50 protein-coding genes and 1 pseudogene (1 of these 51 cut by a window edge) are annotated in these 55,231 nt (G+C 73.4%); 20 read left to right on the top strand and 31 right to left on the bottom strand.

Annotated features, from left to right (window positions below; genetic code table 11):
• A protein-coding gene (locus ACFYYJ_RS15860) for an NUDIX domain-containing protein (RefSeq protein ID WP_389132615.1) crosses the window boundary here: on the bottom strand, positions 1-298 show its beginning. The gene continues 755 nt to the left of window position 1, outside the view; only the first 298 of its 1,053 coding nucleotides appear in the window; it begins with the start codon at positions 296-298; the stop codon falls past the left edge of the window.
• Between the two features lie 295 nt (positions 299-593).
• Here ACFYYJ_RS15860 and ACFYYJ_RS15855 point away from each other — a divergent pair, with 295 nt between their 5' ends.
• Positions 594-1,010 carry a hypothetical protein gene (locus ACFYYJ_RS15855; protein WP_389132613.1) on the top strand — a complete coding sequence of 139 codons (417 nt, stop codon included), beginning with the start codon at positions 594-596 and terminating at the stop codon, positions 1,008-1,010.
• Here ACFYYJ_RS15855 and ACFYYJ_RS15850 read toward each other — a convergent pair.
• A complete protein-coding gene (locus ACFYYJ_RS15850) occupies positions 1,007-1,954 on the bottom strand; it encodes a helix-turn-helix transcriptional regulator (protein ID WP_385125134.1) in 948 nt (315 codons plus the stop codon). The genes ACFYYJ_RS15855 and ACFYYJ_RS15850 overlap by 4 nt on opposite strands.
• A gap of 114 nt (positions 1,955-2,068) precedes the next feature.
• Here ACFYYJ_RS15850 and ACFYYJ_RS15845 point away from each other — a divergent pair, with 114 nt between their 5' ends.
• The 3 genes from ACFYYJ_RS15845 to ACFYYJ_RS15835 all read left to right on the top strand — a co-directional run bounded on the left by ACFYYJ_RS15845 (position 2,069) and on the right by ACFYYJ_RS15835 (position 7,312).
• On the top strand, positions 2,069-2,692 hold the full coding sequence (locus ACFYYJ_RS15845; RefSeq protein WP_389132610.1) for a TIGR03086 family metal-binding protein: 624 nt from the start codon (positions 2,069-2,071) through the stop codon (positions 2,690-2,692).
• A 73-nt stretch (positions 2,693-2,765) separates the two neighbouring features.
• Complete coding sequence (locus tag ACFYYJ_RS15840; RefSeq protein ID WP_389132783.1) at positions 2,766-4,505, top strand: RNA ligase family protein; 1,740 nt, start codon at positions 2,766-2,768, stop codon at positions 4,503-4,505.
• Entirely contained in the window at positions 4,505-7,312 is a 2,808-nt protein-coding gene (locus ACFYYJ_RS15835) for a poly(A) polymerase (RefSeq protein ID WP_389132608.1), read from the top strand. Before ACFYYJ_RS15840 ends, ACFYYJ_RS15835 begins: the two co-directional genes overlap by 1 nt.
• 558 nt (positions 7,313-7,870) lie before the next feature.
• Here ACFYYJ_RS15835 and ACFYYJ_RS15830 read toward each other — a convergent pair.
• Positions 7,871-8,788, bottom strand: a complete 918-nt coding sequence (locus ACFYYJ_RS15830; protein WP_389132780.1) for an NADP-dependent oxidoreductase — start codon at positions 8,786-8,788, stop codon at positions 7,871-7,873.
• A gap of 125 nt (positions 8,789-8,913) precedes the next feature.
• Complete coding sequence (locus ACFYYJ_RS15825) at positions 8,914-9,990, bottom strand: RNA ligase (ATP) (RefSeq protein WP_389132606.1); 1,077 nt, start codon at positions 9,988-9,990, stop codon at positions 8,914-8,916.
• 153 nt (positions 9,991-10,143) lie between these two features.
• Between ACFYYJ_RS15825 and ACFYYJ_RS15820 the strand changes: the two genes are divergently transcribed.
• The 3 genes from ACFYYJ_RS15820 to ACFYYJ_RS15810 all read left to right on the top strand — a co-directional run bounded on the left by ACFYYJ_RS15820 (position 10,144) and on the right by ACFYYJ_RS15810 (position 12,094).
• Entirely contained in the window at positions 10,144-10,887 is a 744-nt protein-coding gene (locus tag ACFYYJ_RS15820; RefSeq protein WP_389132604.1) for an SDR family NAD(P)-dependent oxidoreductase, read from the top strand.
• 202 nt (positions 10,888-11,089) lie between these two features.
• Positions 11,090-11,773 carry an alpha/beta fold hydrolase gene (locus ACFYYJ_RS15815; RefSeq protein ID WP_385364308.1) on the top strand — a complete coding sequence of 228 codons (684 nt, stop codon included), beginning with the start codon at positions 11,090-11,092 and terminating at the stop codon, positions 11,771-11,773.
• Positions 11,774-11,812: 39 nt separating this feature from the next.
• Positions 11,813-12,094, top strand: a complete 282-nt coding sequence (locus ACFYYJ_RS15810; RefSeq protein WP_385125124.1) for a hypothetical protein — start codon at positions 11,813-11,815, stop codon at positions 12,092-12,094.
• 40 nt (positions 12,095-12,134) lie between these two features.
• On the opposite strand, the gene ACFYYJ_RS15805 is transcribed toward ACFYYJ_RS15810, so the two are convergent.
• The 3 genes from ACFYYJ_RS15805 to ACFYYJ_RS15795 form a co-directional block, all read right to left on the bottom strand.
• Entirely contained in the window at positions 12,135-12,932 is a 798-nt protein-coding gene (locus tag ACFYYJ_RS15805) for a peptidoglycan-binding protein (protein WP_389132600.1), read from the bottom strand.
• A gap of 62 nt (positions 12,933-12,994) precedes the next feature.
• On the bottom strand, positions 12,995-13,132 hold the full coding sequence (locus ACFYYJ_RS15800) for a hypothetical protein (protein WP_384757568.1): 138 nt from the start codon (positions 13,130-13,132) through the stop codon (positions 12,995-12,997).
• 150 nt (positions 13,133-13,282) lie between these two features.
• On the bottom strand, positions 13,283-14,440 hold the full coding sequence (locus ACFYYJ_RS15795; RefSeq protein WP_389132598.1) for an MFS transporter: 1,158 nt from the start codon (positions 14,438-14,440) through the stop codon (positions 13,283-13,285).
• A gap of 784 nt (positions 14,441-15,224) precedes the next feature.
• On the opposite strand from ACFYYJ_RS15795, the gene ACFYYJ_RS15790 reads away from it, so the two are divergent.
• On the top strand, positions 15,225-16,046 hold the full coding sequence (locus tag ACFYYJ_RS15790; RefSeq protein ID WP_385125118.1) for a MerR family transcriptional regulator: 822 nt from the start codon (positions 15,225-15,227) through the stop codon (positions 16,044-16,046).
• Here ACFYYJ_RS15790 and ACFYYJ_RS15785 read toward each other — a convergent pair.
• Positions 16,018-16,326 carry a hypothetical protein gene (locus ACFYYJ_RS15785; protein ID WP_385125117.1) on the bottom strand — a complete coding sequence of 103 codons (309 nt, stop codon included), beginning with the start codon at positions 16,324-16,326 and terminating at the stop codon, positions 16,018-16,020. The genes ACFYYJ_RS15790 and ACFYYJ_RS15785 overlap by 29 nt on opposite strands.
• 92 nt (positions 16,327-16,418) lie before the next feature.
• On the opposite strand from ACFYYJ_RS15785, the gene ACFYYJ_RS15780 reads away from it, so the two are divergent.
• Together ACFYYJ_RS15780 and ACFYYJ_RS15775 are read left to right on the top strand one after the other, a co-directional pair.
• Positions 16,419-16,886 carry a hypothetical protein gene (locus ACFYYJ_RS15780; protein ID WP_385125115.1) on the top strand — a complete coding sequence of 156 codons (468 nt, stop codon included), beginning with the start codon at positions 16,419-16,421 and terminating at the stop codon, positions 16,884-16,886.
• A gap of 434 nt (positions 16,887-17,320) precedes the next feature.
• On the top strand, positions 17,321-17,854 hold the full coding sequence (locus ACFYYJ_RS15775) for a GNAT family N-acetyltransferase (protein WP_389132778.1): 534 nt from the start codon (positions 17,321-17,323) through the stop codon (positions 17,852-17,854).
• Here the strand turns inward: ACFYYJ_RS15775 and ACFYYJ_RS15770 are convergent.
• The 4 genes from ACFYYJ_RS15770 to ACFYYJ_RS15755 all read right to left on the bottom strand — a co-directional run bounded on the left by ACFYYJ_RS15770 (position 17,838) and on the right by ACFYYJ_RS15755 (position 22,241).
• Entirely contained in the window at positions 17,838-18,317 is a 480-nt protein-coding gene (locus tag ACFYYJ_RS15770; protein WP_389132595.1) for a GNAT family N-acetyltransferase, read from the bottom strand. The two genes, ACFYYJ_RS15775 and ACFYYJ_RS15770, sit on opposite strands and share 17 nt — an antisense overlap.
• Before the next feature lie 21 nt (positions 18,318-18,338).
• Entirely contained in the window at positions 18,339-21,071 is a 2,733-nt protein-coding gene (locus ACFYYJ_RS15765) for a DNRLRE domain-containing protein (protein WP_389132592.1), read from the bottom strand.
• Positions 21,072-21,198: 127 nt separating this feature from the next.
• Positions 21,199-21,534 carry a MazG-like family protein gene (locus ACFYYJ_RS15760; RefSeq protein ID WP_385125110.1) on the bottom strand — a complete coding sequence of 112 codons (336 nt, stop codon included), beginning with the start codon at positions 21,532-21,534 and terminating at the stop codon, positions 21,199-21,201.
• A gap of 29 nt (positions 21,535-21,563) precedes the next feature.
• Positions 21,564-22,241 carry a helix-turn-helix domain-containing protein gene (locus ACFYYJ_RS15755; RefSeq protein ID WP_389132590.1) on the bottom strand — a complete coding sequence of 226 codons (678 nt, stop codon included), beginning with the start codon at positions 22,239-22,241 and terminating at the stop codon, positions 21,564-21,566.
• Between the two features lie 77 nt (positions 22,242-22,318).
• On the opposite strand from ACFYYJ_RS15755, the gene ACFYYJ_RS15750 reads away from it, so the two are divergent.
• Positions 22,319-23,806 (top strand): MFS transporter, encoded by a 1,488-nt coding sequence (locus ACFYYJ_RS15750; protein WP_389132588.1) that lies wholly within the window; start codon positions 22,319-22,321, stop codon positions 23,804-23,806.
• 6 nt (positions 23,807-23,812) lie between these two features.
• Here ACFYYJ_RS15750 and ACFYYJ_RS15745 read toward each other — a convergent pair whose 3' ends face one another.
• A complete protein-coding gene (locus ACFYYJ_RS15745) occupies positions 23,813-25,801 on the bottom strand; it encodes a helix-turn-helix domain-containing protein (protein ID WP_389132586.1) in 1,989 nt (662 codons plus the stop codon).
• Between the two features lie 15 nt (positions 25,802-25,816).
• Positions 25,817-26,704, bottom strand: a complete 888-nt coding sequence (locus tag ACFYYJ_RS15740) for a class I SAM-dependent methyltransferase (protein ID WP_389132583.1) — start codon at positions 26,702-26,704, stop codon at positions 25,817-25,819.
• Between the two features lie 212 nt (positions 26,705-26,916).
• On the opposite strand from ACFYYJ_RS15740, the gene ACFYYJ_RS15735 reads away from it, so the two are divergent.
• The 3 genes from ACFYYJ_RS15735 to ACFYYJ_RS15725 all read left to right on the top strand — a co-directional run bounded on the left by ACFYYJ_RS15735 (position 26,917) and on the right by ACFYYJ_RS15725 (position 28,600).
• On the top strand, positions 26,917-27,219 hold the full coding sequence (locus ACFYYJ_RS15735) for a hypothetical protein (protein ID WP_384583606.1): 303 nt from the start codon (positions 26,917-26,919) through the stop codon (positions 27,217-27,219).
• A gap of 172 nt (positions 27,220-27,391) precedes the next feature.
• Complete coding sequence (locus ACFYYJ_RS15730; protein WP_385125102.1) at positions 27,392-27,853, top strand: cyclic nucleotide-binding domain-containing protein; 462 nt, start codon at positions 27,392-27,394, stop codon at positions 27,851-27,853.
• 294 nt (positions 27,854-28,147) lie between these two features.
• A complete protein-coding gene (locus tag ACFYYJ_RS15725) occupies positions 28,148-28,600 on the top strand; it encodes a subtilase-type protease inhibitor (protein ID WP_385125100.1) in 453 nt (150 codons plus the stop codon).
• Positions 28,601-28,689: 89 nt separating this feature from the next.
• Here ACFYYJ_RS15725 and ACFYYJ_RS15720 read toward each other — a convergent pair whose 3' ends face one another.
• From ACFYYJ_RS15720 to ACFYYJ_RS15710, 3 genes are read right to left on the bottom strand one after another with little or no spacing between them, the layout of a single operon-like run.
• On the bottom strand, positions 28,690-29,544 hold the full coding sequence (locus ACFYYJ_RS15720) for a GNAT family N-acetyltransferase (RefSeq protein ID WP_389132579.1): 855 nt from the start codon (positions 29,542-29,544) through the stop codon (positions 28,690-28,692).
• 21 nt (positions 29,545-29,565) lie between these two features.
• Positions 29,566-30,489, bottom strand: coding sequence for an ATP-grasp domain-containing protein (locus ACFYYJ_RS15715; RefSeq protein ID WP_389132578.1), 924 nt, complete (start codon positions 30,487-30,489; stop codon positions 29,566-29,568).
• A gap of 55 nt (positions 30,490-30,544) precedes the next feature.
• The gene (locus ACFYYJ_RS15710; protein WP_389132576.1) at positions 30,545-30,985 is read right to left on the bottom strand and encodes a hypothetical protein; all 441 of its coding nucleotides are present in this window, start codon (positions 30,983-30,985) and stop codon (positions 30,545-30,547) included.
• Positions 30,986-31,251: 266 nt separating this feature from the next.
• Between ACFYYJ_RS15710 and ACFYYJ_RS15705 the strand changes: the two genes are divergently transcribed.
• The gene (locus ACFYYJ_RS15705; protein ID WP_385125094.1) at positions 31,252-31,977 is read left to right on the top strand and encodes an NAD-dependent deacetylase; all 726 of its coding nucleotides are present in this window, start codon (positions 31,252-31,254) and stop codon (positions 31,975-31,977) included.
• Between the two features lie 12 nt (positions 31,978-31,989).
• Here the strand turns inward: ACFYYJ_RS15705 and ACFYYJ_RS15700 are convergent, their stop codons facing one another.
• The 7 genes and pseudogenes from ACFYYJ_RS15700 to ACFYYJ_RS15670 form a co-directional block, all read right to left on the bottom strand.
• On the bottom strand, positions 31,990-32,472 hold the full coding sequence (locus ACFYYJ_RS15700; protein ID WP_385125092.1) for a VOC family protein: 483 nt from the start codon (positions 32,470-32,472) through the stop codon (positions 31,990-31,992).
• A gap of 127 nt (positions 32,473-32,599) precedes the next feature.
• Positions 32,600-36,178 (bottom strand): CDP-glycerol glycerophosphotransferase family protein, encoded by a 3,579-nt coding sequence (locus ACFYYJ_RS15695; protein ID WP_389132572.1) that lies wholly within the window; start codon positions 36,176-36,178, stop codon positions 32,600-32,602.
• Positions 36,179-36,344: 166 nt separating this feature from the next.
• On the bottom strand, positions 36,345-36,722 hold the full coding sequence (locus tag ACFYYJ_RS15690) for a hypothetical protein (protein ID WP_384583631.1): 378 nt from the start codon (positions 36,720-36,722) through the stop codon (positions 36,345-36,347).
• 83 nt (positions 36,723-36,805) lie between these two features.
• Positions 36,806-37,228 (bottom strand): roadblock/LC7 domain-containing protein, encoded by a 423-nt coding sequence (locus ACFYYJ_RS15685; protein WP_385125089.1) that lies wholly within the window; start codon positions 37,226-37,228, stop codon positions 36,806-36,808.
• 86 nt (positions 37,229-37,314) lie between these two features.
• Positions 37,315-38,091, bottom strand: coding sequence for a transcriptional regulator (locus ACFYYJ_RS15680; RefSeq protein WP_385125087.1), 777 nt, complete (start codon positions 38,089-38,091; stop codon positions 37,315-37,317).
• Positions 38,088-38,492, bottom strand: coding sequence for a hypothetical protein (locus tag ACFYYJ_RS15675; RefSeq protein ID WP_384583640.1), 405 nt, complete (start codon positions 38,490-38,492; stop codon positions 38,088-38,090). The genes ACFYYJ_RS15680 and ACFYYJ_RS15675 overlap by 4 nt, the downstream gene beginning before the upstream one ends.
• Positions 38,493-38,678: 186 nt before the next feature.
• Positions 38,679-38,894, bottom strand: a pseudogene (locus ACFYYJ_RS15670) (helix-turn-helix domain-containing protein); the annotation flags it as partial.
• A 189-nt stretch (positions 38,895-39,083) separates the two neighbouring features.
• Here ACFYYJ_RS15670 and ACFYYJ_RS15665 point away from each other — a divergent pair.
• On the top strand, positions 39,084-40,388 hold the full coding sequence (locus ACFYYJ_RS15665) for a M48 family metalloprotease (protein ID WP_385360538.1): 1,305 nt from the start codon (positions 39,084-39,086) through the stop codon (positions 40,386-40,388).
• Here the strand turns inward: ACFYYJ_RS15665 and ACFYYJ_RS15660 are convergent, their stop codons facing one another.
• The 5 genes from ACFYYJ_RS15660 to ACFYYJ_RS15640 all read right to left on the bottom strand — a co-directional run bounded on the left by ACFYYJ_RS15660 (position 40,389) and on the right by ACFYYJ_RS15640 (position 47,419).
• Positions 40,389-40,946, bottom strand: coding sequence for a TetR/AcrR family transcriptional regulator (locus tag ACFYYJ_RS15660; RefSeq protein WP_385360540.1), 558 nt, complete (start codon positions 40,944-40,946; stop codon positions 40,389-40,391). It abuts the gene before it with no gap.
• Positions 40,947-41,056: 110 nt separating this feature from the next.
• Complete coding sequence (locus tag ACFYYJ_RS15655; protein ID WP_389132567.1) at positions 41,057-42,979, bottom strand: APC family permease; 1,923 nt, start codon at positions 42,977-42,979, stop codon at positions 41,057-41,059.
• Between the two features lie 51 nt (positions 42,980-43,030).
• On the bottom strand, positions 43,031-44,530 hold the full coding sequence (locus ACFYYJ_RS15650) for a helix-turn-helix domain-containing protein (RefSeq protein WP_385360542.1): 1,500 nt from the start codon (positions 44,528-44,530) through the stop codon (positions 43,031-43,033).
• Positions 44,531-44,737: 207 nt separating this feature from the next.
• On the bottom strand, positions 44,738-45,193 hold the full coding sequence (locus ACFYYJ_RS15645; RefSeq protein WP_385125078.1) for a (2Fe-2S)-binding protein: 456 nt from the start codon (positions 45,191-45,193) through the stop codon (positions 44,738-44,740).
• A 15-nt stretch (positions 45,194-45,208) separates the two neighbouring features.
• Positions 45,209-47,419, bottom strand: a complete 2,211-nt coding sequence (locus tag ACFYYJ_RS15640; protein WP_385360545.1) for a molybdopterin cofactor-binding domain-containing protein — start codon at positions 47,417-47,419, stop codon at positions 45,209-45,211.
• 285 nt (positions 47,420-47,704) lie between these two features.
• Between ACFYYJ_RS15640 and ACFYYJ_RS15635 the strand changes: the two genes are divergently transcribed.
• On the top strand, positions 47,705-47,956 hold the full coding sequence (locus tag ACFYYJ_RS15635) for an SCO4226 family nickel-binding protein (RefSeq protein ID WP_384752379.1): 252 nt from the start codon (positions 47,705-47,707) through the stop codon (positions 47,954-47,956).
• A gap of 190 nt (positions 47,957-48,146) precedes the next feature.
• Positions 48,147-49,568: a PP2C family protein-serine/threonine phosphatase gene (locus ACFYYJ_RS15630; RefSeq protein WP_385360547.1), complete on the top strand. Its 1,422-nt coding sequence runs from the start codon at positions 48,147-48,149 to the stop codon at positions 49,566-49,568.
• A 114-nt stretch (positions 49,569-49,682) separates the two neighbouring features.
• Here ACFYYJ_RS15630 and ACFYYJ_RS15625 read toward each other — a convergent pair whose 3' ends face one another.
• Positions 49,683-51,182 carry a hypothetical protein gene (locus tag ACFYYJ_RS15625; RefSeq protein WP_385360549.1) on the bottom strand — a complete coding sequence of 500 codons (1,500 nt, stop codon included), beginning with the start codon at positions 51,180-51,182 and terminating at the stop codon, positions 49,683-49,685.
• 231 nt (positions 51,183-51,413) lie between these two features.
• Here ACFYYJ_RS15625 and ACFYYJ_RS15620 point away from each other — a divergent pair, with 231 nt between their 5' ends.
• Together ACFYYJ_RS15620 and kstD are read left to right on the top strand one after the other, a co-directional pair.
• Positions 51,414-52,538, top strand: coding sequence for an aminoglycoside phosphotransferase family protein (locus ACFYYJ_RS15620; RefSeq protein ID WP_385125071.1), 1,125 nt, complete (start codon positions 51,414-51,416; stop codon positions 52,536-52,538).
• A gap of 228 nt (positions 52,539-52,766) precedes the next feature.
• Positions 52,767-54,551 carry a 3-oxosteroid 1-dehydrogenase gene (gene kstD, locus ACFYYJ_RS15615; RefSeq protein ID WP_389132559.1) on the top strand — a complete coding sequence of 595 codons (1,785 nt, stop codon included), beginning with the start codon at positions 52,767-52,769 and terminating at the stop codon, positions 54,549-54,551.
• 15 nt (positions 54,552-54,566) lie between these two features.
• Here kstD and ACFYYJ_RS15610 read toward each other — a convergent pair whose 3' ends face one another.
• A complete protein-coding gene (locus ACFYYJ_RS15610) occupies positions 54,567-55,067 on the bottom strand; it encodes a hypothetical protein (protein WP_384583673.1) in 501 nt (166 codons plus the stop codon).
• Between the last annotated feature and the right edge of the window lie 164 nt (positions 55,068-55,231).

The raw sequence follows: 55,231 nt of genomic DNA, 5'->3' as shown, positions 1-55,231 counted from the left end.
GGTAGCGGCCGTCGACGCCGAGCTCCTCGCGCATCTCCCGGGCCGCCGCGGCGGAGGGCGCCTCCCCGGCGTCCACGGCTCCGCCGGGGAGCAGCCGGTCGGCTCGGTAGTCGACGCTCTGGACGAGGACCCGGCCGTCGGCATCGGTGACGAGGACGACGGCCGCGGTCCACACGGTGGCGCGGGAGGCTCCGTACGCGGCGGGGCTCATCCAGGTCCCGGGCCCGGCCTGCGCCCGTCCCTGCGCCCCCACCTGTGCCTGCGCCTGCGCCTGCGCCTCGTCGGTCTGCTGCGACATCCGAACTCCGTTCACCGTGGGTGGCCCGCCGGACTGTGCAACCGCGGGCGCGGCCCGGTGGTTACGGCGGCCCCGGGGGACGACACCGACCCACCCGCTTTACTCTCCGCATACCTTCCATACCTCCTTATTACCTCGTTACGTGGATCTTGGTAGGTTGCCCGGGCGGACTGACGGCGTGAAAACCCCCGGTCCGACCACGTCCGCCGGGCCGTTCCCCCGGCGAGTGAGGGCGCGGGCACCCGTACGGGTGACGGGTTCGGTCCCGACGGGGCCCGTGCGGCAGGGTGGGCGGATGCTGCTGCGCCGGGCCCTGCCCCTGACCCTTGCCGCGCTCGTCATGGCCACCGGGTGCGTGACCGTGCACCCGCCCGCCCCGTCGGAGCCCCGGCTCCCGGCAACGGCGGCGGCCCGTACGGTGTTCCCGCAACCGACGGTGCCCGCAATGCCGTTGGGAACCCTGCCCGCAGCGTCGGAGCCCGCGTCCGCCGCGCCCCCGCCGGCGCACGATCCGGTACCGGACGCCGCCCGGCCCCAGCGGGCGAAGCCCGAGAAGCACACCCCCGCGAAGCCGGTGCAGGCGAAACCCCGCCCGAGGAAGCCGGCCGCCGCGAAGGGGCGGCCCGCGCCGCGTCGGACGTACGACATGGCCCCGCTGTGCGCCGCGGCCAGGGGCACCGTCTCCCCCGACATCCTCGCCCTGTGCCGTTAGGGCGCCCCGTACAACGCGACGAGTTCGGCGCCCGTGCGGGCCAGCCACTCGCGAACCTCCGGCGGCTCCAGCACCTCCACCCGGCTACCCAGCCCCGACACGTGCGCCGCCAGCGCCCTCGGGGCCGGGCCGTCGATCCAGACCTCGGTCCAGCCATCGGGGAGCGGACCTCCCACGCGCAGGCGGCCGCCGGAGATCCTGGCCAGCCGGGGCAGGGCGTCGGGGGCGACGCGGGCCCGGGCGGTGACCGCGTACAGGCGTTCCTCCATGGCTCCGGCCAGTTCCCGCCAGGCCGCGGCCAGGTCGAAGTCCGGTGGCCGGTGGGCCGGTTCGCCGGTCGGTTCGACGGAGGTGACCCGGCTCAGCCGGAAGGTGCGCAGCCCGTCCTCCGTCCCGGCGACCAGATACTCGACGCCCGCCTTGGCGACGAGTCCCAGCGGGTCGACCACGCGCACCCGGGCCGGCTTGCCCACGCCCTCGTACCCGAGCCGGATCCGTTCGCCCTCCACGGCGGCCCGCTGGAGCGCCGAGCGGTGCGGGGCGGCGGCGGTGACGGGGGTGCGCGCCCAGTCCGTGCCGTCGACGGCGGCGGCCCGGGAGGCGGCCTCGGCGTCGCCGCGGAGGGTGGCGGGCAGGGCCCTGACCAGTTTGCGCAGGGTGGTGCGCAGTTCGGGGGTGGTGGCGAGCGGGCCGGTGACGAGGAACAGGGCCCGGATCTCGTCGGCGGTGAGGCCCGTGAGGTTGGTGCGGGCGCCGCCGACGAGGGACCAGCCGCCGCCCCGGCCGCGCTGCGAGTAGACGGGGATCCCGGCGGCGGCCAGGGCCTCCAGGTCGCGCCGCGCCGTCCGTTCGGACACGTCGAGTTCCGCAGCGACTTCGGCGACGGTGACGCGCCCCCGCTCCTGGAGGAAGAGCAGGGTGGCCACCAGCCGGTCAGCCTTCACGGGAGTCGTTCCCCGGGGCGTTGCGCGGGGCGTTGCGCGGGACGTTTCGCATACGAGGGATTCTGCCCGGAAAACAGGCCAGAAGATGGCCACTTTGAGCTCCAGGATGAGGTCATGACCGAAACGAAGCAGTTCACCGCGGCCCAGTCCGCCGCAGCCCAGTCCCCCGCCGTCGACACCCGCCCGGATCTGGCGGCGGCCATCGCCCTCGCCGGGCGGACCCTCGCCGCCGTCCGGCCGGACCAGTACGACGCCCCCACCCCCTGCACCGAATTCGACGTCCGGAGGTTGTCGAGCCACCTCGTCGGCGTACTGCGGCGGATCTCGGTCATCGGACGGGGCGAGGACCCCTTCAGCGTCCCCTCCTTCGCCGACGAGCTCGCGGACGGCGAGTGGGCGGCGGCCTGGGGGCCGGCCGCCGAGGAGGCCGCGAAGGTGTGGGCGGATCCTGAGGTACTGGGCCGCGACCTGCGCCTGCCGATGGGCGTGAAGCCGGGCGCGGTCGCGGCGGCCGTCTACACCAACGAGCTGATCCTGCACACCTGGGACCTGGCCACCGCGACCGGACAGCGGCCGGAGTGGGACACCGGCCTGCTGGAGCGGCTGGTCGAGGTCGTGCGCCGGGCGCTGCCGGCCGAGGCCCGCGGCGGCCGGATCCCGTACGGCGAGGTCGTTCCGGTGCCGGCGGACGCCCCCGCCCTCGACCGGCTGGTGGCCTGGTCGGGCCGCCGTCCCTGACTTATTCGATGGCTGGGCGCCGCTCCGCATACCTACAGTGACGAGGCACGTCGTCGTCGAGCAGGAGCGGATCATGCGCACCCACTATCCCCGTACGCCGCACCTGCCCTGGTCCCCCGGGGCGGCGGCGGACGATGTCCGGGCCGCGGGCCTGGCGGGGCTGGTCGGGCGCGAGGTCGTGGTGACCGAGAAGCTCGACGGGGAGAACACCACCCTCTACGCGGACGGCCTGCACGCGCGCTCGCTCGACTCGGCGCACCATCCCTCGCGGGCCTGGGTCAAGGGGCTCCAGGGCCGGATCGGTGCCGGCATCCCGAACGGTTGGCGGGTGTGCGGGGAGAACCTGTACGCGCGCCACTCGATCCCGTACGAGGACCTCGACAGCTGGTTCTACGGGTTCTCGGTGTGGGACGGGGACCACTGCCTGGACTGGGACCGGACCGTACGGTTCCTGCGCGGGCTGGGCGTGCCCGCCCCGCGCGTCCTGTGGCGGGGCGTCTTCGACGAGCGCGCGCTGCGCAAACTGCGGCTCGACACCACGCGGCAGGAAGGGTACGTCGTCCGTACCACCGCCGGGTTCGCGCGCGAGGACTTCGGGCGCCGCGTGGCCAAGTGGGTGCGCGGCGGACACGTACAGACCGATACGCACTGGATGTTCGCGCAGGTGGTGCCCAACGGACTCGGCCCGAGCGCCCCGTTGTGGGCGGTGCGGTCCGGGGCCGAGGCGGACGTGGCGGGACTGTGCGCGGCCGTGGGCATACCGGCCGCCCCCGACGCGGACGAGGTCGCCGAAGCGGCGGCCCGGATCGACGCGGCGGGGCGGACCGGGGACGACCGGCTGACCGGTGTACTGGCTGCCGTGCTGCACCACGAACCGCGCGCCCGGATCATGGCGCGGCTCGCGTCGGGGCCCCTCGGGGCGCGGCTCGCACGGCAGGTGGGCGACCTGGTGGGGCTGTACCCGTACCTCCAGCGGCCGTTCCCGGACGCGGAGCGGCGGGCCGGGCTGGTCCGGATGGCCGCCGCGGCCGACCTCGGGGTGCTGCACGCGCTCGCCGGGGCACTGGCGGACGGCAAGGAGGGCCTGGAGTGCGCGGAGTGGTCCGCGCTGTTCGCCGAGGAGGCCGGGCTGCTCGGCGCCGATCCGCTGGGGGACCTGCGCAGCGGGCTGCGGGAGGCCCTCGCCGGGCTGGACGCGGAAGCCGCCGACCGGTGCTGGGCGGAGGCGCGGCGCGCCTTCGGGCAGGGCCGGATCAGCGGTGCGGCCGTCGAGGAGGCGGTCGCGGCGACGTGGCAGTGGCGCGAGGGGGCGTTCCCCCGCCTGGTACAGCTCTGCGGCCCCTCGGGCAGCGGGAAGAGCACCTTCGGCCGCGCCCTGCCGGGCGTGGACGCGTACATCGCCCTTGACGACCTGCGCTCCGCCCGGGGCTCCCGCGCCGACCAGCGGGCCAACGCGGAGGTGCTGGGCGAGGGTCTGGACCGGCTGGACGCCGCGCTGGCGCGCGGCGGCACGGTGGTGTGGGACGCCACCTCGCTCACCGACCAACAGCGGGGCCTTGCGGGCTCCGTCGCGCGCCGCCGGGACGCCCTGGTCACGCATGCCGTGCTGCTGGTCGACGAGGCGGAGTTGGCGCGCCGCAACGCCGTGCGCCCGCATCCGGTGCCGTCCGCGGTGCTGACCTCGCAACTGCACCGGTTCGACCCGCCGTATCCCGGCCAGGCACACCGCACGTGGTACATCGGCGCGGACGGCGGCGTCGCGGACAGGGCTGCCGGCCTGGCCGGATCGCACGGAGAGGGCGGAAACGTCTGATGCGCACCAGCGAGCAGCTCTACCACCAGGTCCGTTGGGACCCCCGGTTCGACCCGGCGCGGTTCGTCCTCGGCCTGCTCCAGCGAGGCGCCGCACCGAAGCGGGTCCCGCTGCCCTCCTTCGTGCCCGGCGGCGACATCCCCTGGCACCGGGTGCTGTTCGTCGAGGCGGACGGCGAGCTGGTGTGGGACCGGGCCTCCGGCGTCGACCGGATCGACCTGACCGAGGCCGGCCGGGTCCGCGCCCCGCGCCTGCTGCGCGCACCCTTCTTCACCGCGCGGACCCCGCACGCCTGGGATCCGGCGGATGGCGGCGCCTGGCGCCCGGCCGAGGCCCGCCCCACCACGGACTCCGCCCCCTCCGACGTACGACTGCTCACCTGGAACACCCTCTGGGACCGGTACGACGCCCCGCGCATCGCCACCGCCCGGCGCAGGCCCCTGCTGCTGGCCGAGCTCGCGGCCGCCGATGCCGATGTCATGGCGCTCCAGGAGGTCGAGCCCGAACTGCTCGGCATGCTGCTCGCCGCGGAGTGGGTGCGCGCCCGCTACACCGTCGATACGGATCCGCGCGGCCGGGACGTCGCCGAGTACGGACTGCTGGTGCTGAGCCGGCTGCCGGTACGGGAGGCGGGGCTGCACGCCCTCGGCCCCCACAAGGCGGTCACGGCCGTGACGGTGGACACCGCAGGCGGCCCGCTGGTCGTCGCCGCGACCCACCTGACCAGCGATCACACCGAACGGGGCGACGTGCGGCGGGAGGCCGAACTGGCCCGGCTCGCCGACGGCCTGGGCGGCATCGAGGCCGGTGTGGCGCTGCTCGGAGACTTCAACGACGGCCGCTCCGGCGCCGACGGGCCCGCGGCCGCGCTCGGCATGCGGGACGCGTGGAACGACGTACACGGGCCGGCCGACGCCACACCGACCTTCGACCCCACGGCCAATCCGCTGGCGGCCGTCGGCTCCCTGACCGGCCGGGCCTCCCGGCTGGACCGCATCCTGCTGCGCGCCTCCGGAACCCGTGTCACGCGGGCGGCGCTGCGCGGCCATTCACCCGACGCCGAGGGCCTGTTCCCCTCGGACCACTACGCGGTGGAGGCGACGCTCGGCTTCGGCGCCGCGCCCGCGGGCCTGGACGTGCCGGCGACGGCACGCACGGCGGTGGCCTGGCTGCCGGCGCACCTCCCCGAAGCGGTGGCCGACCTGCGCCGCGAGCACGACCCGCAGGCGGACCGCTGGCCCGCTCACGTGAACCTGCTGTTCGGCTTCGTCCCCGAATCCTCCTTCCCGCAGGCCCTGCCCCTCCTCTCCGAAGTCGCGTCGGGGATCGCCCCCTTCACCACCGAACTGAACGGCGTGTACGAGTTCGGGCACCGCGAGGAGGCAACCCTCTGGCTGGACCCGGCCGCGGCCGGTGACGCCCCCTGGAAGGAGCTGCGCCGAGCACTGGCGGAACGGTTCCCCGCCTGCCGGGGCCGCGCGGAGGGCTACACCCCGCACCTGACGCTCGGCCGCAGCCGCGATCCGCGCCGGGCGGCCGCGGAGTTCGCCGCCCGGCTCGGCCCCGCCCTGTCCGCGCGGGTCGGTGAGCTGGCCGTGCTCTCACGGCGCGGGGACGGCCCCATGCGGGTGCGGGCCACCGTCGCACTGGGCACCGGTGAGGTCCACTGGCTCCCGGAACCGGCGCCCGAACCCGCCCCGGCGACCCCGACCGGCCCGGTGACCGAGCGGCTGCGCGCCGCCCTGCCCGAGGCTGAGCTGTACGTGGCCGGTTCCCGGCGGATGGGCTGCGAGCTGCCCGCGGCCGACCTGGACCTGGTGGCGGCGCTGCCCGATACGGCCGGTCTGCGCGGCCGGGTGGCCGCGGCGCTGCCGGAGGCCCGGCGGCTGCGGGACGTGACGGGAGCGAGGGTGCCGGGGCTGCGGTTCAGCGTGGGCACCCTCGACGTGGATCTCGTGGCCGTCGCCACCGGGGCCGAGGAGCCGGCGCGGGCGCTGTCCCGGCGCTCCGGACTGGGCGAGGCGGCGGCCCTCGCGCTGAGCGCGGTCAGTGACGCCGACGCGGTACGCGGGCACGTGGGCGCGGAACACGAGGCGTTCGCCGCCCTCGCCCGGCGCGTGAAGGCCTGGGCACGGGCCCGGGGCCTGGACTCGGCCCCGTTCGGCGGACTTCCGGGGCTGGCCTGGTCGGTGCTGGCGGCCCGTACCGTCCACGAGGCCACGGACCGCTCCCCCGCCGGCCTGCTCCTGGACTTCTTCGGCACCTGGGCCGCCTGGGACTGGCGCACCCCGGTCGCCCTGTCCCCCGCCGCCGTCTCGCCCCCGGGCCCGGCCCCGGCCCCGCTCACGGTCCTCACCCCGTCGCATCCCGTGCGCAGCTGCACGGCCCAGGTGGGCCTGGGTATGAGGGAGTTGCTGGTCCGGGAGCTGTACGAGGCGTGGGAGCTGCTGTCCGCCGACCCCACGGCCTGCCTCACCGCCGCGCCCCCACTGCACCGGCGGCACGCCGCGTGGGCGGTGGTGACGGTACGTCCGGACGGGGCGGCGCCGCTCGACGAAACCCTGGGCCGGACGCGGGGCAGACTGCGGGCCCTGCTCGGCGCCCTGGAGGAGGCCGGGGTGCGCGAGGCGCACGCGTGGCCCCGCCCCTTCGAATCGACCCCCGCCGTTGCCCGCCACGCGATCGGGCTGGGGCCGACGCCGCCGGACGCGGCCGTGCTCGCCGCCGTGTCCTCGGCGTGGTTGCGGGGCCTGCCGGGGGTCGAAGTCACCCACACCCCGTGCGGGGAGGTCCCGGACCTCCCCTGACCCACCGGCCCCCGCCGGGAGGCTGCGCCGCGGGCCGGCCCACGCCCGTACTGCCGCGCCGGCGGGGTCGGGTGTGCGGTGGGGCGCCCCCGCAGGGCGTCGAACGAAACCCGCTCGTGTTACCGGTGCCGCATCGGGTTCGACGCCCGAGGAGGTGCCCCGGCGCGCGCCCGACCCCGACGGCACCCCGGCCCGCCCCGGCCAGGGCGGTACCGCTGCGCGGGGCCGTCCCCTACCCGCCCTTCCACCGTTCCCCGGGCTCTGCCCGGACCCCGGTCCTCAAACGCCGGACGGGCTGGATCGCCCAGCGGCGGAAGAACCTGGGGCTCCGCCCCAGACCCAGCGCCTCAAACGCCGGCGGGGCTGGGTCCGGCGCGGCGGGGCTGGGTCCGGCCCGGCGGGGCCGGATGCGTCCGCGGCTGGACTTGCCCTGCGGGCATTTCAGCCCGCAGGCGGCGGGCGGCAGCGGCTGAATCCAGCCTCGCCGACGTTTGAGGCGCGGGCGCGGAGCGCCGTAGGGGTGACGGGCGGAGCATCGGCACGGGTCGCCCCCGGGGGTCAGAGGCGGATGACGATCTTGCCCGCCGTGTGTCCGCCCCGGCTCAGTTCGAAGGCCGCCGCCAGCTCCCCCAGCGGAAACGTCCGCGCGATCGGCACCGTCAGCTGCCCGCTGTCCGCGAGCCGCCCCAGTTCCGTCAGGTCGCCGCGGTCCGGCCGGACCCACATCCATTCGCCCCCGGACCCCGTCACGGTGGGGTCCGCGATGGAGGCGTGGCGGCCGTCGGCGTGCAGGACCTCTCGGGTGACGTCGACGACCCCGCCGACGAAGTCGGCGACGACCGTCGGTCCGTCGGGAGCCAGGGCCCGGACCCGCCCGGCCAGCCCGTCGCCGTATTCCACGGGCTCCGCGCCCATGGCCCGGACCCGTTCGTGGTTGCGCGCGGAGGCCGTGCCGATGACCCGCGCGCCCAACGAGCGTGCGATCTGGACGGCGAAGGAGCCGACACCACCGGCCGCGCCGTGGATGAGCACGGTGTCGGCCGGACCCGTCCCGAGCCGCGTGAGCACCTGGTACGCGGTGAGCCCCGCGAGCGGCACGGCCGCCGCCTCGGCCCAGTCGAGCACGGCGGGCTTGCGCGCCAGGGTCCGTACCGGCACGGACACGAACTCGGCGAAGGTCCCGCCCTGCACGTAGTCCTTCCGGGCGTACGCGAACACCTCGTCGCCCTCGGCGCATTCGGGAACGTCGATGCCCACCCGCTCCACGGTCCCGGACACGTCCCAGCCTGGGACCACGGGGAAGACGACGTCCATGAGGCCGTCGAGCCCACCCGCCATGATCTTCCAGTCGACGGGGTTGACGCCGGCGCACTTCACCCGGACGAGGACCTCTCCCGGCGCGACCTTCGGCATCGGCAGCCGGGTCTCGGTGAGCACCTCCGTCCCGCCGTACGTCTCGTACGCCATCGCCCGCATGGTGTCCTGGGACATGTACCGATACCGACCTCTCCGCGCCGCAGTGGTTGGACCCCCCGGCCCCGACCCCGCCCCGGGGCCCATCCCACCACGTACCGCGGCCGGCCCGCGGCAGGCGGGCCCGCTCACTCGTACTCGGTGCCGCCCTTGCGCGTCAGGTACGCCGGGCTGACCGCCTTCGCGATGGCCCGGCCGCCCACGACCGGGCTGTACCGCTCCGTCGCGGGCCGGATGACGACGCCCTCGCGCAGGTGCAGGGCCTTGCCCGACACCGTCTCGCGGCCGCTCGCCCAGTCCAGGACGGTGTCGAGGGCGTACGGGCCCTCGTACAGCCGTGGCACCAGTGGGAGTTCACCGCCGGCGAAGAGCTCCGCCGGGTCCAGCCAGCGGACCTGACCGTCGATCTCGGCCGACACGTCGAACACGGCGAAGGCGGGCGGCGCATCGGCGGTGCGCACGTCCGTGCCGTACGCGAGGTCCTGGACGCCCGCCCCGTACACCTCGCCGAAGATCCCGATCCGGGTCGCGCCGAGCCGGGTGGCGAGTTCCGCGGCGACGGTGGGTACGTCGTGGCCCCGTACGGCCCGCCAGTAGAGGTTGCGCTCCTCCTCCTTGAGGGCCAGGCCCTTCCCGCCGAACCCCTTCGAGGTGACGAGGCTCCTTGCGCCCTCCACGACGTACGTGAACAGGCAGGCGGTGCCGTGCAGCTTCTCGGTGAGGACGACCGGCTCGCCCTCCTCGAAGATCTGCGGGTAGCGCTGGAGGTTCTCGATGTCCACCCAGGGCAGCAGGTCGGGGGCGGCCTCGACCTCCCCGCTCATGGTGGTGGGTATCGGCGGGGCCCATTTGGTGATGCCGAGCAGCTCCGCGAAGTCCGTGCCCTCCTCGGCCGCCTTCACCAGGTCGACGCCGTCGAGCGCGCGCGGCCGGCAGACGAGGCCCTGCGAGAGCTCTCCGCGCAGCCGGACGGCCTTGACCCGGTCGGCGGAGCCGCCGGCGAGCCGGCCGGTCAGGCCCAGCTCCTCGATCAGGTCGGCGGGCAGCACGGCCTGCTCGGGGATGTACACGGCGAACTCACCCGTACGGTAGGCACCCTTCGCGATCACGGCGCGGTAGAGGCCCACTTGGGCCAGTTCCAGCGCGTCGGCGTTCGGGTGCTCGTGGACGGTCAGCTCTTCGGCGGTGACTCGCAAAGTCGACATGGGCGTCTCCTCGTACGGTGGTTCGTGATCGGACCCCACTTTCCGGCCACGGATTTCCGCTGGTCCAGCGGAAATCGGGGTGTTAGCCTGCCGCGCCGCCCCATACGGCTGCATGCACCACGCATGTGCGTTCCACGGCACCCAGGAGGCCCCATGTCACGTCGTCCGGTCACCGTCGTCACGGGTGGCAGCAGGGGCATCGGCGCGGCGACCTGCCTGCGGCTGGCGGCCGACGGGCACGACCTCGCGCTGGGGTACGTCCGTGACGCGTCGGCCGCCGAGGCGGTCGCCGAGCGCGTACGGTCCGCGGGGGCGCGGTGCGTGACCGTACGCGTCGACACCGCCGAGGAGCAGGACGTCGACCGGCTCTTCGACATCGCCGGGGCCGAACTGGGCACGGTGACCGGCCTGGTCAACAACGCCGGGGTGACGGGCCCGCTGGGCCGGCTCGCGGACGCCCGGACCGAAAACCTGCGACGGGTGGTCGAGGTGAACCTCCTCGGGTACCTGCTGTGCTGCCGCCGGGCGGCCCGGGACATGGCGGAGTCGGGCGGCGGGGCGGTCGTGAACGTGTCCTCGGCGGCGGCCACCCTCGGAAGCCCCGGGGACTACGTCCACTACGCGGCGACGAAGGCAGCCACCGACGCGCTGACGGTCGGCCTCTCCAAGGAGCTCGGCCCGGACGGGATCCGGGTCAACGCGGTGGCCCCCGGCATCATCGAGACCGACATGCACGCGGCGATGGGCGACCCGGACCGCCCCGCGCGCGCCGCCGCCAGCATCCCGCTCGGCCGCTCCGGCCGGCCGGAGGAGATCGCCGGGGCGATCGCATGGCTGCTGGGCCCGGACGCCTCGTACACGACGGGGACGGTGCTGCGGGTCTCCGGCGGCCGCTGACCGCGCGGCGGGGCCGGGCCGGGCCGGTACGCGGCGCCGCGTACCGCGCCGGGACGACCGTGTCGCCGGCCCCGGCGGACGCGGCACCCGGGTGGGTCCGCCAGGATGCGGCCCGCCGGGCGCGGGTGTGGACTCTGGATGGCCGAGTGGCCCTTGCGGACACGGACCCGCGGGCCGCACTACCAGTTGGAGGAACACCCCGATGTCGCCGAGCAAGCCGAGCATCGTCTTCGCCCACGGCCTGTGGGCCGACGGATCCTGCTACAGCAAGCTGATCCCCACCCTCCAGCGCGAGGGCCACGAGGTGGTGTCGGCGCAGAACAGCCTGGATTCCCTCGAAGGGGACGTGGCCGCCGTCCACCACGCACTGGGACGGGTCAGCAGCCCGGCCATCCTCGTGGGCCACTCCTGGGGCGGCTACGTCATCACCGCCGCCGGCACGGACGACCGCGTCGCCGGGCTCGTCTACATCGCCGCCCTGGCCCCGGACGCCGGGGAGAGCCCTCAGGAACTGATCGGCAGGTTCGACGCACCGCCGCTCTTCTCCCACCTCGACAACGAGGAGGGGCGCATCTGGATCGCGCGCGACGGCATCTCCGACTTCTGCGGCGACCTCCCGCAGGAGGAGCAGCAGCTGGTGTGGGCCACCCAGGGCGCGCCGCGTGCGGAGGTCCTGGGGTCGACGGTCGACACCCCGGCGTGGCGGTCCAAGCCCAGCTGGTTCCTGGTCACCACGCAGGACCATGCCGTGAACCCGGAACTCCAGCGGTTCGGGGCCCAGCGCATGGGAGCCACCGTCGCCGAGGTGTCCTCCGCCCACGTCCCGATGCTGTCCCAGCCCGAGGCCGTCCTCAGCCTCATCCGGAAGGCCGCCGGATCGGTGTGACGAGTGGCCGTGAGGCCGCTCTGCTGGGATCATGCGACGGTGATCCCGAACCTCCCCGCCGACTGGACGATCGAGCGCGTGCGGACCCTGTCCGGTGACGCGAGCGCCACCCTGCTCTCCCTCGACCGCTTCGTGGTCGTCGAGGACTTGGAACAGGGTGACTACTCCGTGCTCCGACCGCGGGTGATCCTCTCGTTCCACGGGCTGTGCCTCGTACAGGACGACGACGAGTGGTTCATGGGCGAGCTGGACGATGACGGCTCGATCGCTTGCTGGTCCTCTTACGGATCCGACCTCGCGGAAGCCATCCGAGGCCTCTGAGCGACGCCCCGCCGCACCTTCGGCCTCTCGGGCAGCAGGTCTAGTCGAGGGCCGCCTGGGTGGCGGGGCCGTAGACGCCCTGGGGGTCGCCCTTGATGTCCCGGTCGCGTTGGAGCTGGCTGACACCGCGCTTCGTCTGACCGTCGTAGACGCCCGTGACGGAGACGTACGTGAACCCCTGCCCGAGCAGGAACTCCTGCAGGGCGCGCACCTGCGGCCCCTTGTCCCCCATGCGCAGCGTCGCGGCGGGTACGCCCGCCTTCGCGGTCGACGGGCTCGCGGACGGTGTCGGATCGGGGGCCTGGGTGGTGGGCGGGCCGGAGGACCGGGGTGCCGACGGGGAAGGGCTCGGGCTCCGGGTCGGCCCGGTCGGTTCGGGTGACTCGGTCGGCTCCGCCCCGGACCCCGGCATGCGGCCCGGGAGGCCGGGCACGGTCAGTTCGGTCGGCGCCTTCGCCCGAGGTGGTTTCGGGTCCTCGGGACCGGTCAGCATCAGGAACAGGCCACCGGCCGCGCCCAGTCCGAGCAGGGTGAATACGGCGATCACGACCGGGTCGACGCCACGGCGCTCCCGGCGGCGACCGGCGGGCGGGATCTCCTCGGGGGCCCGCCCGAAGTCGGTTCCCCGGTCCGGCGCGGGCACGGGCACGGGGGCCGCCGCGTACGGGGCCGGGTCCTGGCCCGAAGCCGGGTCCTGGTCCTGGTGGGACGCGGGGTCCGTGTGCGGCCATGCGTGCGTCGGCGGACCGGACGGCCACACGGTGGGCTGGGGCACGTACGGGTAGGCGAAATGGCGCTCGTCGGGCGACGCGCCGTGCTCATCGGTGTCGTGGGACATGTTCGCTCCCGGCGAGGACGGGGGCCGGCGCGGCGGTGCGGTGCCGGTCCCCACCCGGCCGGTCAGGCCCTGCGCCGCCGGGCGGTGAGGGCCGGGACGGCCGCGCCGGCGGCCGGGGCCGGTCCGGGCGTGCCGAGTGCGGGGGAACCGCCGGAGGCGGCCGGGGCGAGCGATGAGCGGACGGACGCGGGTCTGGACATCTGCGGTTCTCCGAAGTGCGGCTCAAGCGGTGCGGCTGCGGTGCGACTGCGCCGGTTCTGTGGCTACTGCGCCGTGGTGGTGCGAGGGTGCTGCGGTGCTTCCGTGGTGGTTCTTGATCGGCGCACTCTTTCCCTCCGGGACGGGCCCGGTCAAGCCGGGTGTCCGGTCTGCCCCGACGCGTCCCCTGTGTCGGTTCGGCGCCGGATCGCCGTGGCCCACACGGTGACGGCGGCGAGCAGCATCAGGGCCGCTCCGCCGAGCGGGGCGGCGGGGACGGAGAGGTTGTCGACCGCGAGGCCGCCGAACAGGGCACCGGCCGCTATCGCCAGGTTGAACATGGCCACCATCAGCGAGGACGCGGCTTCCGCGGCGGTCGGAGCGGCCTTGATCATCCACTTCTGCACGCTCACCGACACCCCTCCGTACACGAGCCCCCAGGCGACCAGCAGCGTGGTTCCGGCGACCGCTCCCGGCAGGACCGCGATGAGCGCGAGGATCAGGGTGAGGAAGGCGCTGATCAGGAGCAGGTTCCGGTACGCGTCGCGTGCCCCGGCGAGGAAGTTGCCGGCGACACCCGCGAGTCCGTAGCCGAGCAGGAGCACGCTGACCCGGTCGGCGCTGATGCCGGAGACGTCCTGGAGGATCGGCCGTACGAACGTGTAGGCGGCGAACTGCCCGGTCACCACGAGGAAGGTGACGATCACACCCGCCCGGACCGCACGGTTCCGGCGGAGCAGCGCGGGCAGTTCACGGAAGGCGATGTGCCGGGTCGGGGGCAGCGGGGGCAGGAAGAGGAGCAGGGCGGCGAGGGTGACCACACCGAGGCCGCAGACCGCCGCGAAGGCGGTGCGCCAGCCGCCGAGTTCGCCGAGCAGGGTACCGGCGGGTACGCCGAGCACGGAGGCGGTGGGGACGCCGCTGAACACGAGCGCGGTCGCCCGGCCGACGTGCCCCTCGGGAACGAGACGCCCCGCGAGCCCGCCGGCTATCGCCCAGAACCCGCCGACGCTGACGCCGACGAGCAGGCGGGCGGTGAGGAGGACGGTGAAGTTCGGGGCGAGGACCGCGGCGAGGTTGGCGGCGGTCATCAGGGCGATGAGCACGCAGAGCACGTGCCGCCGGTCGAGCCGGCCGGCGCCGACCGTGACGAGCGGGGCGCAGAACCCCGCGATCAGCCCGGGCACGGTGACCATCAGTCCGGCGGTGCCGTCGGAAACCCCGAGATCGGCGGCGACAGGGGTGAGGAGTCCCACGGGCAGCAGCTCGGAAGTGATCAGGCAGAAGATCCCGAGGGCGACGGCGAACACGGCCGCCCAGCCCTTCCAAACAGCAGGAGCAGGGCCGGGGGCAGGTGCGGGAGCAGTTCCGGCGAGCGGCGCGGAGCCTGGCGGGGTTTCCAGGTCGGGCGAGGGAGCGGGGTCACCGGGCGCGGCGGCTGCGGTCATCGATCGTTACTCCGTACGAGGCGTTCGGCGGGCAGGACTCGACGGCGCGGGGTGCCGGGGGTCGCGCCTCCCCCGGCATCCCCACCGCCGTTCCGATCACCCGGTCTCCCCACGCGTTCCCACGCGTTCCGCGTCCTGCGTCACTCGGACGCGTGAGGTGGAGGACCGGGTCCGCCGCAGGGTACGGCACAGTGGTCGAATGCAGTTACGCCGGGCCGTTCCCCTGTCCCTCGTCGCGCTCCTCGCAAGCGCCGGCTGTGTCTCCGTGGGTCCGGAGGCTTCGGTTCCGGCGCCCTCGCGCGGCTCCGTACCGCCCGTGAACGCGCCTGATGTGCCGCTCTCCCTCCCCCTGGGCAAGCTCCCGGCCTCCCCCGCACCGGAACCGGACCCGGAGCCTTCTCCCGCCCGTTCCGGGAAGGCGCCGGTCCAGCCCCGACGGGCACGTACGCCCGGTCCCGCGACCGCCCGACCGCGCCGCAAACCCGTGCCTCCTGCGCACCCACCGCGCCCGGAGGAACTGTGCGCGGCGGCGGAGGGTTCCGTACCGGCGTCGATCGTGGACCTGTGCCTGCGGCAGTACGGGCGCTGACCGGCGGATGTGAAGCTTGACCCTCCCCCTGTGTCAGGGCCTGCACTGGAGAGCGTCATGTTCAGCATCGGAGATTTCGCCAAACACGGCCGGGTGTCGGTCCGTATGTTGCGTCATTACGACGCGCTCGGACTGCTCCGTCCGGCCCGTGTCGACCCCTTCACCGGCTACCGCTTCTACGAGGCGGGCCAGCTCGCCCGTCTCAACCGTGTCATCGCGCTCAAGGAACTCGGCTTCAGCCTCGATCAGGTGGGGTCGATCCTCGACGAGCGGGTCGACCCGCAGGAGTTGCGCGGCATGCTGCGGCTGCGGCAGGCGGAGCTGGAGACCGCCATGGCCGCCGCGGCGGCCCGGCTGGTGCAGGTCGAGGCGAGGCTCCGGACCATCGAAAGCGAGGGAACCATGTCCGCCGACGACATCGTCGTGAAGAGCCTCCCGCCCGTCCGGCTCGCCGAGCTGACCGGGATCGCGGGAAGTTATGAACCGCAGGACATCACCCCGGTCATCGGGCCGCTGTACGAGGAGCTGTGCCGCTCGATGGAGCGGGCTGGGGTGGCTCCGACCGGGCCCGGCATCGCCTATTACGAGGACGCGCCCGACGGGGCGATCCGCGTGCACGCGGCGCTGCCGGTGGCGGCGTCGGTCGACGCCGGGCAACTGGGTGGTGAGGTGCGGATCGTCACGTTGCCAGGGGTCGAGCGGGCCGCGACGGTGGTGCACCGGGGTTCGATGGACGGGGTGCTGCCCACGGCCCAGGCTCTGGCCCGGTGGATCGACGCGCACGGCCACCGGTCGGCGGGGTACGCGAGGGAGCTGACGCTGGCCTGCCCGGAGGACAAGGAGCAGTGGGTCACCGAGTTGCAGGAGCCGCTCGCCTGAGGCGGCTCGGGCGCGCGGTGCGGCGGACGGTGCGCAGGCGGCACAGGGTGACGTGGCCGCGCCGCCGCCACTCGGCGCGCGGCAGCCCCGCACGGTGACCGCCGCCGGAGATGAGGGCGTTGACCGGGGTCATCGGGTCGGCGCCCAGCCCCTTGGCCACCAGGACCCCGACCACGAGCGGAGCCAGGGCCACGACCAGGGCCGTCCCGGCGGTGGTCACGTGCTGCCTGGTCGGCCGGAGTGCGGTGGGCGTCGTACCGCGGGGGGTCTCGGTGGTCATGGCCCCATTCGACCAGCGGCGGCGCGTCGGGGAATCGGGGCGGATACTCAGGCCGTTGGGTACGACGTACTCAGACGGGCGGGGGGCGGCGGATGCCGGAGGCAACGGGACGGGGCTTCGAGCCCGCGACGGGCGACGGACCGGGAACGGGACCGGGGCCCGCCGCGGCCGGGCGGGCAGCCGAGGTGCGCACGGCCTACGAGGGCCTGCTGCAGATCCGCCGCCTGGTGGGAGGCCCGGCGGGGGCCTCGGTTCCCGCGCCGTGGGAGGTGCGGCAGGCTCCGCGCGCGGTGGCCCTGGCCCTGGAGGCCGCGGGCGTCCCTCCCTCGGCCCTGGACGGGGAGGGCCGCCGGACGCGTACGGGCTACCGGGTGGCCGCCGCGGCGGAGCCCGGGCGCGCGGAGGTGACCTGGCTCGGCGCACCGGGATCCGGCGCGGCCGAGGAGGAGCAGGATCGGCTGACGGACTGCGCGGCGGTGCTGGAACGGGCGGGGTGGGTGTGCCTGCTGTACCGGGGCCCGCGCCGCCGCCGCTTCCTGGAAGTGGAACCGCCGCGCTGAGCGCCCGGCGCGGCGGAAAACCGCCGGCGCGCGCCCTGCCGCCCCGGCAGACTGCCCGGATGGGCATGCTCGATGCGATGGCGGACCGGCTCGGCCGGGGCGAGACCGTGGAATTCCGGCCGACCGGCGACTCGATGGTTCCGCTCGTCCGCAGCCGGCAGAAGGTGCGGGTCGCGCCCGCCGACCCGGCGCTCCTGGAGGTCGGCGACATCGTCCTGGTCCGTGTCTCGGGCACGGTGTACCTGCACCTGGTGTCGGCCGTGGACGGCCCCCGCCGCCGCGTGCGGATCTCCAACAACCGGGGCCGCGTCAACGGCTGGGCGGGCCACGACCGGGTGTTCGGCATCTGCGTGTCCGTGGACGACGTCCCGCGCCCGGGTGCGGAAGCGAAGGTCCGGGCGTCCGCGTCCCGGCCGGCAGCTCGGCCGGAGGTGCTGCCCGGGGTCTGGCCCGTCGTGTTGACCGCCGAGCGCCTGGACCTCGTACCCCTGCGTCCTTCGCACGCCGAGGAGATGGCCGGCGTACTGTCCGATCCGGCCCTGCACTCCTTCATCGGCGGTGAGCCACTGGCTCCCGACGCGTTGCGTGCGCGGTACGAGCGGCTAGCGGCCGGGTCTCCCGATCCCGGGGTGGTCTGGTGCAACTGGGTGCTGCGGCACCGCGCCGGGCGGGAGCTCGTCGGGACGGTCCAGGCGACCGTCGAACCGGCACTGGGCCGCGCCGAGCTGGCGTGGGTCGTGGGTACGCCCTGGCAGGGCCGGGGGCTGGCGGCGGAGGCGGCACGGGCGCTGGCCGGCCGGCTGCGGGAGCTGCCCGTCGGCCGCCTCGTCGCGCACGTGCACCCGGACCACGCCGCCTCGGCCGCGGTGGCCGCCGCCTGCGGGCTGCGGCCCACCCCGCACCGGCAGGACGGCGAGGTCCGTTGGGAGTCCGGTGGCGGCGCCGACGGCCCTACCGGTCGAGCGTGAGCAGGAGTACGTCCACCTCCTCGCCGCGTGACCGGACGAACTCCCGGGTGCGGCCGGTGACGGTGAAGCCGCATTTCACCAGGACCCGGACCGAGGCCGCGCTGTCCGCGACGGCCCCGGCGTACAGGGGGCGGGTGCCCTCCAGCCGGACCAGTTCGGCCACCGTCCGGCTCGCGATGCCCCGCCCCCAGTGCTCGATGCCGATCACGTACGTCACCTGGCGCGCGCCGGGCTGCCCGAAGACGGCGGCGTAGCCGACCACGGCCCCGTCCGCCACCACGGTGCGCAGGGTGACGGCCGGGTCGTGGCGGATCCCCGCCCAGTGCGTGTCGAAGTGCTCGCGGTCGTAGGAGGACGCCCCGGCCCGCTCTGGCGTGTACCGCAGGCCGGGGTCCGTCAACTGCTCCCAGAAGACGTCCAGGTCACCGTCCCGGGTCTCGCGCAGCTCGATCACGATGTGCATGCGCCGGTCCCGCTCCCCTGGTCACGGTGCGCCGAAGGTCAGTGTCAGTTGGGGCGTTCCCTCACCCGCCTGGGCCTCCGAGGACCACAGCCACAGGGCGTCCGTGCCGGTGCTGCTCAGCGCCAGGTCGTAGCCGCCGCCGAGCGCCGCGGCGACGGTCGCCGTGGTCAGCGCGGCGGTGTGCACCGCCGAGCCGTCGGGGATCCCGGCGAAGCCGCCGAGCGCCGGAGCGCCGAGGCCGGGGCGGTTGTTGTACGTCGCCCCGGTCTCGGTCCACGCCCCGGTGACGGGGACCACCGAGACGGTGTCGGTCGTACCGGCGCCGCTCATGGTGCTGGTCTTGACGCTCAGGACGGCCGACTTGAGCACCGTCCCGGCGGGCGCGGCGGGCAGGTTGAACCGCAGGTAGCTCGCGTAGAAGGAGGTGCCGCGCACGGCGAGGGAGCTGGAGGTCCCGTAGTTGGTGTCGGGGGCGCCGGCGTTGGCGTAGGTGTCCTCGGCGGCGGTGACCTGGAGAACCTGGTCGGCCGGGGCGGTGGCGAGGGCGTAGTGGTTCTGCACCTGCGCCGCGCTCAGGACGGTCGGGTAGACGGCCGTCTCGTCGAGCTGCCCCGCCCAGTACTCGCTGATCGGGCGATCGGGCCAGCCACCGAGGCTGTCGCCGCCCGCGTGCCAGTAGCCGGCGAAGTTCTCGTTCGTGGTGACGGCCAGGGTTCCCTTCTGGGCGCCGTCCACGTACAGGGTCATGCCACCGGGGCCCTGGGTGGCGACGACGTGGTGCCAGGCGTTGTCGTTGTAGGTGCCCGCGGTGGTGATGGTGCGGGTGGCTCCGGTGTAGACGCCGAAGACGAGTCGGCCGTCATTGGTCATGTAGATGTGCTTGTCGTACTGATTGCTGCCGCGGGACTGGTTGCTCCCGAAGCCGAAGAGCTTGCCGCCCCGGGTGGTGTTCGTCCTGAACCAGGTCTCGATGGTGTAGGTGTTCCCCACGGTCTGCCGCTCGTCCCCGTACACCTGGGTGTCGGTGCCGTTGAAGCCGATCGCCGTGCTCGCGCCGGAGACCGCGCCCGGGGTCTGCCGCAGGGCGGGGGCGTTCAGGTGCACGCCGCTCTTGTTGCCCGCGACGGAGGAGTCGGCGACGAAGGGCAGGGCCGACTCGTCGTAGCGCCAGTACTGCCGGGCTCCGTCGGCCCGGACCTGGTTCGGGTAGGCGTCGACCTTCGTGGGGACGGTGACGCTCGCCGTGGCCGACAGGGCGCTGGTGTTGCCGGCCGCGTCGGTGGCCGTCACCCGGTAGGTGTACGACTGGCCGGCCGTCACGGTCGTGTCGGTCCACGAGGCCTGCGGGCGCCGGAAGAACAGCGAGTCGGCGGTGACCGTCGCGATGGGCGTGGCCGCGCCGTTGCGGTAGACCTTGTAGGTCAGCGCGCTGTCGTCGAGGTCGAGGCCGGTGCGCCAGCGCACCTGCACCTCACCGGGCTTGAAGGCGACCGCGCTCGCCACGGGCACGCTGGGCGCCCCGGTGTCCCCGGTGGAGGCGAAGCGGGTCAGGCTCTGCTGCGCCGCGCCGTTGACGGTGGTGAACTCCCCGCCGACCCACAGGTACTGCACGCCGCCCTTGGAGCCGACGGTCATCACGCGCGGGCCGATGCCCTCGCCGATGCCGTCGTTGGTGTCGGGGGCCCAGCCCAGCTTGCCGGTGCCGGTGGTGGGCTGGGCGAGCAGGTGGTGGCGCTGGCCGTCGGGGAACTCGCCGACGCTGGAGCAGTCGTGGGCGTGCGAGGCGCTGTAGAGGACCCTCTGGTACGGCAGTACGGCCTGGGTGGCGCCCAGGCAGGTGTCGCGCCAGCGCTGGTTGAAGTCGGTGAGGTTCAGGGCGATGCGGCCGTCGAAGACACCGCCGCCGGTGCCCTCGTTGGCGGTGTAGAAGCCGGTGGCGTCGGTCGCGATGTCCTTGACCACCGAGTTGGTCTCGATGAAGCCGGCGTAGGACTTGGTGAGTGCGCCGCTCGCGGCGTCGACGACGGCCAGCGCGTGCGTGTTCGTACCGTTGACGGTGAAGAAGTCGCCGCCGAGCAGGACGTTCTTGCCGTCCGGGGTGACCTCGACCGCGCGCCCGGGCTCGTCGGCGTCGGCGGTGAAGGGCTTGAGCGCGCCGTCGGCCGCGCCGACGGCGGCGAAGCGCTGACGGGACTGGCCGGCGACGGCGAGGAAGTCGCCGCCCGCGTAGACGGTGTCGCCGGTGACGGCGAGGGCCCGGACGGTGGCCGCGAAGGCGGGGCGGAAGTCCGTCTTCACCGTGCAGCTCGCCACGTCGACGGCGGCGAGGCTGGAGACGGCGGTGCCGTTGACGGCGCCGAAGTAGCCGCCCGCGTACAGGGTCTTCTTGTCCGGCGAGAGGGCCAGCGCGCGGACGGTGGCGGTGCCGGAGGCGACGGTGAAGGACAGGGTGCAGGAGGTCGGTGCGCCGGTCGCGGCGTCGAGCGCGACGAAGTTCACGGCCGACTGCTCGCTTCCGGCGCCGCCCTCGGGCGGGCGCACGGCGGAGAACGTGCCGCCGACGAATACCTGCCCGGCCGCCTCGGCGAGGGCCCACACCACGCCGTTGGGCTGCCAGGTGGGCAGCGGGTCGGCGGTGAAGGCGACGGGCGGGGTGACGGCTGCGGCCTGCGGGACGAGGCCGAGGCCGAACCCGGCGCCGGTTCCGGCCAGGGACAGGGCGACGGCGGCCGCGAGCCCTCTGGATCTACGCATGAACCCCCCAGTTCTCTGTGCGGTGTGACCGTACGGGCGCACCCTAGGGCGATTCGGTGTTCTGTTCACGCCAAATGAAGGATCGGTTGCCAATTCGCGTCGCCGAAACGGGGAGCGGCCCGCCGCCTCACTCCGCCCCGGCCGCCGGGAGGAAGTTGCCCGCCTTCAGTTCGAGTCGGCCCGCGAAGTACTCCGCCGCGTCGGGCCGCATACGGGCGAGGGCGACCATGCCGGTGATGATGACGTCGCACACCTCGTCGTGGACGTCGTCCCAGGTGTGCGAGTGCCCCTTGCGCGGGTTGGTGCCCTTGGCGCCGATCACCGCCTGGGCCGCCTCGCCGAACTCCTCGCCGATCTTGAGCACTTGCAGGACATGGCTTTCCTCCGGCCGAATCCCCTTCCCGGCGTCCGAGTCGTCGAAGCGGTCGGCGAGGGCGTGGATGGTGTCCCATGGGGTCGTCACGGCCAGACCCTACAGGCCCGCCGGGCGGTTCAGCGCGGCTTCGCGCGGACGTGCATCCGCTCCCCCTGCCTGCCGAAGAGGCTGAGGATCTCCACGGGCCGCCCGTCCGCGCTGGTGAACCAGTGGGGCAACCGGGTGTCGAACTCCGCCACTTCGCCCGGGCCGAGGACGAGGTCGTGCTCGGCTAGGACCAGGCGCAGCCGGCCCGTGAGCACGTACAGCCATTCGTAGCCCTCGTGCGTACGGTGGTCCGGCTCGGAGCCCCGGTCGGTGATGATCATTTTGTACGCCTGGAGCGGGCCCGGAGTCCGGGTCAGCGGGACGAACGTACCGCCGCTGGGCAGCGGGTGGGGCGTCAGCCGGACCCGGGGATCACCCACCTCCGGGGCGCCGACCAGGTCGTCGAGCGGCACCCCGTACGCCCCGGCGAGCGGCAGCAGCAACTCCAGGCTGGGGCGGCGCCCGCCGGACTCCAGCCGCGAGAGGGTGCTCTTTGAAATGCCGGTGGCCTCGGAGAGCGCGGCCAGGGTGAGACCGCGGGCGGCGCGCAGCCGGCGGAGCCGGGGGGCGACCTGGTCGAGGACGGCCCGGTACGGCCCCGGCTCGTCCGGTGCGGTGTCCGGCGCGCTGCCAGGTGCGGTGGTCGGCGAGTCGTGCGGTGCGGTGGCCGGCGGGTCGTCCGGCGCGGTGTCGGCTGAGGCGTTCATGGGGGCATTCCATCCCTCCGTCCCGGAAACGGCAACAAGAGTTGCCGCCACGTCCCGGCGGGCGCACGCTCCGGCCCATGAATCCTCACAGTGACGCGAACCCGGTCGGCGCGGGACCACACGACGACGAACGGCAGGGGGCGGCGGGTCCCGTCCGAGGCCCGGCCCCGGTGCCCTGGGTGCTCGCGGGCCTGTCCCTGTCCATGCTGCTGTCCTCCCTCGGCACCAGCATCGCCAATGTCGGACTGCCCACGCTGGCGCGGGCGTTCGACGCCTCCTTCCAGCAGGTCCAGTGGATCGTCCTCGCCTATCTCCTCGCCATCACCACCCTCATCGTCGGCGCCGGCCGGCTCGGTGACCTCTTCGGCCGCAGACGGCTGCTCCTGGGCGGCGTGCTCCTGTTCACGGTGGCCTCCGCCTTGTGCGCGGCCGCGCCGGCGCTGTGGTGGCTGATCGCCGCCCGGGCGGTACAGGGCCTCGGAGCGGCCGTCATGATGGCTCTGACCATGGCCTTCGTCGGCGAGACGGTTCCGAAGGAGCGGACCGGAAGGGCGATGGGGCTGCTCGGGACGATGTCCGCGGTGGGCACCGCTCTCGGTCCGTCGTCGGGCGGCGTGCTCATAGCCGGGCTCGGCTGGCGCTCCATGTTCCTCGTCAACGTGCCGCTGGGCATCCTCACCCTCGTGCTCGCCCACCGCTTCCTGCCCGCCGACCGGCGGCCGGAGCCCGGGGCCGGGGCCGGGTTGCGCGGCTTCGACCGCGTGGGCACCCTGCTCCTCGCCGTGACGCTCGGGGCCTACGCACTCGCCATGACGATCGAGCGCGGCCGGTTCGGCGCGCCCGGTCTGGCCCTGCTGCTCGCCGCCGCCGTCGGTGCCGGTCTCTTCGTACGCGCCGAGTCCCGGGCCCCCGCGCCGCTGGTCCGCCTCACTACCTTGCGCGATCCGGTGCTCGGCGCGGGACTCGCGATGAGCGCGCTCGTGTCGACGGTGATGATGGCGACGCTGGTCGTCGGCCCGTTCTACCTCGCTCGTACGCTCGGCCTCGACGAAGCGCCCGTCGGGCTGGTCCTGTCGGTGGGACCGCTGGTCGCCGCTCTGACGGGGGTGCCGGCCGGTCGGGGCGCCGACCGGTTCGGCACCCGGCGTACGACCGTCGTCGGCCTCGCCGCGATGGCCGCGGGCTGCGCACTCCTGGTCCTCCTTCCCACGGCGCTCGGAGTGTGGGGCTACGTACTCCCCATCGCGGTCGTGACCGGCGGCTACGCGCTCTTCCAGACGGCCAACAACACGGCCGTGATGGCGGATGTGAGGCCGGACCAGCGGGGCGTCGTCTCGGGACTGCTCAATCTGTCGCGCAATCTCGGACTCGTCACGGGCGCCTCCGTGATGGGCGCCGTGTTCGCCTTCGCGTCGGCGTCCGGCGATGTGGCGACCGCGTCCCCCGGGGCCACGGCCACCGGCATGCGGACCACGTTCGCGGTCGCGGCGGTCGCGATCTGCTGCGCGCTCGGCCTGGCCCGGAAGCTCGCGCCCGCGGCGCCCGCCCGGGTCCGGACCGCCTAGGACGACCTAGTCGGCCGCGTGCACCCGGTGGACGCGCAGGGCGAGCTGGAGTTCCAGGGCGCGCTCGGGGCGCTGCCAGTCCGCGCCGAGCAACCGCCCTATCCGGTCCAGGCGTTGGACCACCGTGTTGATGTGCACGTGGAGGGCCTCCCGGGCCTTGGACTGGTTCATGCCGGCCTCGAAGTACACGGTGAGGGTCCGTACGAGTTCGGTGCCGCGCTGGGCGTCGTACGCGAGCAGGGGGCCCAGCGTGCGGTGGACGTAGCCGTCGAGGTCCGTCGGGTCGCCGAGCAGCACCCCGAGGAAGCCCAGGTCGCGCAGGGCGGCCCCGGTGCCGGAGCGGCCCAGCGCGCTCAGGGCGGTGCGGCAGCGGCGGGCCTCGGCGTAGGCGCCTGCGAACGCGGCGTGGCCGGTGGCCGGGCCCGCGGCGCCGACCGTGACGGGGGCGGCGAGTGCCTGGCCGAGTTCGTTCGCGAGGCCGGCGGCGCAGGCGCTGGGGGTTTCGGAGGGGCATATGAGGACCACGTCCCCGTGGTGCACCCCGGCCAGGCCCTTGCGGGTCTGCGCGATGCGGGCGGCCACGGCCAGAAGTCGCGGCCGGGAGACGGTCCCGGGGGGCGGGGCGGTCCCGGGGGACGGGCCGGTCCCGGGGCGCTGGGGCTCGGGGTACGGGGGCTCGGGGTACGAGGGCTCGGGGCGCACCGGCTCCGGGTCCAGGACGAACACCGCGTGCGCCTGGTTCAGGTCCACGCCGAGGCGCCGCGCGCGGCCGGCCAGTCCGGCCGGGTCCGCGGCCCCGCCGAGGAGGTCGCCGAGGAGTTCGCCCCGTACCCGGTCCTCGGCCTCGGCCACCGAGCGGCGCAGGAGCAGGAGCAGGGCCGTGACCACGGCGGCCCGTTCGAAGAGGCGGCGGTCGGCGTCGTCGAGATCGGCGCGGCCGCTCAGGGTGATGCTGCCGAGCGGTTCGGGTCCGGCGAGGACCGCGCACACCCAGGTTCCCGCGACGGGTACGGCCCGTCCGTCGGCCCGGGAGGCGGCGACGGCCCGGGCCGACGGGGGCCGCGGGTCGGTGCCGGCCCGGGCGAGCTCGATGCCGTCGGCGTCGTGGATGAGGGTGCCGCCCCGCAGCAGGGCGCCGATGGCGGTGGCGACGTCGGTGACGTCCCCGCCGCGCAGCACCAGGTCGGTCAGCCGGTCGTGGGCGTCCTCGGCGCGGCGGATGGCCTCGCTGTGCGCCTCGATGGTTCGCGACGCCGCGTTCAGGTCGACCAGCGCGGTCCGCGTCTCGTCCAGCAGCCGGGCACCGTCGATGGCGATGGCGGCGTGGTCGGCGAGGGAGGACAGCAACGCGATCTCGTCCGGGGTGAACGCGCGGGTGGTGCGGTCCGCCGCGAAGAGGACGCCGATCACCTGCGCGCCCAGGCGCAGCGGTACGCCGAGGATGGCGCGGAGCCCTTCCTCGGCGACCGCGTGGTCGATGGTCGCGGTGTGCCGGAACCGGGGGTCGTCGCGGTAGTCGCCCGTGGTGTAGGGGCGGGCCGTTTCCGCGACGAGCCCGCCCAGGCCCTCGCCCATGCCGAGGCGCACCCGTTGGAACGCGGCCGAGACGGAGCCGTCGGTGACGCGCATGTAGGTGTCGCCGGCCTCGTCGTCGTTGAGGGACAGGTACGTCACGTCGGTGCCCAGGAGCAGCTTCGCCCGGTGGACGATGGCCTTGAGCACCGCGTCCAGGTCCCGGAGCCCGGCGAGGTCCCCGGCGGTGTCGAAGAGCGCGGCGAGCTCCGCTTCGCGCCGGCGGTGCTGGCTGAGCGTACGACGGATGCGCAGCGCGACCCCGGTGGCGTCCGCCATCGCCGCCGCCTCCGCCTCGGAGAGCTCAGCGTCCGGTCCGGGCGGCGGCGTGAAGCTCTCGGCCGGCGCGCCCTCGACCAGCAGGTGCAGCAGGTGCAGCGCGTGGCGGAGGGCGGTGTTCGGGTGCTTGCCGGGAGTGGGCATCAGGGGCGCTCTCCGTCAGCTCCGCGACGCGCGCAGCGAGTACAGGACGGGCAGGTGGGTGTCCCCGAAGGGGAGCCGGTACAGGCCGTCCTGACTCCGGCTCAGGATGCCCCGGGGGTCGAACTCGGCGGCGGTGTGCTCGCCCAGGTGCTTCACGGTGAGCCCGGCGTCGGCGATCGCGCTGACGATGTCGCCGAGGGAGTGCGGGTACTGGACGCTGTCGTGCGCGGGCACGGACATCCCCGGCTCGGCGTACGTCCCGGTGACCGTCTCGCGCTGCGGCTCTCCCCCGCCGTAGGGCCAGTCGGCGACGAGCGGGTCGACGGTGGCGATCGTCTGGAAGGCGGGGTGCAGGTCGACCAGGACCAGGCTGCCCCCGGGCTTCAGCGCCATGGCGGCGCCCCGGGCCCAGGCCTTGACGTCGGCGATCCAGCACAGGACCCCGTAGGTGGCGACGACGAGGTCGAAGCCGTCCGCCAGGTCTTCGGGCAGTCGTTGGGTGTCCGCCTCCACGAAGGCGGCGGCCAGGCCGGTCCGCCCGGCGAGCCCGCGGGCCCGCTCGACGGCCGCCGGGGAGAAGTCGACACCGGTGACCCGGGCGCCGAGCCGGGCCCAGTTCAGCGTGTCCATCCCGAAGTGGCACTGGAGGTGGAGCAGGTCCTTGCCCGCCACGTCACCCGCCAGTTCGCGTTCGAGCGCGTAGAGCGTCTGTCGCCCGGCGACGAAGGATTCGACGTCGTAGAACCTGTCGGTGGAGGTCGAGCCGTGGACGCGCGCGCGGGTGTCCCACAGCGCGCGGTTCAACGCGAGTCCTTCGCGGCGGTCGGGCATGTCCTCGGACGTGGCCTCGGACGTGGCCTCGGGCATGGCCGAGGCGCTTGCGTCGATCATCTCTTCGGGCATGCGCCGAGCATGCCACGGTCCCGCGCCGCCCGGGGCCCGGCCCCGGCTCCCGCCCGTACGCGGGGACGATCGGGGGCGCGTCCAAGCCGACGGGAACCGGCCGCCGCCGCCCGTTCACCCAGGGTCACCCACGCGAAACCGCCCCGCGCGACGCCACGTCCCTCTACCGTGCCCTCAGGCAATGGGCGCGGCAACCAGAGGGGATGGGTCGAATGAACGACGAGGAAGACATGCGACTGGCGGGGATGACCCCGGAGATCTCGCTGCGCGCCCTGACGATGCTGCGCGGCCTGGTGGGCCTTGAGCCGCCCGAGCAGGTGCCCGAGGACGCCATGGAGGTAGCCGACGCGATCCTGGCCCAGCACGGCACCGACGGGCTCCGTGTGCTGGCGATGACCCTCGCCGCCTGGGCGACGGCGCAGATCGAGAACGTCGCCGAGCTCAGCGGGCGCAGCCACGAGGCCGTGCTGGACGCGATGGAGTTGGCCTGCCTGGAGGCCAACGCCGACGACTGACCGGGCCGGGCGCGCCGGGGCGCGGGCCGGAGCGCGGGCCGGGCCCGGGGCCGAGCGCGGGCCCGGCGCGGACACCGCCGAAGACGACGCGCGCGATCGGCTTGGCATCGGGCGGGTGTCGGCGACACTGGGAGAGCAGGAGCGTCGTGGGGGGTCGTGATCGGAGGCCGTCGTGAGCACACCTTCCCCCATCCGGATCGCTGCCGTGCTGTCCTCGGAGCACCGCGCCCGGCTGATGTCCCAGGCCCGTGAGGTCAATTTCGAAGAGGGCGCGCGGATCTTCGAGGAGGGCGCACGCGCGGAGTCCTTCTGGATCGTGCGCTCAGGCACCGTGACCCTGCAGATCCCCATGCCCGGCTTGCGTAGGCCCGCCTCGGTGGAGAGCCTGGGACCCGGTGAGCTGGTGGGCTGGTCCTGGCTCTTCCCGCCCTACGTCTGGCAGCTGAGCGCCGAGGCGATGACCCCGGTGCGCGCGTACGAGTTCGACGGGGTGACCGTGCGGATGCTCATGGACTCCGACCCCGCCTTCGGGTCGGCCATCGGGCACTGGGTCGGCCGGGTCCTCGCGCTCCGGCTCCAGCAGACCCGTACGCGTCTCCTCGACCTGTACGCCCCGCGCATGGCCGCCGGCTAGCCCGTCCCGGCGCGCCGGCCGTCCGCGCGCGCCTGCGGGATTCCGGGCGTCCCCGGGGCGTGGCCCGCCACGCCCCAGGGACGCCTTCCGTATGTTTCGGGGGCGTCTCCCCGTCGGTGTTCGGCCGATTCGGCGGCGTGCTCCCGCACAGGTCAGAGCTTTGGCCAGTGCTGCTGTCTGCACTCATTCGCACACGATCGGTGACGAAAAATGGGGGTGCGAACGGGCGTTCACGTCCCGCTTGGGCAAGACTGCGTCCGCTATCCGAAACAACCACCCAAGGGAGTGTTCGAAATGCGGTCCATCGCAAGGAGTCTCGGGCTCGGAACCGCCGCCATGGCGCTCACCGCGCTGACAGCGCTGGCCTGGCCCGGCTCGGCCGGCGCCGCCCCCGCCGCTCCGGCCGGCACCACGAGCCTGTACGCGCCTTCGGCGCTCGTGCTCGGCGTCACCGCCGGGGACGACGCCCACAGGGGTACGGTGCTGCGCGCGGTGACCCTCGTATGCGCGCCGACGCCGGGCGGCACGCACCCGGACCCCGTCGCGGCGTGTGGCGAACTGCGGCGCAGCGGCACCCGGTTGGACGCGCTGACCACCCCGGCCGCCGACACCGCGTGTACCAGGGAGTGGAAGCCGATGACGGTGACGGCCGACGGGGTGCTGGACGGCCGCCGGCTGAACTACACGCACGTCTTCGCCAACGCGTGCGGCCTGCGGAGCACCGAGAGCGTGCTGTTCGACTTCTGAGCGTGTGCGGGGAGGGACCGGCCTGGCGGCGCCGTGCGACCGCCGTCCGGCCGGCCGTTCCCCACTCGGGCGGTCAGCCGCCCGGCCGCTCAGCCGAGTTCGAGACTGGTCACCCCGAACAGCTCCGCCGACGGCAGTTCCGGGGTCGGGCCGGTGTACATGCGGGCGGTCTCGAAGGTGGGCTCCAGGCCCAGCGCCTCGAACAGCCCCGCGGCCCGCGGGTTGGCGTCGGGTACGTCCACGGCGACCGCCGCGCCGGCCGCGGACCGGGCGAGGCCGCGCAGCAGCGCGTCCGCCACCGCCGGGTCGGCGGCGTAGAGCGGGCCGATCCGGTGGGCGCCGCTGCTCGGGCGGATCACGCCGAGGCCCTGGATGCGGCCGTCGCGGACCACGGCGAGCGCCGTACGGCCGGGCAGGGAGGTCCAGGCGGACAGGAAGGCGTCCCGGGGCTCGGGGAAGAACCGCCGGTCGTAGGCGGCGAGTCGGGCGAAGGGCAGCGAGGCCGCGTCCACGATCTCGACCCGGCCGTCGGCCCCGCCCTCGACCCCGCCCCGGGGCACGCCCTCGTAGCGCATGTTGTTCCAGGCGTGACGGAACCCCGACTTGCGGTAGTTGTCCTGCTGGGCGACGACCCCGTCCAGGCCGACGAGCCGGCCGTCGAGCCTTCGCATGGCGGCGTCCCACATGCGGATGCCGTAGCCCTGGCCGCGGTGGGCGGGGCGGGCGATGTAGAAACCGAGGAAGCCGAAGCCGGCCCCGTAGCGGACGGCGGAGACGCAGGCCACCGGCTCGCCGTCGAGCCGGCCGACGAGGAAGCCCTCCGGGTCGGCGACGGCGAACGCGAACCGGTCCGAGTCCCCCGGGTTCCAGCCCTCCTCGTCGGCCCAGCCACGGATCATTTCCATGTCGGCGGCGCTCGCCCCGGCGATCTCGAATGTCGTCATGCCCTGTGTTGTACCAGAACGTCAGACGGCGGAAACAGGCTGATCATCCGTCAGGAGTGCGGCGAGCAGGGCCGGATCGACCTTCCGGTGCAGGTCGCTGACCTGTCCGTCGCCGACCTCCACCACGCGCCACGCCCCGTCCGCGCGCAGTGCGAGGTCCGTGGTCACGAAGGGGCAGCCGAGCGCCCTCACGGCGGCCCGCACCGGTTCGAGGTCCCGCGCCGGGATCTCGGCGGCCTCGATCACCGGGCTGTCGGGATGCGCGGTGAACAGCCGGGGCTCCCCGCCCCGCCACCAGACCCGCACCTCCGTGGCCGCGCCCTCGGGCGCGACGAAGTCCTCGAATGCCCTCAGGACCACCCCGCCGGCCAGGAACTCGCCCTGGAGCTCGACGAAGCGGCCCACCACCCGCCGCAGGGCCACCGGGTCGCCGAGGTCGGGGACGTGGCAGGCCTCGTGCCACTCGTGCTTGCGGGACTTGACGTAGTCCTTGACCACGGCCGCGCCGGGCGGCAGCCCGGCGGCGAGGGCGGCGAGCCGCGCCCCGTCGGGGACCTCACCCGGAGCCGTGGGCAGCCAGACGCTGACCGGGGTGAGGGCGGCGAACGTCTCGTACCAGCCCGGCAGTTCGTGGGCGCGGCGGTACGCATCGGGACTGACGAGCAGTTCGGCACCGCGCCGCCGCAGGGCCTCGTCCAACTCGGCGTACCGGGCGGCGGGCACCATCCAGCCCCGGTAGCGGACGCCGCCCGCCGCGGCGGGGACGCGGGCCACGGCCCCTTCGGCGTCCCCGGCGAGCAGTGCGTCGTGGTCGACGAGGGCGACCGCCGCGCCCCGGGCGCGCAGGACCTGGGCCTCCTGCGCGAAGTGCGGGTCGGTGCGGCGCCCGTTCAGCGGGTCGGCGCAGTACAGGACGGTCGTGGCGGGCGTGGTGGCCATGGTCATGACCACCAGCCTAATGAGCGCTCCGGGCGCGTACGCGGCCCTCCTCGCCGGACTTTCAGCCCGCGCAGATCACGTCGTCGAGCCGGATCGGCTGGGAGTCCAGCCGGACGTACGCGGTGAAGGTGTCCGTGGTCTCGGAGCCCCACTGCGTGGTGACGGTCGCCCAACCGACCCCGGCCGCCTGGGCGACGGTGACCGGTCCGATGGAGATGCCCTCGGGTTCGTTCTCGGCGCACAGGAGCACGTCGGCGTCCGCGTTCTCCTTCTGCTTGTCCTTGAGGACTTGCGAGACCTGGTTCTCGCGGCCGTCTTCGGAGGGGCCGTGGTCACCGTAGAAGTCGCTGAGGAAGCGGGTGATCTCGGCGGCGGTGTGCCCGCCCCGGGCGGCGGGGACGGCGCCGTCCCCGTCCCGGGGCACGGCGTGGCCGTGCGTCGGGGCCAGCAGGGCGAGCAGGGTCAGCGGCAGGACGCCGAGGCTGTACGGCATGAGCTTCATATCCGATATGTAACCCCCGGCCCCGGTCGGCGCGCCCCGGTGCGCCGCGTGTCCTACTCCCGTGGCGGGCCCGATTCACCGCAGAAACGACTCTTCGGGGGCCGTTCCCCACCCCCCCGGAGCGATCGGAGAAGAAGAACGGGAGCGGGGCGACCGTGTACTCCGGATGGCGGATCGGACGCCGGGCCGGCGGGCCGGTCCGGGGCGCGGGCCGGCGGTGCCAAAAGCGGTCGCGGGCGCGGCCTGTCGGTCCGTAGGGTCGGCGCATGGGAAAGCCGCTCGTCGCAGTGTTCAGTGGGGCAGGAATGTCCACCGATTCCGGAATTCCGGACTACCGGGGGCCACAGGGCCTGTGGCGCCGGGAGCCCGACGCCGAGAAGCTCGTGACGTACGAGTACTACATGGCCGACCCGGAGATCCGGCGCCGCTCCTGGCTGATGCGGGCCGAACTCGGCGCGATCGGGGCCCGGCCCAACGCGGCTCACCTGGCCATCGCCGCCCTGGAACGCGGCGGCACTCCGGTCCGGGTCCTCACGCAGAACGTGGACGGGCTGCACCAGCTCGCCGGGATGCCGGCGCGCAAGGTGTTCGAGCTGCACGGCACCGCCCGCGCGGTGGTGTGCACGGCCTGCCACGCCCGGTCGGGGATGGACGAGGCGCTGGCCCGGGTCGCCGCCGGGGAGCCGGATCCCGCCTGCCAGGCGTGCGGCGGGATCCTCAAGGCCGCGACGGTGATGTTCGGGGAACGGCTCGACCCGGAGGTGCTGGGGCAGGCCGTGGCCGTGGCCAAGGGCTGCCAGGTGTTCATCGCCGCCGGATCCACCCTCCAGGTGCAGCCGGCGGCCTCGCTCGCCGGGATGGCCGCGGAGGCGGGGGCCCGGCTGATCATCGTGAACGCGGAGGAGACCCCGTACGACTCCCTCGCCGACGAGGTCCTCCGCGAGCCGATCGGCACGGCCCTCCCGGCGCTGCTGGCCCGGATCGCCGGCTGAGCCCCCGGACGGCTACTCCCCGTCGGCCGCCCGGCGCATCGCCGCCACGTCCAGCTTCTTCATCTTCATCATGGCGGCGGTGGCCCGGGCGGCCCGCTCCGGGTCGGGGTCGGTGACCAGGTCGATGGCGCCCGGCGGGATGACCTGCCAGGACAGCCCGAACCGGTCCTTGACCCAGCCGCACGCCGACTCCTCGCCGCCGTCCGCGGTGAGCACGTCGTAGTAGTGGTCCGCCTCGGCCTCGTCGGCGCAGTGGATCTGGAACGAGATCGCCTCGGAGAAGTGGAACTGCGGTCCCCCGTTGAGGCCGACGAACTTCTGCCCGTTGATCTCGAACTCGACGACCATCACCGATCCGGTCGGCCCGGGACCCGCCTCGTTGTAGCGGCCGATCCGGCCCCGCTTGCCGTCCTTGAACACGGACAGGTAGTAGTCGGCGGCCGCTTCCGCGTTGCCGTCGAACCACAGACAGGTGGTGAACCCGTTGCCGCTCATGACTGCCTCCAGGCGAGTGGTGAGTGCGTGCGCGTGCACGTCCTCACATACAGACCGGCCCCGGGCCCGAAATTCATCGGTGGGCCCGGGGCCGGTCCGCATCCGGTCCGGAATTGGCTCGTACGGCCTACTTCTCGCCGGCCTCGTTCATCGCGAGCATCCGGTCGACGACCCGCTCGGCGGCGTGGCCCTCGTCCAGGTCGCAGAACTCCTCGCGGAACGCGGCCCGCGCCTCGGCGTACTCCGCACCGACCGCGTCCGCGTTGCGCACGGCCTCGATCAGGCTCGCCGAGTCCGCGAGCAGCGGGCCGGGCGCCTTGGCCTCCAGATCGAAGTTGAAGCCGCGCAGCGTGCCCTTGTAGTGGGCCAGGTCGTACGTGAAGAGCAGGATCGGCCGGTCGGTGAGCGCGAAGTCGAAGATCGCGGAGGAGTAGTCCGAGATCAGCACGTCGGCGACGAGCAGCAGGTCGGCCGCGTCGGCCCAGCGGGACACGTCGACGACGAAGCCGTCGCGGACGCCGTCGCGGACCTGCTCGGTCACGTGGTGGTGACCGCGGATCAGCAGGACGTGGTCCTCTCCCAGCTCGCGGCGGGCCGCGTCCAGGTCGATGCGGAGGTCCAGCTTGTAGCCGCCGGAGAAGCCCTCGCAGTTCTCGCGCCAGGTCGGCATGTAGAGGACGACCTTCTTGCCCTCGGGCAGGCCGAGCCTCCGCCGGACCTCGGCGACGCGCTCCGCGTCGGGCCGGACGAGCGCGTCCGTGCGCGGGCTGCCGGCCTCGATGACCTCGCCGTCGTAGCCGAGGGCGCGCTTGAGGAGCGGGGTGGCGTAGGAGCTCGGGGAGGCGAGCAGCGACCACTGGGCGCTGTCGTGCTCCAGGCCCTCCAGGATCTCCGGGCTCGTGTAGTAGTCGTGCACGAAGTCGTGCCCGATCTGCTTGATCGGCGTGCCGTGCCACGTCTGTACGACGGTCTGTCCCGGGCGGCGCCGGAAGCGGCGCGGGACGTTGTCGTTGGTGACGTAGTAGCGGGCGCGGGCCAGCACGTCCCAGGACTCGACGCTGTCGTACTGCACGGCGCGGGCGGTCGCGGGGACCTCGGCGCGGCCGTCGCGGACCAGCCAGATGTGCTCCAGCTTCTCGCCGCGGCGCAGCAGTTCCTCGTGGATGGCGCGGGGTGCGTCGCCCGCGCCGTTCCCCTGGAAGGTGTCGTAGACGACGATGTCCTTGACCGGCAGGGCACGCTGCGCCGGGTAGGTCTCGCAGCGGGCGACGCGCTGGGCGTAGTTGGAGCGGTCGTGCGGGCTGAGCAGCGGGTCGGCCACCAGCACCATGCGGTCGTGGAAGCGGGTCTCGACCCGCATCCGGCGGCCCTGCACGGTGAACGGGTGCGGACCGGCGAAGAGCATGCCGGTGCCCATCTGCACGGGCGCGCCGCGGTCGACGCCGAGCAGGCCGGCGGTGGTTCCGCCCTGGGCGACCGGGCGCATGGTGGGCCACCAGCGGCCCTCGGGGAGCGTGGTGCGGCCGGCGTACGCCTCGGGGAGCATCGGCTCGAACTCGGCGGTGAAGCGGTCGCCGTCACGGGTGACGGGGTAGCTGAACTCCGTGCCGTGCGCGTTGTGCAGGACGAGCTCGTACGGCTCGTCGGTGGGCGCGATGAAGCGACCCTCCAGCGTGACCTTGCCTTCTGCGGCGGTGACCCCGTCGATCAGCGGCGGCGAGGGCTGCACGGAGAGCGTGAGGTGTCCGGTGTTGCCGCGCTTCGCGAAGAGGGCGCGGCCCTTGTCGGCGCCGGGCAGCGGCACGATCAGGCCGTTGAAGCCGCCGCGCTCGTCGTGGGCCAGGCGGTGCTCGGTGCCGTCGGCGCCGAGCACGGACAGGCTCCAGGGCTCCGGGGTCCACTCGCCGGGCTCGCACTCGGCGTCCGGTACGGCGGCCAGCTCGGCCAGCTCGACCCGGGCGGTGAAGGGGACCCGGCCGCCGTCGGCCTCGCCCGTCTCCACCGGGAAGGTGGCGGTGGTGCCGGTGGTGACGTGCACGGCCTGAAGGACGGTGGGGACGCCGACCGAGGCCGAGAGCTCTCCGATGATCTCCACGGCGTCGTCGCCGGCGGGACGCACGTCCAGGCCACGGGCTCCGACGACCTCCACCTGGACGGTGAGGGCTCCTGCGACGGTGGGCAGGATGCGGACGTCCGGGGCCACCCAGTGCGGGGGCGGGTTCTGGCCGGTGTCGTGCTCGCCGCCGCGCAGGCGGGCGCGGTGCAGGCCGCCGGCGCCGGTGACGGCGATGGAGGTCGTCCACGTCCCGTCGCGCCACTCGCCGCCGGACTGGAAGATCGACGGGTCGACGGCGGCGGTGAAGCCGGCCCAGCCGGCGTGCCGCAGTGCGAGGTGCGGGGACATCACGGAGGCCATCGGGGAGGCGACCGTACGGGTGCTGACGACGGAGCGACGGCGCTTGCCGCCCTCACGGAAGATCAGCATCTTGCGGGAGCCGAGGCGGCTCTCCGCGCCGAGGTGGCCGGGGAGGGCGTAGCCGCGCAGCAGCAGCTTGCCGTCGACCCAGGACGCCTGCTCCAGACGGCTGACGACGCGTCGCTCGCGCGGACCCAGGGTGAGGATCTTGGCGGGGACCGGCGGGCGACCGTGCAGGAAGGGGTAGTCCGCCTGCGGGCGGGCGAGTCCCTTGACCGGCACGCTGTAGTGGAAGTCGCGCTGGTGCTCCTGGAGGGCGATGAAGTCCTCGACGCGACCTTCGCCGGCGAGGTAGGCCTTGAGCCGGTCCGCGACGGTCAGGCCGGACCAGGGGCCGGTGCCGATCTCGCGGACGAGGCCGCCGACCTCCTTGACGAACGCGGCGCGGAAGTCCGGGCCGCCCTCACCGACGTACTTGTAGATGAGCGGGAGCTCCTCGCTCAGCACGTTGTAGTCGTAGTCGCGCAGGTAGCGCTCGTACTTCGCGCCCTGCTTGGCCTTGAGGGACTCGCGGACCAGGCGGACGGACTTCACACGGTCGATGAGCGAGATCGGGTCGGTGGAGCGCTGGGTGATGGAGCGCTCGCCGGTCTCGCGGACGCGCCAGTGGTAGACGCAGTCGCTGATGATGTCGACGCTGGCGGCGAAGTAGTGCGCGGGGATGCTGACCGGGGCGTCCTCGTAGAGGATGCCCTCCGGGTACTGGAAGTCGTGCCGGTCCCAGAAGGAGCGGCGGTAGACCTTGTTCCACGCGGTGCGGTCGGTGACCAGCGCCGGGAACTTGGAGATGTGGGTCTTCAGCTGCGTCCTGGCGAAGGCGGCCCGGTGACCCCAGGACTGCTGCATGCCGACGGAGCGGAAGCGCTTCACGTTGCCGCCGGCGAAGTCGGAGCCGGTCTCGTCGAGCGCGGCGATCATGCGCTCGTAGGCGTAGTCCGGCATCGTGTCGTCGCTGTCGACGAAGGCCAGGTACTCCGCATCCTTGTCGGCGTGCCGGGCACCGACGTTGCGCGCGGCGCCGAGGCCCGCGTTCTCCTGCATCACGACACGGAAGCGCTTGTCCTTGGCGGCGAACGCCTTGGCTATGACTGCGCTGGTGTCCGTGGACCCGTCGTCCACGAGGATGACCTCGAAGTCCTCGAAGGTCTGAGCGGCGATGGATTCCAGGCACTCGTCGAGGTAAAGCTCGACGTTGTAAACGGGGACGACGATGCTCAGGCGCGGGGGCATAGGTGGCGGGTTCTCCAGCGTTTTATGCTTTATCGATGATCAGCTGCTCACAGCATCCTACTCTGTAACAGAATCATAAACTCCACCCATATGGGGCAAACGAAGCCGATCGCCGGGCGGACGGCAAGAATTAAACCGTCCGCCACGTCGACGACGCGGTCCTACGTCAGATCTCCAGGTCCGACTCGATCTTCTTCAGCTGGTGTCGGGCCAGTGCGAGGTTGGCCCGACCCTTGTCGAGCACCAGGTAGAGGAAGAAGCCCGCGGCGGATCCCCGCGTGCGCATCAGTCGGATGAGGTGGTACTGGGTGCCGAGGGTGATGAGGATGTCCTCGATCTCGTCCTTGATGCCGAGCATCTCCATCGTGCGGACCTTGGCGCGCACCACGTCCGTGTTGCCGGCCGCCGCGACCGTGAGGTCGAGGTCCTTGCCGCCGCCGATGGTACCGAGGGCCATGCCGCTGCCGTAGTCGACGAGTGCGGCGCCGACGGCGCCCTCGATGATGGTGGTGGCTTCCTTGAGGGCGGTATCCACGTTGGCCATGAGTCGTTCCTCTTTCTCGTTCGCTGTGTGATGTCGCTGGTGGTGTCTGTCTCGGTGTCTCTGTCAGGTGCGGTGGTGCGGGTTCACGAGGGTGCGGCGCCCGGGCCCCGTCGGCGCCCGAGGGCGGGCTCCACGAGTTCGGCTATCCGGACGCTGGAGCGGCGGGCCTCCAGGTGGAGCCGCCCGACGTTGACCCGGGGTTCCGCGGTCAGGGTCAGCACGGCGGCGGCGCCCGCGGCGTAGGTCGCCACGTACCCCTCCTCACCCCGTACCAACAGCTCGCGAAAGACGCCCTGGCCGGTGCAGTCGCTGAGCCGCTGGGCCACCCCGAGGGCGGCCGCGGTCAGTGCCGCGACGGACTCGGCCTCGGTGGCGGCGCTGTCCTGGGCGAGGACCAGACCGTCGGTGCTCGCGGCGAAGGCACCGGTGAGTTGGGGCACCCGGGACCGCAGCCTGCGGAGCTCGGCGAGTATCTCGGCTTCGGTCTCGGGGGGCACCGTACTCATGTCGGACTTCCTCCTTTCGGCATCCCTCGATTCGGGCTGCCTCCGCTCGGAGCGGTCGGTGCGCAGGACCGGTCGCAGCGGGAGCCTCACAGACTTGCCTCCAGTGCGTCGCGTAACCGGCGGAGCAGCGCCACGTCCGGGGATTGGTCCTGGGTCATCCAGTCGGGCAGGGGTGCCGCGGGCGGCTGCGGGGCCGGCGCGTGCGGCGTCTCGACCAGTCCGGCCGCCGCGAGGCGCCGTACGTCGAGCAGTGTGTGGAAGGCCGGCCGGCCCAGCGCCCAGGCGAGGTCGGCCGGTGTGCGCACCCCGTCGGCGTGGTGCAGCAGGATCCGCTGCCGGGAGGTGACCGTCTGGCCGGGTGCGGCGGGCCGGGGCACCACCGGGGCGGTGTCCAGCTGTGGGTAGGGCCAGACCGCGTCGAGCAGTTCCCTGCGCCGGCAGGTCTCGCGCTCGACGGCGGCGGCCGGTACGGAGCGGACGGAGCCGATCCAGTGGGTGGCCCCGCGGCGGAACCGGGAGGGGCCGCTGCCCGGGGAGAGTGCGAAGAACGCGGCGTCGAACATGGCGGCGAGGTGGCATATCTCCAGCTCTCCGCCCGCGAGTCCGCCGCTGTCCACGAGGAAGCGGGCGACCTGGCGGCGGGCTCCGGCCCGGTCGACGGCCTCGCGCCAGCGCTCGGGGGCGAGGCCGCCGCCGGTGGTGAGCAGTACGTCGAGGCCGGGGGTGGCCGGGCTCTCCGCGTGCACGATGCGGCCGTCCTCCAGGAAGAGGGTGCCGCGGTCGCGCAACAGGGCGCCGGTGGCCCGCTCGGCGGCGAGCCGGGTGAGGAGGGGGGAGACGGCGGTGGCCGAGAGGGCGGTCATCTGAGCACCAACCCCTCCGCCAGGGCCCGGAGTCTGTGGCGGGCGAGGGCGAGGTTTCCGTCGGTGCGGTCGAGCCAGAGGTGCAGGAAGACGCTGCTGTCGAAGCTCGTCTCGACGAAGCGCAGTACGTGGTAGCCGGTACGGGTGGTGACGATCAGGTCCTCCACGGGCGGTCCGGCCGCCTCGCCGCCTAAGGCGGCGGTGGCCGCCGGGGCGAAGGACTCGTACTCGGCGGCCGCCCGGGCCAGCTCGGCGGTCTCGGCGGCGGTGGTCTCGTGGTCGCCCACGGGCGATTCCCCCGCGGTGCCGAGGGCCAGTCCGCTGCTCCAGTCGACGAGCGCGGCCCCCCGCGCACCAGGCAGGGCCATGGCTTCGAGCAGGCATTCGTCGATCCCGGGCACGCGGGCTCCCCTCCCGGCCGGACGTGCTGAGTGCACGGTCTGCGGCGCGACAGGAGGGAACTTACTCAAGTTCCACACTGCGGAAGGGGGTTCTGGCATTTTCCGCTGGAACATGCGTCAAAGCACAACCGACCTTGGCCGGATCGCTTCGACTTTTGATCAAGATGCGAGCGGTAGATCGTCCGCGAGCCGAAAGGCGCCGCCCTCGCGTCGGACGTAACCCTCGTGGGCAAGGGTGCGCAGCAGGTGGTAAACGCTGGGCAACGGAATCCCGGTGATCCGGGAGAGCCTCTTCGCCGTCGCCCCGCCTTCGGCGTGCATCGCCTCCACGAGACGCAGCGCGCGCTGCACGGAACCGATCAGTGTGGGCGTGCTGTCCTTCCGGTCCTGCTCGGCACCCATGAGTGGTCCCCCTGCTCCGGTACGAGTCCCTGGCAGACCCATCAAAGTCGCTCGACGGCCCCGAACCCGGCTGACTCGCTTGAACCCGGGCACCGGATCGCCGCACCCCCATCCGACCGCGGCCCCGACGCGGCGTCCCTCTATCCTTCCGGAACCGCGGATCTCGGGGACCGCGACGGGAGGGGAAACATGGAGATCAACACGCCGACGGCCGGGCCGTCGGTGCGGGAGTGCCCCGAGTGCGGGAGCCCGGTGCCGCTGGACGCGAGGTTCGTCGAGTGGTGCGCGGCCTGCGACTGGAACGTGGACCCGGGCTCGCCCGAACCCGATCCCGGGCGCATCGCGGCCTTCCGCCGGCGCCTCGCACGGGAGTACGGGGACCAACTGGCGGCCGAGATGGAGCGGGGCGTCGACGGCAGCGCGCCGCGGGCGTGGGATGCCGCGGGGGCGTTCGCCTCCGGGGTGGCGCTGCTGGTGCACGGCGTGACCGTACTCCTGATCGTGAGCGCGGTCCTTCTGGTCGTCCTGGGGTGGGACACCGGGCTCCTGCCGGTGTTCGGGGTGCTGCTGCTCGGGCTCGCGGTGGTGCTGCGGCCCCGGGCCGGGCGATTGCCGAAGGACGCGCAGGCGCTCCACCGGGCGGACGCACCACGGCTGTTCGAGCTGATCGACGAGGTCGGGGCGGCGGTCGGAACGGCCGGGGTGCACACCGTGGTGGTGGGTTCCGATGCCAACGCCGCGGTGACCTCGTACGGCGTGCGGCAGCGGCGCGTCCTGTACCTGGGGCTCGGGTTCTGGGAGATCCTCACTCCGCAGGAGCGGGTGGCTCTGCTGGGCCACGAGCTGGGCCACTTCGCCCACGGCGACATCCGGCACTCCCGCCTCACCGGCGGGGCGCTCCACTCGCTGTCGGTCTGGTACTACCTGCTGGCGCCCACACCCGCCGCGGGCCTGCCGCAGCGGTTCGTGAACGCGGTGACGTTCGTGCCGCGGTGGACGGTCTACGGGCTGCTCCGCCTGCTGGACCGGCTGACCCTGCGGGCCTCGCTGCGGGCCGAGTACCTGGCCGACGTGAGCGCCGCGCGGGCCGGGTCCACGGAAGCGGCCGTCGCTCTGATGGACCGGCTCCTGGTGACGGGTTCGGTCGACCGGCATCTGCGCCGCGAGTCGGTCGCCGCGCAGGTGCGGGGCGGGCGCGGCGGGCGCGAGGCCCGCGATCGTGCGGAGCAGGAGGTGTGGGAGCGGCTGGCCGCGCACATCGCCGCCGTGCCGGAGTTGGAGTACGAGCGGCTGCGGCGGGTCGCCGCACTGCGCGGGCACGTCGTGGACTCCACGCACCCGCCGACCCATCTGCGGCGGCGTGCCGCGGCGGCCGGCGGCCCGCACCGGGCGCAGGTCGGCTACGACGACTCCCGCGCGGCCGCGATCGGCGCCGAACTGGCGTCCGTCCGTGCGGTACTGGCGCGCCAGGTGATCCGCGAGCGCGCCTCCTGACTACTCCGTGTCCGGGAGCAGCCGCTCGACCATCGTTTCGATGAGGCCTTCCACGGGGTGGGCCCGCAGGGTGTCCGGGGCGGTCAGGTCGTCCACGATCAGGCCGAGCATCGCGAGGTACAGCAGCGCCACGCCCTGCCGGTCCCCCGGGAGGCCCGACTGCAGGTGCCAGTCGATGTTCGCCTCCAGCTCGGCGGCCTGGAAGCCGGCCAGTTCCGCCTGGAGTTCGGGGCGGCGGGTGCCTTCCAGGCGCAGCTCCAGCATCGCGATGTGCACGCTGCGTTCGCGCCGCATCCGTTCCAGGAGCCGGTCGAGCAGCACCTTGGTGTCCAGCGGGCCGGCCAGGTCCTCGGGGTCCGGTACGAGGCGCTCGCGGGTGCGGTGGAGGATCTGCACGAGCAGCTGGGCCCGGTTGGCGAAGTAGTTCGAGGCGGTGCCCGTGGGCACTCCCGCCTCCGCGTCCACGGCGCGCAGCGTCAGCCCGCGCGAGCCCTCGCGCGCCAGGACTTCGATGGCGGCGTCGAGCAGGGCGGCGCGGCGCTGCGGATTCTGGCGCATGGACGGTCCTCGGATCGGGGTGGCTGCGGCACATGAGGTGAGCACTGCACGTGCAGTGCTTCGCTCACGGTAGCGGATGGGACCGGTCCGGTCCGACCGGAAGAGACGGTCTAGTGCTCCTTGCGGGCCGACTCCAGGAGGTAGGGCACGTCGATGACCGCGACCCCGGGGGTGAACAGCAGCCGTGCCTTCAGGCGCAGGGCGTTCTGGTTGTGGAGGGGATGTTCCCACCAGTTCCCCACGACGTACTCGGGGATGACCACCGACAGGACGTCCGTCGCCGAGTCCTGCGCCAGTTCCTCCACATGGGCCTGGATCGGGCCCACCACCTCACGGTACGGGGAGTGCAGGATCTTCAGGGGCACTCCCGGGTCGTGCGCGGTCCAGGCCTCGCGCAGCCGGTTCGCGTCCTGCTCGTCGGCCGCGACGGTGACGGCGGTCAGGGTGTCGGGGCGCAGGCCCTGCGCGTAGCCGAGGGCCTTCAGCGTGGGGGCGTGCACGCTCGCGACCAGCACCAGGACGTGGTGGCGGGTGGGCTTGCGCGGCTTCGCGTCGGGGGCGACGGCGACCTGCTGCGCGACCTGGTCGTAGTGGCGCCGTACGCCCAGCATCCCGAAGAACAGCACCGGCATGGCGATGACGACCAGCCAGGCGCCGTGCGTGAACTTGGTGATGAGGACGATGACCAGGACCAGGGCGGTGAGGACGGCGCCGACGGCGTTGATGGCGCGGCGGCGGTGGATGTGGACGCGCTCCTCGCGCCGGGTTTCGGCGGAGGCGAGTTCCTTGTCCCAGTGCCGGACCATGCCGGCCTGCGAGAGGGTGAAGGAGACGAAGACGCCGATGATGTAGAGCTGGATGAGGCGGGTCAGGTTGGCGTCGAAGGCGACGATGAGGCCGATCGCGACGAGTGCGAGCAGCACGATGCCGTTGGAGTAGACGAGTCGGTCGCCGCGGTTGTAGAGCTGCCGGGGCGCGTACCGGTCCTTGGCGAGGATCGAGGCGAGCATCGGGAAGCCGTTGAAGGCCGTGTTGGCGGCGAGGATCAGCACACCGGCGGTGACGGCCTGGAGCAGGTAGAAGAGGAAGTGCCAGTCGCCGAAGGTGGCGCGTCCGATCTGGGCGAGGGCGGTGGACATCGGGGTACCGGGCGGCAGGCCCAGTTCGGTGGGGTCCTCGGCGACGTGCACCTGGTACGTCATCGCGAGGGCGGTGATGCCCACGAACATGGTCACGGAGAGGAAGCCCATCGCGGCGAGGGTGGTCGCCGCGTTCTTGGCCTTGGGCTTCTGGAAGGCGGGTACGCCGTTGCTGATCGCCTCGACGCCGGTCAGGGCGGTGCAGCCGGAGGCGAAGGCGCGCATCGCGAGGAACACCAGGGCGAGCCCGGTGTAGGTGCCGGTCGCGGTGATCGGCAGGTCGGCGGACTCGGCGCGGATGGTCTCGCCGGTGGCCAACCGTACGGCGGCGAAGGCGAACATGAGGTAGATGACGAGGACGAACCCGTAGGTGGGGATGGCGAAGATCCGGCCCGATTCCCGTACGCCGCGCAGGTTCATCACGGTGAGCAGCACCACGGAGCCGACCGACAGGACCACTTCGTGGTCGCTCAGGGCGGGGATGGCGGAGGTGATGGCCGAGACCCCGGAGACGACGGAGACGGCGACGGTCATCACGTAGTCGACGAGCAGGGCGCTGGCGGCGGTCAGCGCGGCGGTCGGGCCGAGGTTCTCCTTGCTCACGACGTACGCGCCACCACCGCTGGGATAGGCGTGGCAGGTCTGCCGGTAGGAGGCGATGACCACCACGAGCAGGAAGACGATGGCGGCGGCCGCGTACCAGGCGAGGTGGAGCAGGGCGACCCCGCCGAGGGCGAGGATCAGCAGGATCTCCTCGGTGGCGTACGCCACCGAGGAGAGCGGGTCGCTGCAGAAGATCGGCAGGGCGAGCCGTTTCGGCAGCAGGGTCTCGCCCAGGCGTGCGGTGTCGAGGGGTTCACCGACCAGCACGCGCTTCGCATTGATACGCGTCATTCAGGCATGATCGTGCATGTTTCACATGATTCGCCCCTTTTAGGGAGGGTGTCACCTGGCAAGCTCCTCCGCCCGGTGCGCCAACCACAGGTCGTGCCGGGCACTCGGGGACTGGAGCAGCGAGCGCTCCAGCAGCGCCTCCACCCGGGTCAGCCGCTTGCGGGCGCCCGGTACGGAGATGCCCAGCGCGGCGGCCGTCGGGGCGAGTTGGGCGTCGTGCTCCAGCCAGACGCGGACCGTGGCGCGGGCCTCCGGCGGGATGTCGGGTCCGGTCAGCGGGCGGAGGTGGGCGCGGGCCCAGTCGACCAGCCGGGGATCGCGCAGCACCTCGTCCAGGTCGCCCACCCGCTCCGCGCCCGCGCCCGGGCCGTTCCCGCCCGGAGTGAGGCGCAGGGCAAGCGACAGCGCGGACTGGTCGGCGAGGCGCGCGAGGTCGAGCCCGAGCAGCGCCTCGACGAGCTTGAGCCGGCCCGCCAGGGTGTTGCGGTGGACCTTCAGCAGGCGGGTGGCGTGCGAGGTGAAGTCGAGCCAGGCGTGGGCCGTCGCGCGCAGCTCCTGCGCTCCCGGGTCCTGGGCCCGCTTCGGTTCGTGACCGTGCAGCGGTGCGAGCATGGCCCCGGCCCAGCCCGCCCCGGCCGCGTGCGCGGCGAGCGCCAGCTCGGGGCCCGGCCCGAACCGGGCGTGCCGCTCCCGTCGCCCGCGGGCGACGGCCAGGGCGTGGAAGGCCTGGGTGTACGCGGCCGGGGCCTCCCGCAGGGCCGCCTCGGCACTGACCCCGACCACGGCGTCCCGGGCCAACCCCACCAATGCCCCGGCCAGCGGGTCGTCGTCCGCCGCGGCCGGGCCGGCCGGGACGAGCACGATGAGATGGCGTACGTACACGGGACAGCGCACGGTCCAGGCCCGGCCCCCCGTCAGCTCCGCGCACAGCCGGGCCACTTCGCCGCGCTGCCCGGCCCCGCATTCCACGACGTACATCCGCATCGGATCGGGGAGCGAGGGCGCGAGCACCTCGGCGATCTGCCGGGCGGTGGAGAGCCGGCCGTTCATCAGCAGGTGCAGCACCGCCTCGCGGGCCCTCGATTCGGCGATCCGGGCCCGCTCCTCGCGCCGCGCGCCCTCCTCGGCACCCAGGACGAGGGCCAGGGGTACGGCGGCGTCGGCGAGCAGGGTGGCCGCTTCGGGCGGATGCGGCAGCGCCAGTACGGCGGCCAGCGCGCGCCGGTCGTCCAGCGCGAACAGCAGCGTCGCGGAGCCCTCGCCCTCCAGGACGGCCGAGCGCAGCCCGCGCGCGCTCATCTCGGCGGCGCCGCGCAGGGCGGACGCCGGGACCTGCGCGGACCCGGGGACACGGCCGGCTTCGAGGGCGTGACCGGTGGCGGGCGCCTGGCCGACGGCGGCGGGCCGGCCGGATCCGGAACCGTGCGCCCGGTCGGCGTCCACCACCCCGGCCCATCCGCCGAGCCGGGTGGTGAGCCATGCGAGCAGGCCCGCCGATCCCCCGGTGTGGGCGAGCCGGTGGAGCCTCAGGATGTCGTCGGAGCGGGACACCGGCGCATTCAACCACCCCGCGCCCACTGTGCGCTGTGATACCCGTCTCGCCCGGTCACTGGGCACGGCGAACCCTGTGCGCGGGTGCGATCCCGCCTAGGTTTGCCCATGAGCGGTCGGACCCCGACGCGAAGCGGAATCTCGCAACGGGGGAACGTCGGGGTCCTTCTCGCTCGCAGCGTCGCCGGCGGCACCGACGACGGATCGTCACATCTTGGCGGCCGCGCTGCGGATGGCCTCACGGATGCGGACGTAGGTGCCGCAGCGGCAGATGTTGGCGATGGCGTCGATGTCCGCGTCGGTCGGTTGACTCGTCCGCTTGAGCAGCGCCACGGCGGCCATGATCTGACCGGGCTGACAGAAACCGCACTGGGCGACGTCCTGTTCGAGCCAGGCCTCCTGCACCGGGTGCAGTACGTCCCCGTCGGCCAGCCCCTCGATGGTGGTCACCGTCTTCCCCGCGCACGCGGAGACGGGCACCACGCAGGGCCTGACGTCGACGCCGTCGAGGTGGCTGGTGCAGGCCTTGCAGACGTCGACTCCGCAGCCGTACTTGGGTCCGTGGACGCCCAGCATGTCGCGGAGCACCCACAGCAGGGGCAGATCGTCGGGGGCGTCCACGGTGACGCTCCGCCCGTTGACGGTGAAGGTGTGCGAGGGCACGGCGTACTCCTGCGATCAGCGCGGGTAGGGGGTGAAGTCGACGTCGAAGTCGAGGGGGAAGCTGCGCGGCTTGGAACCGGTCGCCCGGGCCCAGGCGTTGGCGATGGCGCCGACCGCCGCGGGCACGCCCAGCTCGCCCGCGCCGCCCGGCTCCTCGCCGGTGGCGGGGAGCACGAAGACCCGTACGTCGAGCGGGGTGTCGCGTTGCCGCGCCCAGTGGAACTGGCTGTAACTCCCTTCCATCGGCAGCCCCTTGTCCAGGTGGATGCCGGCGCGCAGCGTGGTGGAGATGGCGTCGGTGAGGCCGCCGATCATCTGGGCCTCCAGTCCGCGCGGGTTGACGGGCAGGCCCACGTCCACCGCGATGACGGCCTTGGTGACGCGGACGTGCTCCGGGTCGCGGGTGTCGATCTCCACGAGGCAGGCGGTGCGGGACTTGTACTCCTCGTGGAAGGCGATGCCCTGAGCGCGGCCCGCGCCCATCGGGCGTCCCCACTCCCCTTCGGAGGCCACCTTGTCGAGTACGGCGCGCTGGGCGTCGGTCTTGAGGAAGAGCCGGCGGAACAGGTACGGGTCCCGGCCCGTCTTCGCGGCGAGTTCGTCGACGACGATCTCCTCCGCGCCGCGCGTGTTGGCGGAGTACACCGAGCGCCAGGAGCCGGTGGGCACGCCGGTCGGCACCTCGGTCAGCGCCTGCGTGGTGACCCCGAAGTTGTAGGGGGACTTCACCGTGGTCAGGAAGAGGGTCTGGGCGAGGGTGGCATTGCCGATGCCGAGCGGCAGGTGCGCCGCCGTCGCGGTGACGATCTCGCCGAGTCCGTGCCGGAAGTCCGTCTCGGCGGCCGCGACGCGGTGCTCGAAGGTGAGGACCTCGCCGAGGAGGTGGGTGGCGCGGATCTTGTGGTGGGTGGCGGGGCGCATCCGGCCGTGGCGGGTGTCGTCGACGCGGGTCCACATCAGCTTGACGGGGCGGCGGCAGGCCTTGGAGACGCGGGCGGCCTCCAGCGCGGCGTCGAAGAAGAGGCGCCGGCCGAAGGACCCGCCGGCCTGCACCACGTGCACCTGAACCTTGCCGAGCGGGAGGCCGAGTTCGGCCGCGATCGTCTCGCGGGCCACGATGGGGGACTTGAGCCCGGACCAGATCTCCGCACGGTCCTCGCGGACGTCCGCGATGGCGGAGTTGGTCTCCATCGGGGCGTGGCTGACGAAGGCGAAGTCGAACTCGGCGTCCACGTACGGGGTCAGCAGCGGCGGCACGAGCAGCGGAGGGGTGGCCGCGCGCAACTTCGCGCGGACCTCGGCGTCGGAGAGCTGGTCGGCGGGGCCTGGTCCCCAGGTGACCTGGAGGGCGGCCTTGGCGGTGAGGGCCTGCCCGAAGGTCTCGGCGACGACGGCCACTCCGGTCGGGACGGTGACCACGTGCAGGACGCCGGGCATGGCCTGGACGGCGGCGAGGTTGGCGACGGAGCGCACGGTGCCGCCGAGGGTGGGCGGGCGGCGCACCACGCAGGGCTTGGCCCCGGGCACGTCGAGGTCGAGGGTGTACTTCTGGGCACCGGTGACCATCGCGCGGGCGTCGACCCGGCCGGTGGGCCTGCCGATCAGGGTGTGCTTCGCGGTCTTCTTCGGGGTGGCGCCGAGGACCACGAGCCCGGGGTCGGCGGCGGCCGCGGCGAGCCCGCCGTAGTCGGCGGTGCGGCCGTCGGGGGCGCGGACGGCGCCGTTCGCGGTGGTCAGCGTGGCGGCGGGCAGGCTCCAGCGCACGGCGGCGGCCGCGACGAGCCGGGCCCGAGCGGTGGCGGCGCACTGGCGGACCGGACCGTAGAGGGAGCGGATGGAGTTGGAGGATCCGGTGAGCTGGTTGAAGACCAGTTCGGGCCGTGCGTCGTCCAGTTCCACCCGTACGTTCGCCAGTGGCGCGTCGAGTTCCTCCGCGACGAGCATGGCCACGGCGGTGGTGAGGCCCTGGCCGACCTCCTCGCGCGGCAACCGGAAGCGGATGGTGCCGTCCGCCTCCACGGCGAGCGCCAGCAGGGCCGAGGTGGGCGCCCCGGCCAGGATGAAGAGGTCGCCGAGGTCGATGACGTCGGCGATGGCGGGCAGGCTCGGCACCACGGCGTGGGCGGGCTGCGGGGCGACGGCGTCGACGCCGGCCCGGGTCACGAGGGCGAGGGTCGGTGCCGCGACCAGGTAGGTGAGGAAGGAGCGACGGCTCTGCCCGGTCATTTCGTTGTCCCCACCCCGCACGGGTCCGCCCGCGCGGACCGGCTCCTGATCATTACCGGCACGTAGAGTAGCCATCAGGGGGTGTGGTGGGAAGCGGAGGGACCGACCCGACGCCGATCCCTCGTTCGGGGGACGCCCGGCGCGACGGTTTGATCGGGGCCCGTGACGGGTGAACGCGGTACGGACCCTCGCACACCCCGGCCGTACGAACGAGCCGGCCGTTCCGAAGGGCCATTTTCCGGACGCGGGCGGACGATGGAAGGGACGAGAAGGAGGTGCCCGGCTATGGCCACATTCATGGATGTCCACACGGGCATGAAGGGCATCACGAGCGAGCAGCTGATGGCCGCCCACAAGGCGGACCTGGCGATCGAGAAGGAGGAAGGCGTCCACTTCAAGCAGGCGTGGGCGGACCCGGAGTCCGGCACGGTCTACTGCCTCTCCGAGGGCCCGTCGGCCGATGCGGTCCGGCGGATCCACGAGCGCACGGGGCACCCGGCGGACTCGATTCTTCCGGTTCCGGTGATGGTCACTTGACGGCTCCCTGACTGGATTCGTTCGCACACGAACGCCTTCCGGTGGGGCGGTCGAGAGGCCTGGGGCATATGCCAGAAGCAAGACCGTCGCGGATGTTGCCAAACGCCTTACACGCAGTCGCCGCCTGTGCAACAGTCGTGACCGGTCCTTCCTTCAGACTTGGCCGTGCCGCGCCTGTATCGGAGTTCTCATGCCGTCCCACCTGTTCGCGGACCGTCCCGCGCAGCCGCCCGAGCCCGGGTCGGTGGACGCACTGATCTCACAGACCCGACGGCTGCGGGGAGACGTGGACGCGGTGCGCCGCGACACGGTCGTCGACGACGACGACGCCCAGGGCCGCTGGCAGCGAGCCCTGTGCGACCTCGCCGTGCACCACCTCGACGACCTCGGCGAGCACCTCGGCCAGCTCAAGGAGGGGCTACCGCCGGCGCCGGAGGCCATCGAGTTCCCCCAGGCGGCGCCCGAGGCCGGCCCCGAGGCCCAGACCCGGGTCGGCAGCGCCGAGTGGAACCTGCTGACCGACGAGGTCAGTTGGTCCGACGAGCTCTTCCAGATCTTCGGCCGCTCCCCCGAGGCGGGGCCGCTGCCCCTCGACGAACTGGGCTCCACCCTGTTCTCCGAGGACCAGCCGCTGCTCACCGCGTGGGTGACGGCCTGCCTCGTCGACGGCAAGCCGATCGACGGCGAGTTCCGCATCGTCCGGGCCGACGGGCGCGTCCGGACGTTGCACATGAGGGGCGAGCCGGTACTCGACTCCGACGGCTGCGCGGCCTCCATGTGGGCCGTACTGCGGGACGTGAGTGAACTGCGCCGGAGCCAGCGGGCGGTGCGCGAGTCCCGGGACTCGCTGCAACGTCGCCGGGAGATCGCGCAGACCGAGCACCGGCTGGCGGTCGAGCTACAGGAAGCCGTGCTCCCCCCGTGGCGCGGCTCCCTGCGGTTCCCGCACGACAACGCGGGCACGCTGGACGTGGCCGCGCACTACCTTCCCTCCGCGACCAGCGCACTGATCGGCGGCGACTGGTACGACGCGCTCGAACTCCCCGACGGCAGCTCGATGCTGACCGTCGGCGACCTGACCGGGCACGGGGTGACCGCCACCTCCGGGATGGCGATGATGCTGGGCGCCCTGCGGGGCATGGCCATGGCCGGGATCGAGCCGGGCCCCCTGATGGGCTGGCTCAACCAGCTCTTGGAGGCCTCCGTCCAGCCGGCGCTCGGCTCGGCCGTGTGCTGCCGCTACGACGCCAAGCGCCGGCTCCTGTCCTGGTCGCAGGCCGGCCACCCGGCCCCCCTGCTGATCCGCCACGGATCGGGCCGGTCCCTGCTGCCGCCGGAGGGCGTACTGCTGGGGGCGACCTCGGGGGCGGTGTACGGGCAGGCCGAGGAGCGGCTCGAAGCGGGCGACGTACTCGTCCTGCACACGGACGGACTGACCCCGCGCAGCATCGAGTTCAGCCGGGCGGACGGTACCGAGCGGCTGCTCGCCCTCGCGCCCCGGTTCTCGGCGGCGCGGTCGGCGCAGGACTGCGTGCGGATGGTGATCGAGGAGTTCGGCGAGAGCGAGCGCGAGGACGACGCGTGCGTACTGGTCGCCCGCGTCGGCGGGTAGCCCCGTCGGTACTGTTCGCTTCAGGGCCGCGCCGTCAGGCGCGGCCTTTCTCGTCTCCGTGGGATCCCCTCGTGGGCCGTGGAGGTACGGGCCGGTGACCGGCCACGCCCGCCCCTACGCCCCCGTGACGCGCGGCCCGCGCGTCGGCGCGGGGCTGTCGGGGAGGGCCATCTCGATCTCCTCGCGGAGGTCCTCGATGCGCGAGTACCCGGAGTACTGGCCGGTGAGCCGGTACATCTCGCGCAGCCGGTCCCATGTCCGGTGCGAGGAGGTCTCGTTCATCGACACCAGGGCCAGGCGGGCGTAGCGGTCGGCCTGTTCGGGATCGTCGGCGATGAAGCAGGCCGAGGCCATCGAGATGTAGTCGAAGATCTGCGAGCGCTGGTAGCCGTCCCCGCGCAGCCGCAGGGCCTCCCTCGCGTGGCGGGCCGCGACCGGCGCCGCCGTGGCGTCGTGGTCGGCGAGGGTCCGGTACGCGAGGGCCTGCATGCCGTGCAGGTCCGCCTCGTCGAAGTGCTGCATCCAGCTCGGCGGCGGCACGTCGCCCTTGTCGGACACGAACAGCTCCTCCGCCTCGCCCAGGGTGCGGCGCATGGCCTGGCCCTTGCCCATGGCGGCCTGCGCCCAGGCCTCGATGGTGTGCAGCATGGCGCGGGTGCGCGGGAGCGTCCGCTCCCCGGAGCCGGACTGCGCGAGCTTCATCAGGTCCAGGGCCTCGTTCGGTCGGCCGAGGTGGACCATCTGGCGGGCGGCGCGGGACAGCGCCTCGCCGGCGCGCGGGCGGTCGCCGCCCTCGCGGGCCGCGTGCGCGGCGATGACGAAGTACTTCTGCGCCGTGGGTTCGAGGCCCACGTCGTGGGACATCCAGCCCGCGAGCACCGCCAGGTTGGCCGCCACACCCCACAGCCTGCGCTGGAGGTGGTCGGGGTGGTGGTAGGCCAGCATCCCGCCGACCTCGTTCAGCTGGCCGACGACGGCCTTGCGCTGGAGTCCTCCGCCTCTGGAGGCGTCCCAGGCCCGGAACACCTCGACCGAGCGTTCCAGTGCCTCGATCTCCTGCGAGCCGATCGGGGCGGCCTCGTAGCGGTCGAAGCCCGACGGGTCGGCCTGGAAGGCGTCCCCGAAGTGCTGCGCCTCCTTGGCGAGGGCCGGGTCGGTGTGGAGCCAGTCGTACATGGCGTTACTGAGGGCGGAGCCGGCGGTGAGCGCGGCACCCGCGCCCATCAGACCGCGACGGTTGAGCATGAGGTCCATTCCCGTGAATTCGGTGAGGACCGCGGCTGTGCGTTCGGGCGCCCATGGCATTCCGTCGGGGTTCTGCCGATCCCCGTCCGGTTGCCGTCGTGTGGTGCGCCGCTGCCGTACGAACCCGAGGTCCTCGTTGGTCACGACACGACCGAGCCGCTCGGTGAACAGTGCTGCCAGTACCGTGGGCACCGGTTCGCGCGGGGTCTCCCCCATGTCGATCCAGCGCCGCACCCGCGAGGTGTCGGTGGCCAGCTGGGGGTGGCCCATGGCCGCCGCCTGCCTGTTGACCATCCTCGCCAGTTCGCCCTTCGACCAGCCGGCCAGGCCGAACAGGTCGTTCAAGCGGGTGTTTGGACCCTTGCTCACGTCAAGCCCCCAGGTTCTCGGCTGAGTTGACAGTAGCCCCCAGCCAGGCCCCCGCGGCATATTCGCCAGGCTTCGCCAGGGCACGCCCGATGGTTCGCCACCTGCCGCCGGGTGTCAGGTAGGAATGCGCCTCCCCGACCCGGTTCACCGGCGGAACTCCCCAGGGTGAAGTACGGGATCCGGCGGGGTGGCGTACGAACCCAGTCGGCGCACGAAGGGATCCGTAAAGCCATGTACGCAGCAACGTCCTCCGTGTCCGCCCCTGTCCGGCCCTACCGCACGCTCCCGGCGGGCGGCGGCCCCTACCTCGACCCCGGCCGGCCCTCGTCGGCCGTGCAGGGCGCCGCACGGGCGCGGCGGATGCCGGGAGTCGGGTCGCAGCCGCTCAGCGGAAGGATCGACCTCTCGGGGCCGCAGGGGGCGCAACTGCGCACCGCGCTCGCCTCGGTGCAGCGGATCTGTCCGGAGTTCGCGCCGGTGCAGGTACTGCGGCGCAGCGGCCGCTCGGTCCTGCTGGTGGGCACGACCGGACGGATGACCGCCGTCGCGAAGGTTTTACTGGACCATTCGCCGGAGTGGCGCGAGCGCTACCGGCACGAAATAGCGGCGTACCGGACGTTCGTCCGGCACCGCCCTCCGGTCCGCGTACCGCGGTTGATCGCGGCCGACCCGGAGAACTGCACGCTGGTGGTCGAGCGGATGGCCGGCCGGGTCGCGGCGCTCCAGCGGCACCCGGTGGAGCCGCCGCCGCGGGTGGACCTGCGGGCCGCCCTGGGGGCCGTGTGCCGGGTCAACCAGTGGCGTCCGCCCACGGAGTTGTTCGGGACCCCGGTGAACTACGGGCGGCGGATCGCCCGCGACTACGAGCTGGGGCTGCTGACCGACCGGGACCTCGGCGACCTGCAGAAGCTGCTGCACGGCGTCAAACTGTCGGGCACGGCGCTGCAGTTCAACCACGGTGACGCGCTGCTGTCGAACCTGCTGCTGTCCCCGGCGGGGCCGGTGCTGCTCGACTGGGAGCACGCGGGCTGGTACCTGCCCGGCTACGACCTGGCCACGCTGTGGACGGTGCTGGGCGACGCTCCGGCCGCGCGGGCGCAGATCAGCCGGCTCGCCCAGGCTGCGGGCCCGGTGGCTCGGGACGCCTTCCTGGTCAACCTGATGCTCGTGCTGACCAGGGAGATCCGGATGTGCGAGACGGCGGTGCAGCGCTCGATGCTGGCCACCGCCCCGACCCAGCCGCTCCCGGCGGGCTCCCTGTCCTCGGGGGAGGAGCAGCGCCTGCTGCTGCGCCGCCTGCACGACGACGCGGGCATGGCGCGCAGAGCGGTCCGGGCGGCGGTCGGCACCCGGTAGGTCCTGGGCTCACCCCCAATACGCGAAGTCCCGTGGCTCCCACCGCCGCGGGACTTCGCTCGTGCGGGGGCGGTGGCCGGGTGCGGCTCGGGGGCGGGCGCGTCTCCTCATACTGGAGGAGGAGGCGTCGCATGCCTTGACTTCACATGATCCCCCGAACACCTTTTCTGACTCAGCATCAGACATGCTGGAGCCACCCTCGCCTCCCCACTCCGCTGGAGCCCGCCCATGTCCGAAAGCGCTTCACGCACGCCGTCGGAAACCCTCCCGTCGAGACGTACGGTCATCGCCGGAGCGGGAGCCGGGGTCGTCGCCGCCACCGTGCTGCCGTCCGCCGCCGCGAGGGCCTCGGACGGTCCCCCGCTCGGCGAGTACGACGTCGTGGTGGTCGGTTCCGGGGCCTCCGGGATGACGGCCGCGCTCACGGCCGCCAAGCGGGGGCTGAGCGTGCTGGTCATCGAGAAGGCCCCCACCTTCGGCGGATCGGCCGCCCGCTCCGGGGCCGGCATCTGGCTGCCGAACAACTCTGTGATCCTCGGCGCGGGCGTGCCGGACACCCCGCAGAAGGCGGCGACGTACCTCGCGGCGGTCGTGGGGAGCGAGGTGCCGGCCGACCGCCAGGCGGCGTTCCTGGCCAACGGGCCGCGGATGCTGGACTTCGTCATGGCGAACAGCCCGCTGAAGTTCCGCTTCATGGAGGGCTACAGCGACTACTACCCCAACCTGCCGGGCGGCCTCCCGAACGGCCGCTCCATCGAGCCGGACTACATCGACGGCAACATCCTGGGCGCCGAACTGGCGCATCTGAACCCGGCGTACATGCCGGTCCCGGCCGGGATGGTGGTGTTCAGCCAGGACTACAAGTGGCTGAACCTCGCCGCGGTGAACGCGAAGGGACTCGCCGTGTCGACGGAGTGCCTGGCGCGCGGCACGAAGGCGGCGCTGTGCGGGGAGAAGCCGCTGACCATGGGCCAGGCCCTCGCCGCCGGCCTGCGGGCCGGGCTCATGCGGGCCGGGGTGCCGGTGTGGCTGAACAGTCCGCTGGTCGACCTGGTCCAAGAGGGTGGCGCGGTGACCGGGGTGGTCGTCGAGAAGGCGGGCGTGCAGGGCACCGTGCGGGCCCGGCGGGGGGTGATCATCGGCTCGGGCGGTTTCGAGCACAACCCTGAGATGCGGGCGCAGTACCAGCAGCAGCCGATCGGCACCCAGTGGTCGGTGGGCGCGAAGGAGAACACCGGCGACGGGATCCGGGCGGGGCAGCGGGCGGGGGCCGCGCTGGCCCTGATGGAGGACGCGTGGTGGGGGCCGTCGATCCCGCTCCCGGGGGAGCCGTACTTCTGCCTCGCCGAACGGACGCTGCCGGGCGGGCTGATCGTGAACGGGAACGGGGGGCGGTTCGTCAACGAGGCGGCCCCGTACAGCGACGTGGTGCACGTGATGTACGAGAAGGACCGGGGCGCGGTCGGCTCGCACATCCCGGCGTGGCTGATCGTGGATCAGAACTACCGCAGCAAGTACCTGTTCAAGGACATCCTGCCGACGATCGTCTTCCCGGACTCCTGGTACGAGGCGGGGGCGGCGAAGAAGGCGTGGAGCTGGGACGCGCTGGCCGGCCAGATCGGGGTTCCGGCGGCGGCGCTGCGGGCGACCCTCAACCGGTTCAACGCGCAGGCGTGGAGCGGTAACGACTCCGACTTCCACCGGGGTGACACGGCGTACGACCACTACTACACGGACCCGGGGGTGACGCCCAACTCGTGTCTGGCGCCGATATGGGCTCCGCCGTTCTACGCCTTCAAGATCGTGCCGGGGGACCTCGGCACGAAGGGCGGGATCGTCACGGACGCCCGCGCGCGGGCGCTGCGGGCGGACGGCTCGGTGATCAGGGGCTTGTACGCGGCGGGCAACGCCAGCGCGGCGGTGATGGGCCACAGCTACGCGGGGGCCGGGTCGACGATCGGCCCCGCGATGACGTTCGGCTACGTGGCGGCGAACGACATCGCGGACGCGTGACGTCGTGAGGAGCCGCTAGCCCTGCTGGAAGAGCTCGGCGGGGAGCGGCTTCAGCAGCGCGTAGAGGTCATCGGTGATCGGGCGGTCCCAGCTGGCGATGGTGACCAGCACGTTGTCACTGCGGTCGAACTGGACGCAGGAGATGCGGGACTCCGACAGCTTGATCTTCCGGACGATGAGGAGGTTGTCGCCCTGCATGACGGGGCAGTCCTCGATACCGGTGACCTCGACGTCCTCGTCGTTCTCGAGCGCGTCGAGGAGCTGGGCCACCTCGAAGGGAACCTCGCCCTCGGCGAGGTCCCGGGCGGGGGAACCCTCGGGGAGGTTGCCGATGATCATTGCGGGGCCGCGTCCGCCGAACAGGTCGTAGCGGAGGAAGACACCCTGGCAGCTGCCGTCGGGCGCGGGCAGCAGGCCGGCCCCGAGATTGCCCGGCCAGTCCCCCGGGTCCATGGCCAGGACGTCGAAGTCCGGGCCGGCGGGTGTGGCGGCGCGGTGGCGGCGGAGGAAGGACATGCCGCCATGGTACGTGGCCGCGCGGGTTTTCCCGCCCGGGGCCCCTCATCCGCGGGGGGGGCGGCCCCCCCCGCCGCCCCCCCCCGCCCCCCCCGGCCGCCCGGGGCGGTCCCGCCCCCCACCCACGGGTCCCCGCACAAGCGCTTGGACGGCCGGGGGGAGGC

The sequence above is a fragment of the Streptomyces sp. NPDC002467 genome, assembly GCF_042889825.1.
Classification (GTDB): Bacteria; Actinomycetota; Actinomycetes; order Streptomycetales; family Streptomycetaceae; genus Streptomyces.
This window is presented reverse-complemented; position numbering and strand designations above follow the sequence as displayed.

Bases quoted from the DNA above. Each gene is read 5' to 3' on its own strand.
- ACFYYJ_RS15855 (WP_389132613.1), top strand. From the start codon at position 594: ATGCTGCTGCGCCGGGCCCTGCCCCTGACCCTTGCCGCGCTCGTCATG.
- ACFYYJ_RS15845 (WP_389132610.1), top strand. From the start codon at position 2,069: ATGACCGAAACGAAGCAGTTCACCGCGGCCCAGTCCGCCGCAGCCCAG.
- ACFYYJ_RS15840 (WP_389132783.1), top strand. From the start codon at position 2,766: ATGCGCACCCACTATCCCCGTACGCCGCACCTGCCCTGGTCCCCCGGG.
- ACFYYJ_RS15835 (WP_389132608.1), top strand. From the start codon at position 4,505: ATGCGCACCAGCGAGCAGCTCTACCACCAGGTCCGTTGGGACCCCCGG.
- ACFYYJ_RS15830 (WP_389132780.1), bottom strand. From the start codon at position 8,788: ATGCGGGCGATGGCGTACGAGACGTACGGCGGGACGGAGGTGCTCACC.
- ACFYYJ_RS15825 (WP_389132606.1), bottom strand. From the start codon at position 9,990: ATGTCGACTTTGCGAGTCACCGCCGAAGAGCTGACCGTCCACGAGCAC.
- ACFYYJ_RS15820 (WP_389132604.1), top strand. From the start codon at position 10,144: ATGTCACGTCGTCCGGTCACCGTCGTCACGGGTGGCAGCAGGGGCATC.
- ACFYYJ_RS15815 (WP_385364308.1), top strand. From the start codon at position 11,090: ATGTCGCCGAGCAAGCCGAGCATCGTCTTCGCCCACGGCCTGTGGGCC.
- ACFYYJ_RS15805 (WP_389132600.1), bottom strand. From the start codon at position 12,932: ATGTCCCACGACACCGATGAGCACGGCGCGTCGCCCGACGAGCGCCAT.
- ACFYYJ_RS15800 (WP_384757568.1), bottom strand. From the start codon at position 13,132: ATGTCCAGACCCGCGTCCGTCCGCTCATCGCTCGCCCCGGCCGCCTCC.
- ACFYYJ_RS15790 (WP_385125118.1), top strand. From the start codon at position 15,225: ATGTTCAGCATCGGAGATTTCGCCAAACACGGCCGGGTGTCGGTCCGT.
- ACFYYJ_RS15785 (WP_385125117.1), bottom strand. From the start codon at position 16,326: ATGACCACCGAGACCCCCCGCGGTACGACGCCCACCGCACTCCGGCCG.
- ACFYYJ_RS15780 (WP_385125115.1), top strand. From the start codon at position 16,419: ATGCCGGAGGCAACGGGACGGGGCTTCGAGCCCGCGACGGGCGACGGA.
- ACFYYJ_RS15770 (WP_389132595.1), bottom strand. From the start codon at position 18,317: ATGCACATCGTGATCGAGCTGCGCGAGACCCGGGACGGTGACCTGGAC.
- ACFYYJ_RS15765 (WP_389132592.1), bottom strand. From the start codon at position 21,071: ATGCGTAGATCCAGAGGGCTCGCGGCCGCCGTCGCCCTGTCCCTGGCC.
- ACFYYJ_RS15755 (WP_389132590.1), bottom strand. From the start codon at position 22,241: ATGAACGCCTCAGCCGACACCGCGCCGGACGACCCGCCGGCCACCGCA.
- ACFYYJ_RS15750 (WP_389132588.1), top strand. From the start codon at position 22,319: ATGAATCCTCACAGTGACGCGAACCCGGTCGGCGCGGGACCACACGAC.
- ACFYYJ_RS15745 (WP_389132586.1), bottom strand. From the start codon at position 25,801: ATGCCCACTCCCGGCAAGCACCCGAACACCGCCCTCCGCCACGCGCTG.
- ACFYYJ_RS15740 (WP_389132583.1), bottom strand. From the start codon at position 26,704: ATGCCCGAAGAGATGATCGACGCAAGCGCCTCGGCCATGCCCGAGGCC.
- ACFYYJ_RS15735 (WP_384583606.1), top strand. From the start codon at position 26,917: ATGAACGACGAGGAAGACATGCGACTGGCGGGGATGACCCCGGAGATC.
- ACFYYJ_RS15725 (WP_385125100.1), top strand. From the start codon at position 28,148: ATGCGGTCCATCGCAAGGAGTCTCGGGCTCGGAACCGCCGCCATGGCG.
- ACFYYJ_RS15720 (WP_389132579.1), bottom strand. From the start codon at position 29,544: ATGACGACATTCGAGATCGCCGGGGCGAGCGCCGCCGACATGGAAATG.
- ACFYYJ_RS15715 (WP_389132578.1), bottom strand. From the start codon at position 30,489: ATGACCATGGCCACCACGCCCGCCACGACCGTCCTGTACTGCGCCGAC.
- ACFYYJ_RS15710 (WP_389132576.1), bottom strand. From the start codon at position 30,985: ATGAAGCTCATGCCGTACAGCCTCGGCGTCCTGCCGCTGACCCTGCTC.
- ACFYYJ_RS15705 (WP_385125094.1), top strand. From the start codon at position 31,252: ATGGGAAAGCCGCTCGTCGCAGTGTTCAGTGGGGCAGGAATGTCCACC.
- ACFYYJ_RS15700 (WP_385125092.1), bottom strand. From the start codon at position 32,472: ATGAGCGGCAACGGGTTCACCACCTGTCTGTGGTTCGACGGCAACGCG.
- ACFYYJ_RS15695 (WP_389132572.1), bottom strand. From the start codon at position 36,178: ATGCCCCCGCGCCTGAGCATCGTCGTCCCCGTTTACAACGTCGAGCTT.
- ACFYYJ_RS15690 (WP_384583631.1), bottom strand. From the start codon at position 36,722: ATGGCCAACGTGGATACCGCCCTCAAGGAAGCCACCACCATCATCGAG.
- ACFYYJ_RS15685 (WP_385125089.1), bottom strand. From the start codon at position 37,228: ATGAGTACGGTGCCCCCCGAGACCGAAGCCGAGATACTCGCCGAGCTC.
- ACFYYJ_RS15680 (WP_385125087.1), bottom strand. From the start codon at position 38,091: ATGACCGCCCTCTCGGCCACCGCCGTCTCCCCCCTCCTCACCCGGCTC.
- ACFYYJ_RS15665 (WP_385360538.1), top strand. From the start codon at position 39,084: ATGGAGATCAACACGCCGACGGCCGGGCCGTCGGTGCGGGAGTGCCCC.
- ACFYYJ_RS15660 (WP_385360540.1), bottom strand. From the start codon at position 40,946: ATGCGCCAGAATCCGCAGCGCCGCGCCGCCCTGCTCGACGCCGCCATC.
- ACFYYJ_RS15655 (WP_389132567.1), bottom strand. From the start codon at position 42,979: ATGACGCGTATCAATGCGAAGCGCGTGCTGGTCGGTGAACCCCTCGAC.
- ACFYYJ_RS15640 (WP_385360545.1), bottom strand. From the start codon at position 47,419: ATGACCGGGCAGAGCCGTCGCTCCTTCCTCACCTACCTGGTCGCGGCA.
- ACFYYJ_RS15635 (WP_384752379.1), top strand. From the start codon at position 47,705: ATGGCCACATTCATGGATGTCCACACGGGCATGAAGGGCATCACGAGC.
- ACFYYJ_RS15630 (WP_385360547.1), top strand. From the start codon at position 48,147: ATGCCGTCCCACCTGTTCGCGGACCGTCCCGCGCAGCCGCCCGAGCCC.
- ACFYYJ_RS15620 (WP_385125071.1), top strand. From the start codon at position 51,414: ATGTACGCAGCAACGTCCTCCGTGTCCGCCCCTGTCCGGCCCTACCGC.
- kstD (WP_389132559.1), top strand. From the start codon at position 52,767: ATGTCCGAAAGCGCTTCACGCACGCCGTCGGAAACCCTCCCGTCGAGA.
- ACFYYJ_RS15610 (WP_384583673.1), bottom strand. From the start codon at position 55,067: ATGTCCTTCCTCCGCCGCCACCGCGCCGCCACACCCGCCGGCCCGGAC.